Annotated in this window: 52 protein-coding genes, 2 tRNA genes, 2 pseudogenes and 1 riboswitch; of the genes and pseudogenes, 25 read left to right on the top strand and 31 right to left on the bottom strand. The window is 59.6% G+C overall.

The genetic code is table 11. The annotated features are described in order from the left end of the window. A partial coding sequence (locus ACPYOI_RS12305; protein WP_481422902.1) for a DMT family transporter occupies positions 1-665 on the top strand: 665 nt, incomplete at its 5' end. Positions 666-690: 25 nt separating this feature from the next. On the opposite strand, the gene ACPYOI_RS12300 is transcribed toward ACPYOI_RS12305, so the two are convergent. The 3 genes from ACPYOI_RS12300 to ACPYOI_RS12290 all read right to left on the bottom strand — a co-directional run bounded on the left by ACPYOI_RS12300 (position 691) and on the right by ACPYOI_RS12290 (position 4,676). Beyond that, positions 691-1,212 (bottom strand): VOC family protein, encoded by a 522-nt coding sequence (locus ACPYOI_RS12300; RefSeq protein ID WP_481415970.1) that lies wholly within the window; start codon positions 1,210-1,212, stop codon positions 691-693. Further along, complete coding sequence (gene pgi, locus ACPYOI_RS12295; RefSeq protein ID WP_481415969.1) at positions 1,212-2,837, bottom strand: glucose-6-phosphate isomerase; 1,626 nt, start codon at positions 2,835-2,837, stop codon at positions 1,212-1,214. The genes ACPYOI_RS12300 and pgi overlap by 1 nt, the downstream gene beginning before the upstream one ends. Positions 2,838-2,975: 138 nt before the next feature. Next, entirely contained in the window at positions 2,976-4,676 is a 1,701-nt protein-coding gene (locus ACPYOI_RS12290; protein ID WP_481422901.1) for a long-chain-fatty-acid--CoA ligase, read from the bottom strand. Between the two features lie 237 nt (positions 4,677-4,913). Here ACPYOI_RS12290 and ACPYOI_RS12285 point away from each other — a divergent pair, with 237 nt between their 5' ends. Next, positions 4,914-5,306, top strand: a complete 393-nt coding sequence (locus ACPYOI_RS12285; protein WP_481415967.1) for a PRC-barrel domain-containing protein — start codon at positions 4,914-4,916, stop codon at positions 5,304-5,306. A 66-nt stretch (positions 5,307-5,372) separates the two neighbouring features. Here the strand turns inward: ACPYOI_RS12285 and ACPYOI_RS12280 are convergent, their stop codons facing one another. From ACPYOI_RS12280 to ACPYOI_RS12255, 6 genes are all read right to left on the bottom strand, one after another. Next, entirely contained in the window at positions 5,373-5,768 is a 396-nt protein-coding gene (locus ACPYOI_RS12280) for a VOC family protein (RefSeq protein WP_481415966.1), read from the bottom strand. A gap of 46 nt (positions 5,769-5,814) precedes the next feature. Beyond that, positions 5,815-6,564 (bottom strand): ABC transporter permease, encoded by a 750-nt coding sequence (locus tag ACPYOI_RS12275; protein ID WP_481415965.1) that lies wholly within the window; start codon positions 6,562-6,564, stop codon positions 5,815-5,817. Continuing rightward, positions 6,561-7,505 carry an ABC transporter ATP-binding protein gene (locus tag ACPYOI_RS12270; RefSeq protein WP_481415964.1) on the bottom strand — a complete coding sequence of 315 codons (945 nt, stop codon included), beginning with the start codon at positions 7,503-7,505 and terminating at the stop codon, positions 6,561-6,563. The genes ACPYOI_RS12275 and ACPYOI_RS12270 overlap by 4 nt, the downstream gene beginning before the upstream one ends. Next, the gene (locus ACPYOI_RS12265; protein ID WP_481415963.1) at positions 7,502-8,668 is read right to left on the bottom strand and encodes an ABC transporter permease; all 1,167 of its coding nucleotides are present in this window, start codon (positions 8,666-8,668) and stop codon (positions 7,502-7,504) included. The genes ACPYOI_RS12270 and ACPYOI_RS12265 overlap by 4 nt, the downstream gene beginning before the upstream one ends. 58 nt (positions 8,669-8,726) lie before the next feature. Further along, complete coding sequence (gene osmF, locus ACPYOI_RS12260; protein ID WP_481415962.1) at positions 8,727-9,635, bottom strand: glycine betaine ABC transporter substrate-binding protein OsmF; 909 nt, start codon at positions 9,633-9,635, stop codon at positions 8,727-8,729. Between the two features lie 95 nt (positions 9,636-9,730). Continuing rightward, positions 9,731-10,051, bottom strand: coding sequence for a hypothetical protein (locus ACPYOI_RS12255; protein WP_481415961.1), 321 nt, complete (start codon positions 10,049-10,051; stop codon positions 9,731-9,733). On the opposite strand from ACPYOI_RS12255, the gene ACPYOI_RS12250 reads away from it, so the two are divergent. Together ACPYOI_RS12250 and ACPYOI_RS12245 are read left to right on the top strand one after the other, a co-directional pair. Further along, positions 10,051-11,262: a LysR family transcriptional regulator gene (locus tag ACPYOI_RS12250; RefSeq protein ID WP_481415960.1), complete on the top strand. Its 1,212-nt coding sequence runs from the start codon at positions 10,051-10,053 to the stop codon at positions 11,260-11,262. The two genes, ACPYOI_RS12255 and ACPYOI_RS12250, sit on opposite strands and share 1 nt — an antisense overlap. Positions 11,263-11,295: 33 nt before the next feature. Continuing rightward, positions 11,296-12,018 (top strand): copper homeostasis protein CutC, encoded by a 723-nt coding sequence (locus ACPYOI_RS12245; protein ID WP_481415959.1) that lies wholly within the window; start codon positions 11,296-11,298, stop codon positions 12,016-12,018. A 5-nt stretch (positions 12,019-12,023) separates the two neighbouring features. Here ACPYOI_RS12245 and ACPYOI_RS12240 read toward each other — a convergent pair whose 3' ends face one another. The 7 genes from ACPYOI_RS12240 to ACPYOI_RS12210 form a co-directional block, all read right to left on the bottom strand. Beyond that, a complete protein-coding gene (locus tag ACPYOI_RS12240) occupies positions 12,024-13,043 on the bottom strand; it encodes a zinc-binding alcohol dehydrogenase family protein (protein WP_481415958.1) in 1,020 nt (339 codons plus the stop codon). Positions 13,044-13,106: 63 nt separating this feature from the next. Beyond that, a complete protein-coding gene (locus tag ACPYOI_RS12235) occupies positions 13,107-14,081 on the bottom strand; it encodes an ABC transporter permease (protein WP_481415957.1) in 975 nt (324 codons plus the stop codon). A 25-nt stretch (positions 14,082-14,106) separates the two neighbouring features. Beyond that, positions 14,107-15,657: a sugar ABC transporter ATP-binding protein gene (locus ACPYOI_RS12230; RefSeq protein WP_481415956.1), complete on the bottom strand. Its 1,551-nt coding sequence runs from the start codon at positions 15,655-15,657 to the stop codon at positions 14,107-14,109. Positions 15,658-15,785: 128 nt separating this feature from the next. Then, positions 15,786-16,772 (bottom strand): substrate-binding domain-containing protein, encoded by a 987-nt coding sequence (locus ACPYOI_RS12225; RefSeq protein ID WP_481415955.1) that lies wholly within the window; start codon positions 16,770-16,772, stop codon positions 15,786-15,788. Between the two features lie 325 nt (positions 16,773-17,097). After that, positions 17,098-17,544, bottom strand: a complete 447-nt coding sequence (locus tag ACPYOI_RS12220) for an RbsD/FucU family protein (RefSeq protein ID WP_481415954.1) — start codon at positions 17,542-17,544, stop codon at positions 17,098-17,100. Between the two features lie 9 nt (positions 17,545-17,553). After that, positions 17,554-18,573 (bottom strand): aldo/keto reductase, encoded by a 1,020-nt coding sequence (locus ACPYOI_RS12215; protein WP_481415953.1) that lies wholly within the window; start codon positions 18,571-18,573, stop codon positions 17,554-17,556. Positions 18,574-18,602: 29 nt separating this feature from the next. Continuing rightward, positions 18,603-20,105, bottom strand: coding sequence for a UxaA family hydrolase (locus tag ACPYOI_RS12210; protein ID WP_481415952.1), 1,503 nt, complete (start codon positions 20,103-20,105; stop codon positions 18,603-18,605). A 239-nt stretch (positions 20,106-20,344) separates the two neighbouring features. On the opposite strand from ACPYOI_RS12210, the gene ACPYOI_RS12205 reads away from it, so the two are divergent. Continuing rightward, a complete protein-coding gene (locus ACPYOI_RS12205; RefSeq protein ID WP_481415951.1) occupies positions 20,345-21,250 on the top strand; it encodes a GntR family transcriptional regulator in 906 nt (301 codons plus the stop codon). Between the two features lie 28 nt (positions 21,251-21,278). On the opposite strand, the gene ACPYOI_RS12200 is transcribed toward ACPYOI_RS12205, so the two are convergent. Next, positions 21,279-22,034, bottom strand: coding sequence for an SDR family NAD(P)-dependent oxidoreductase (locus tag ACPYOI_RS12200; protein ID WP_168828202.1), 756 nt, complete (start codon positions 22,032-22,034; stop codon positions 21,279-21,281). Between the two features lie 304 nt (positions 22,035-22,338). Here ACPYOI_RS12200 and ACPYOI_RS12195 point away from each other — a divergent pair, with 304 nt between their 5' ends. From ACPYOI_RS12195 to ACPYOI_RS12170, 6 genes are all read left to right on the top strand, one after another. After that, a complete protein-coding gene (locus ACPYOI_RS12195; protein WP_481415950.1) occupies positions 22,339-22,923 on the top strand; it encodes a L,D-transpeptidase in 585 nt (194 codons plus the stop codon). Between the two features lie 191 nt (positions 22,924-23,114). Continuing rightward, positions 23,115-23,246 (top strand): ABC transporter, encoded by a 132-nt coding sequence (locus ACPYOI_RS12190; protein WP_168828204.1) that lies wholly within the window; start codon positions 23,115-23,117, stop codon positions 23,244-23,246. Between the two features lie 164 nt (positions 23,247-23,410). Next, positions 23,411-23,995: a hypothetical protein gene (locus ACPYOI_RS12185; protein ID WP_168828742.1), complete on the top strand. Its 585-nt coding sequence runs from the start codon at positions 23,411-23,413 to the stop codon at positions 23,993-23,995. 138 nt (positions 23,996-24,133) lie between these two features. After that, entirely contained in the window at positions 24,134-24,727 is a 594-nt protein-coding gene (locus ACPYOI_RS12180) for a protein-S-isoprenylcysteine O-methyltransferase (RefSeq protein WP_481415949.1), read from the top strand. 10 nt (positions 24,728-24,737) lie between these two features. Continuing rightward, on the top strand, positions 24,738-25,523 hold the full coding sequence (locus ACPYOI_RS12175; protein WP_481415948.1) for a hypothetical protein: 786 nt from the start codon (positions 24,738-24,740) through the stop codon (positions 25,521-25,523). Continuing rightward, positions 25,520-26,398 carry an SDR family NAD(P)-dependent oxidoreductase gene (locus ACPYOI_RS12170; RefSeq protein WP_481415947.1) on the top strand — a complete coding sequence of 293 codons (879 nt, stop codon included), beginning with the start codon at positions 25,520-25,522 and terminating at the stop codon, positions 26,396-26,398. Before ACPYOI_RS12175 ends, ACPYOI_RS12170 begins: the two co-directional genes overlap by 4 nt. A gap of 134 nt (positions 26,399-26,532) precedes the next feature. Here the strand turns inward: ACPYOI_RS12170 and ACPYOI_RS12165 are convergent, their stop codons facing one another. The 3 genes from ACPYOI_RS12165 to ACPYOI_RS12155 form a co-directional block, all read right to left on the bottom strand. Next, positions 26,533-26,847, bottom strand: a complete 315-nt coding sequence (locus tag ACPYOI_RS12165) for a hypothetical protein (RefSeq protein WP_481415946.1) — start codon at positions 26,845-26,847, stop codon at positions 26,533-26,535. Between the two features lie 155 nt (positions 26,848-27,002). After that, entirely contained in the window at positions 27,003-27,419 is a 417-nt protein-coding gene (locus ACPYOI_RS12160; protein ID WP_481422900.1) for a hypothetical protein, read from the bottom strand. Positions 27,420-27,558: 139 nt separating this feature from the next. After that, positions 27,559-27,993, bottom strand: a complete 435-nt coding sequence (locus tag ACPYOI_RS12155; protein WP_481420231.1) for an acyltransferase — start codon at positions 27,991-27,993, stop codon at positions 27,559-27,561. A gap of 655 nt (positions 27,994-28,648) precedes the next feature. On the opposite strand from ACPYOI_RS12155, the gene ACPYOI_RS12150 reads away from it, so the two are divergent. After that, positions 28,649-29,389 (top strand): sulfotransferase family 2 domain-containing protein, encoded by a 741-nt coding sequence (locus ACPYOI_RS12150; protein ID WP_481416528.1) that lies wholly within the window; start codon positions 28,649-28,651, stop codon positions 29,387-29,389. Between the two features lie 252 nt (positions 29,390-29,641). On the opposite strand, the gene ACPYOI_RS12145 is transcribed toward ACPYOI_RS12150, so the two are convergent. Both ACPYOI_RS12145 and ACPYOI_RS12140 read right to left on the bottom strand, forming a co-directional pair. Then, positions 29,642-29,717: transfer RNA gene (locus ACPYOI_RS12145), tRNA-Thr, on the bottom strand. A gap of 122 nt (positions 29,718-29,839) precedes the next feature. Next, positions 29,840-30,793, bottom strand: a pseudogene (locus ACPYOI_RS12140) (NAD(P)H-dependent flavin oxidoreductase). Between the two features lie 263 nt (positions 30,794-31,056). On the opposite strand from ACPYOI_RS12140, the gene ACPYOI_RS12135 reads away from it, so the two are divergent. Further along, positions 31,057-32,244, top strand: a complete 1,188-nt coding sequence (locus tag ACPYOI_RS12135) for a regulator (protein WP_481416530.1) — start codon at positions 31,057-31,059, stop codon at positions 32,242-32,244. Between the two features lie 4 nt (positions 32,245-32,248). Here the strand turns inward: ACPYOI_RS12135 and ppk2 are convergent, their stop codons facing one another. Then, positions 32,249-33,130: a polyphosphate kinase 2 gene (ppk2, locus tag ACPYOI_RS12130; RefSeq protein WP_481416531.1), complete on the bottom strand. Its 882-nt coding sequence runs from the start codon at positions 33,128-33,130 to the stop codon at positions 32,249-32,251. A 212-nt stretch (positions 33,131-33,342) separates the two neighbouring features. Here ppk2 and phoR point away from each other — a divergent pair, with 212 nt between their 5' ends. The 7 genes from phoR (at position 33,343) to phoB (ending at position 41,076) form a co-directional block, all read left to right on the top strand. After that, entirely contained in the window at positions 33,343-34,584 is a 1,242-nt protein-coding gene (gene phoR, locus ACPYOI_RS12125; protein WP_481416532.1) for a phosphate regulon sensor histidine kinase PhoR, read from the top strand. A gap of 192 nt (positions 34,585-34,776) precedes the next feature. Then, positions 34,777-35,811, top strand: coding sequence for a substrate-binding domain-containing protein (locus ACPYOI_RS12120; RefSeq protein WP_481416533.1), 1,035 nt, complete (start codon positions 34,777-34,779; stop codon positions 35,809-35,811). 162 nt (positions 35,812-35,973) lie between these two features. Further along, positions 35,974-37,455 carry a phosphate ABC transporter permease subunit PstC gene (gene pstC / locus ACPYOI_RS12115; protein ID WP_481416534.1) on the top strand — a complete coding sequence of 494 codons (1,482 nt, stop codon included), beginning with the start codon at positions 35,974-35,976 and terminating at the stop codon, positions 37,453-37,455. Beyond that, positions 37,452-38,771, top strand: a complete 1,320-nt coding sequence (gene pstA, locus ACPYOI_RS12110; RefSeq protein WP_481416535.1) for a phosphate ABC transporter permease PstA — start codon at positions 37,452-37,454, stop codon at positions 38,769-38,771. Before pstC ends, pstA begins: the two co-directional genes overlap by 4 nt. Positions 38,772-38,786: 15 nt before the next feature. Next, positions 38,787-39,602 (top strand): phosphate ABC transporter ATP-binding protein PstB, encoded by an 816-nt coding sequence (gene pstB, locus ACPYOI_RS12105; protein ID WP_481416536.1) that lies wholly within the window; start codon positions 38,787-38,789, stop codon positions 39,600-39,602. Between the two features lie 42 nt (positions 39,603-39,644). Then, on the top strand, positions 39,645-40,358 hold the full coding sequence (gene phoU / locus ACPYOI_RS12100) for a phosphate signaling complex protein PhoU (protein ID WP_168828219.1): 714 nt from the start codon (positions 39,645-39,647) through the stop codon (positions 40,356-40,358). Between the two features lie 34 nt (positions 40,359-40,392). Then, positions 40,393-41,076 carry a phosphate regulon transcriptional regulator PhoB gene (phoB, locus tag ACPYOI_RS12095; RefSeq protein WP_022714998.1) on the top strand — a complete coding sequence of 228 codons (684 nt, stop codon included), beginning with the start codon at positions 40,393-40,395 and terminating at the stop codon, positions 41,074-41,076. 66 nt (positions 41,077-41,142) lie between these two features. Here the strand turns inward: phoB and ACPYOI_RS12090 are convergent, their stop codons facing one another. Further along, positions 41,143-41,676: a GcrA family cell cycle regulator gene (locus ACPYOI_RS12090; RefSeq protein WP_481416537.1), complete on the bottom strand. Its 534-nt coding sequence runs from the start codon at positions 41,674-41,676 to the stop codon at positions 41,143-41,145. Positions 41,677-42,092: 416 nt separating this feature from the next. On the opposite strand from ACPYOI_RS12090, the gene ACPYOI_RS12085 reads away from it, so the two are divergent. From ACPYOI_RS12085 to ACPYOI_RS12075, 3 genes are all read left to right on the top strand, one after another. Beyond that, positions 42,093-43,292: an acetylornithine transaminase gene (locus ACPYOI_RS12085; protein WP_481416538.1), complete on the top strand. Its 1,200-nt coding sequence runs from the start codon at positions 42,093-42,095 to the stop codon at positions 43,290-43,292. Between the two features lie 41 nt (positions 43,293-43,333). Next, positions 43,334-44,251, top strand: coding sequence for an ornithine carbamoyltransferase (argF, locus tag ACPYOI_RS12080; protein ID WP_481416539.1), 918 nt, complete (start codon positions 43,334-43,336; stop codon positions 44,249-44,251). A gap of 94 nt (positions 44,252-44,345) precedes the next feature. Further along, a complete protein-coding gene (locus tag ACPYOI_RS12075; protein ID WP_481416540.1) occupies positions 44,346-45,341 on the top strand; it encodes an Hsp33 family molecular chaperone in 996 nt (331 codons plus the stop codon). On the opposite strand, the gene apaG is transcribed toward ACPYOI_RS12075, so the two are convergent. Then, positions 45,342-45,734 (bottom strand): Co2+/Mg2+ efflux protein ApaG, encoded by a 393-nt coding sequence (gene apaG, locus ACPYOI_RS12070; protein ID WP_481416541.1) that lies wholly within the window; start codon positions 45,732-45,734, stop codon positions 45,342-45,344. 217 nt (positions 45,735-45,951) lie between these two features. Next, positions 45,952-47,136, bottom strand: a complete 1,185-nt coding sequence (locus ACPYOI_RS12065) for an O-succinylhomoserine sulfhydrylase (protein ID WP_481416542.1) — start codon at positions 47,134-47,136, stop codon at positions 45,952-45,954. Positions 47,137-47,182: 46 nt separating this feature from the next. Next, positions 47,183-47,261: riboswitch (SAM riboswitch) on the bottom strand. 73 nt (positions 47,262-47,334) lie between these two features. Between ACPYOI_RS12065 and ACPYOI_RS12060 the strand changes: the two genes are divergently transcribed. Further along, positions 47,335-48,429 carry a 2'-deoxycytidine 5'-triphosphate deaminase gene (locus ACPYOI_RS12060; RefSeq protein ID WP_168828226.1) on the top strand — a complete coding sequence of 365 codons (1,095 nt, stop codon included), beginning with the start codon at positions 47,335-47,337 and terminating at the stop codon, positions 48,427-48,429. Between the two features lie 29 nt (positions 48,430-48,458). Here ACPYOI_RS12060 and ACPYOI_RS12055 read toward each other — a convergent pair whose 3' ends face one another. Genes ACPYOI_RS12055 through ACPYOI_RS12045 form a run of 3 tightly spaced genes read right to left on the bottom strand, consistent with a single transcriptional unit; the run spans position 48,459 to position 51,218 of the window. After that, the gene (locus ACPYOI_RS12055) at positions 48,459-49,367 is read right to left on the bottom strand and encodes a hypothetical protein (protein ID WP_481422899.1); all 909 of its coding nucleotides are present in this window, start codon (positions 49,365-49,367) and stop codon (positions 48,459-48,461) included. Continuing rightward, complete coding sequence (locus tag ACPYOI_RS12050) at positions 49,364-50,260, bottom strand: GtrA family protein (protein ID WP_481422898.1); 897 nt, start codon at positions 50,258-50,260, stop codon at positions 49,364-49,366. Before ACPYOI_RS12050 ends, ACPYOI_RS12055 begins: the two co-directional genes overlap by 4 nt. Positions 50,261-50,312: 52 nt before the next feature. After that, the gene (locus ACPYOI_RS12045) at positions 50,313-51,218 is read right to left on the bottom strand and encodes a glycosyltransferase (RefSeq protein WP_481416544.1); all 906 of its coding nucleotides are present in this window, start codon (positions 51,216-51,218) and stop codon (positions 50,313-50,315) included. A gap of 735 nt (positions 51,219-51,953) precedes the next feature. Between ACPYOI_RS12045 and ACPYOI_RS12040 the strand changes: the two genes are divergently transcribed. Continuing rightward, a tRNA-Gly gene (locus ACPYOI_RS12040) sits at positions 51,954-52,027 on the top strand. Positions 52,028-52,074: 47 nt separating this feature from the next. Here ACPYOI_RS12040 and ACPYOI_RS12035 read toward each other — a convergent pair. Both ACPYOI_RS12035 and ACPYOI_RS12030 read right to left on the bottom strand, forming a co-directional pair. Then, a pseudogene (locus ACPYOI_RS12035) lies at positions 52,075-53,259 on the bottom strand (IS481 family transposase); the annotation flags it as partial. A gap of 152 nt (positions 53,260-53,411) precedes the next feature. Next, positions 53,412-55,412 (bottom strand): methyl-accepting chemotaxis protein, encoded by a 2,001-nt coding sequence (locus ACPYOI_RS12030; protein WP_481416545.1) that lies wholly within the window; start codon positions 55,410-55,412, stop codon positions 53,412-53,414. Positions 55,413-55,640 lie beyond the last annotated feature (228 nt).

Below are 55,640 nucleotides of genomic sequence, written 5' to 3'. Positions count from 1 at the left end.
TGCTGACGACCGCGGATGTCGCATTCTTCTATGCCGCGGTTGCCTATCTCCCGCTTGCCGATGTCATGACATTCTACATGGCCGGTCCCATCTATGTGGCGGCTCTCTCGCATTTCTTTCTGGGCGAGACGATTGGCTGGCGCCGCTGGCTCGCTGTCATCCTTGGTTTCGTCGGGGTTGTCATTGCGCTGCGACCCTCGTCGGCGATGTTGTCCTGGCCCTCGGTCTTCGGTCTTGTCGGAAGCCTGTCCTTCGCGCTGACGCTCGTCCTTAGCCGACGCTTGCGTCAGACGAGTGATGTCACGCTCGTGACCTGGCAGACTGTCGCGGCCTTGGTTGCCGGCCTGGCCTTGAGCATCGGGAACTGGCGCGCGGTTTCTGCCCTCGATTTTGCGGCTATGCTGGCGCTCGGCATCGTTGCCGGCAGCGCGCATATGATGATCACCCGATCGCTCAAGCTCGCCCCGGCCTCGCTGCTGGCACCGCTGCAATACAGCCTGCTGCTATGGGCGATCCTCCTGGGCTATCTCTTCTTCGGCGATTTGCCGGACAGCCAAATCCTGGTGGGATCCGCCGTGATCGTCCTCGCCGGCCTCTTCATTTTCCATCGGAAGAACCTGGTCGCGAATGTTCCCAAAGACGACGTCCCGCCCGACGGGCACTGATGGAAGGAGGGTAAGAACAAAAAACTTATGGCGCAGCACCCTGCGCTTCGAATCCAATCAGCACATCATCAGCCAAGTCCATAGGCTTCTCCTGCTTACCTTCCAATGTGAGATGATCAGGTGGTTCGGCTTTCGACGGCTTCAAGCGAAAGACTATCGTCGCCATTCGGCATTTTTGAAGGGCGATCCGATAGCCATCGGGATCTTCGAATGTTCGCCCGGTAACGTCCCAGTAAGGATTGTAGGACATGACGGCGGAAAAGCCGGCATCAGTCATCCTTCCGATGGCCATCTCCCATGTGGATCGAATGGGTACATAAAATACGAGAAGATTGTCTGCTGTGGGTGCGCGACCGACAGTATGGCCGCGGTGATGCGTGAATTCAAAGTGGTAAGGCCACAGTGGATGGCCAAGGACCAAACCGTCAAAGCCGCTATGGTCCTCGAATGAAACGAGTTCGACAAAACCAAGCCCCGCCTCATAGAAGGGGCGGAGCCGGCTTATGTCATCCGTCGGACGCGCGATCCGAAGAACGGGAACATCCATTACTTCGCGAGCTTGGCCAGCGCGGCAACGAGGCCCTGCGTCGAGGAATCGTGGCCCGCGGCGCTTTCCTTGCCTTCGATGACCGGCAGAAGGCCGGTCGCGAGTTCCTTGCCGAGCTCGACGCCCCACTGGTCGAAGGAGTTGATCCGGAAGAGCACGCCCTCGACGAAAACGCGGTGCTCATAGAGCGCAATTAGGCGGCCGAGCGCATAGGGCGTCAGCTTGTCATAGACGAAAGTGATCGACGGGCGGTTGCCGGTGAAGACGCGGTGCGGCGCGATGAAGTCGGCCTTCTTGTCGTCCATGCCCTTGTCAGTCAGCTGCTTCTTGGCCTCCTCGAAGGTGCGGCCCTTCATCAGCGCTTCCGACTGGGCAAGCACGTTTGCCATCAGAAGCTGGTGCTGGTGGCGAAGTTCCGGCTCGAAGGCGTTGGCGGCAATCATGAATTCTGCCGGGATGATGCTCGTGCCCTGATGGATGAGCTGGTAGAAAGCATGCTGGCCGTTGGTGCCCGGCTCGCCCCAGACGACCGGGCCGGAATTGCCCTCGACCGGTGTGCCGTCGATCGTGACACCCTTGCCGTTCGATTCCATGTCGAGCTGCTGCAGGTAGGCCGGGAAGCGCGACAGGCGCTGGTCGTAGGGCAGGATCGCGCGGGTCGGATAACCGAGCACGTTGCGGTGGTAGAAGCCGATCAGGCCAAGCAGCATCGGCAGGTTTTCGGCAACCGGTGCCTTACGGAAATGATTGTCGACGGCATGGGCGCCGTCGAGGAACTTGCCGAAGTTTTCCGGTCCGATCGCGATCATCAGCGGCAGGCCGATCGCCGACCAGATCGAGTAGCGGCCGCCGACCCAATCCCAGAAGCCGAAAACGCGTTCGCTCCCGATGCCGAAGGCGGCGACCTTGTCGAGCGCCGTCGATACGGCCGCGAAATGATGCTGCACGGCCGCTTCGCCGAGCGCCTTGGCGATGAAATTGCGCGCCGTCTGTGCGTTCGTCATCGTCTCGACGGTCGTGAAAGTCTTCGAAGCGATGATGAAAAGCGTCGTTTCCGGCTGCACGAGCTTCAGGGTATCGGCGATGTGTGCGCCATCGATGTTGGAAACGAAATGTGCGCGCGGACCGTCATGGAAGGGTGCCAGGGCAAGCGTCGCCATCACGGGGCCGAGGTCCGAACCACCGATGCCGATATTGACGACGTCGGTGATCTTCTTGCCGGTCGCGCCCTTTAGCGCCCCAGAGCGGATGCCGTCGGCGAACTTGCCCATGGCGGCCAGTACGGCGTTCACCTCAGGCATGACATCCTTGCCGTCCACCAATACGGGCGTATTGGAGCGGTTGCGCAGCGCGGTGTGCAGGACAGCGCGGTTTTCGGTGAAGTTGATCGCCTTGCCGGAGAACATCTCTTCGCGCTTCTTCTCGACACCGCCTTCTTCTGCGAGCTTGACGAGAAGCGCCAGGATTTCATCGTTCACGGCGGTCTTCGAATAGTCCATCAGAAGGTCGTCGAGGGAGGTGGTAAAGCGCGAGAAACGCTTGGGATCGGCGGCAAAGGCGGCGCGAAGATCGGTTGCCTTGGTGGCGGCCGCGGTGCTCTTCAATTGTTCGACGATGGCTTTCATGGGAAGCTCCTTTGCAGGGCGTGAGGGTCGCGAAAACTATTCGCTTTGTAGGGCGCAAATCAAGTTCGGCGACCGCCGCAATGCAAAAAAGCCACCCGCACCAGGCGGATGGCTTCAAATTTCACGCAACTGTCAAAATCAGCCGCGCAGGTCTTTCCGGAGAATCTTGCCGACCGGCGATTTCGGCAGTTCGGCGCGGAACTCGATGAAGCGAGGACGCTTGTAGTTCGTGAGGTTGGCAGCGCAATGGGCCCTCACGTCTGCCTCGGTCAGCGCCGGGTCCTTCTTGACCACGAAGAGTTTCACCGCCTCACCGGAATGGCCATCCGGCACGCCGACGGCGGCGGCCTCGACGATGCCCGGATGCATGGCAGCGACTTCCTCGACCTCGTTCGGATAGACGTTGAAGCCGGAAACCAGGATCATATCCTTCTTGCGGTCGACGATCTTGGTGTAGCCGCGCTCATCCATGAAGCCCATGTCGCCGCTGCGGAAAAAGCCATCCGGTGTCATCACCTTCGCGGTCTCCTCCGGCTTCTGCCAGTAGCCCGCCATCACCTGCGGGCCTCGGATGCAGATTTCGCCGATCTCGCCGAGCGGCAGGGAATTGCCGTCCTCGTCGCGAATGTCGATCTCCGTGGATGGGATCGGCAGGCCGATGGAGCCTGTGAATTCCGCAGAATCGAAGCGGTTGGCGGTCGCAACGGGCGAGGTCTCGGAGAGGCCATAGCCTTCGGTGATGTGCGAGCCCGTCATCTTCAGCCAGCGTTCGGCGACCGGACGCTGCACCGCCATTCCGCCGCCGAGCGACATGATCAGCGAGGAAAAGTCGAGCTTGGCAAAATCGGCATTTTTCATCAGCGCGTTGAATAGCGTGTTGAGGCCGGGGAAGATATGCACGTTGGACTTGCCGAATTCCTTGACGAAGCCGCGGATATCGCGCGGGTTGGCGACCAGGATATTGTGTGCGCCGAGCGACATGCCCATCAGCGAATTCACCGTCAGCGCGAAGATGTGATAGAGCGGCAGGGCGCACATGAAGTTCAGAACGTCGGGCTGCTTCTTGAGCTCGAAGGCGGATCTCAGCCAGAGCTGCAGCTGCAGCTTGTTGGCAAGAAGGTTCCGATGCGTCAGCACAGCGCCCTTGGCGACCCCTGTCGTGCCGCCGGTATATTGAAGGAAGGCGATATCGCCGGCCTTGATGGCTGCCGGCTGCAGCGTCCTGCCTGCGCCTTCGCTGAGGATCTGCTTGAATGTCTTGTGCTGCGGGATCGACCACGAGGGGACGAGCTTCTTCACCTTGCGAACGACGAAGTTGACGAGCACCCCCTTTGCGCCCAGCATCTCGCCGAGAGCGGTCACGACGACGTGGCGCACATCGGTCTTTGCAAGCACCTGCTCGACAGTACGGGCGAAGTTTTCCAACACGAACAGCGCCTTGGCACCTGAATCGCGCAGCTGATGCTCCAGTTCGCGCGGCGTATAGAGCGGGTTGACGTTCACGACGACAAGGCCAGCGCGCAATATGCCATAAACCGCGATCGGGTTCTGCAGCACGTTCGGCATCATCACGGCGACTCGATCACCCTTTTGAAGCCCGATGCTTTGCAGCCAGGCGGCAACCTTGCGCGTCTGCCGCTCCAACTCGCGGTAGGTGAGCGTTTTGCCCATACTGGAGAAAGCGATGCGGTTGGCGTAGTCCTTGCACGATTTTTCCAGCAGTTCCGCCAGCGACTCATGTTCCAGCGGCGGCAGCTCGGCGGGAACGATCGCCGGATATGTGGCAAGCCAAGGCTTTTTTGGCTGAGCGCCGCTCGGATGGACGGAACTGTTGCTCATCGTGTCTCTCTCCCCTGGCCGTCCACGGATCCCGGTCTGCTGCTGCCGACCGGATGATCCTCCATCTTCCGATCGTCAGCTTATGCCATTGCCTGAGTGGATCAAGCTCAGATTGGAATTACACTGACTTTGACGTAAACGTCAATAAAGGCGCTGTATGCTGGCGATGAAAACCGGAACTTTGGGTCTGAAGGGGCGTTATCACAGCGAGGAATGCAACGAAGAGGAGCTGCATAGATGCTTAACGAGGACAGCAATGTCAGCCGCCGCGACCCCAACGTCACAGACACCCCGTCGCTGATCGCAAGCGACCGTGTTGAAGGTACTCGCGTTTATGGCGCTGATGGCAAGCACATTGGCTCGATCGAGCGCCTGATCATCGGGAAGCAGGATGGCCGCGTGGCATACGCCGTGCTCAGTTTTGGCGGCTTCCTGGGTATCGGCAATGACTATTATCCGCTGCCTTGGGAAAAACTGACCTACGACACCCAACTTGACGGCTACCGTATCGATCTCACGAAGGAAGAAATCGAAGGTGCGCCAAGCTATGCGGACGATGACGACAGCTGGTACAATGACAATGGCCGCCGCGTCTATGATTATTACGGTGTGCCACCCTACTGGATGTAACGTCGTTCGCGAGGACGAGCCGGAAAGGGCCCCGCCGCTGGTGGGGCCTTTTTGGTGCGCTGACCGCTACTGAAAACGGCCGTGGCGCTGCAGGATTTCGATCTTGTAACCGTCGGGATCCGTAATGAAGAAGAACAGGCCGAAGAGCTTGCCGTCGCGATTGAGTTCAACAAGATTGCCGGGGTTGAGGCCCGCCTTGGTCAGCCGCTCGTGTTCGATAGCAACTTCATCCACCGAGACCGCGAGATGGCCATAGCCGTCGCCGAGATTGTAGGGCACGGTTCGGCCCTTGTTGACCGTCAGCTCGAGCTCGAAGCCGGTCTCGGCATTGCTCATGTAAATCAGCGTGAAGGTTTCGAAATCGACCCGGTCGGCAACCGTCAGCCCGAAGACCCTGTTATAGAAACTAACCGATCGCGCCTCGTCGACAACGCGAATCATGGAGTGGATCATCTTTGCCAAGGGTGCCTCCCATTGCCGTGTCACGGCAGCCTTGGTAGCCGCCGGATCAGGCGGGGTGCAAGCCAATTCTGCGCGTGATCGCGCTTTCGACCAGACCCATTGCGTCATAGATCAGCACGGCCATCAGGCCAACGATGAGGCCGCCCTGCAAGATGAAGGCGGTATTGTCGGAGATCAGCCCGGCGATAATGACTTCGCCGAGCCCCTTTGCCGCAACCGTGGAGCCGATCGTCGCGGTGCCGATATTGATGACGGTTGCGACCTTAAGGCCCTCCAGGATGAGCGGCAGCGCCAGCGGTAGCTCGACCCGGAAGAGCCGTTGCGTGGCGTTCATCCCCATGCCGTCGGCGGCATCGAGTACGGACGCTGAAACCTGCCGAAGTCCGGATACGGTATTCTCGAAGATCGGCAACAGGCCGTAGAGAAAGAGAGCGATCAGCGTTGGCGCGGCGCCGAAGCCCGTTGCGGGAACGGCAAGCGCCAGCACGGCGACAGGCGGGAAGGTTTGCCCGGCATTGGCAATCGCACGCGACAACGGCAGGAAATCCTCGCCGCTTTTCCGCGTGACGAAAACGCCGGCGAGGACCGCCAGAACGGCACTGCCGACGATCGAGGTCACCACAAGCTCCAGGTGGCCGAAGGCAAGCGAGGGCAAACTGTTTTGGGTATAGATTGGCGGCGCGTTGTTGCTTGTCAGCGGGACCAGGATGAAAGACAGCCACTCCGTCCTGAAAAGCAGGATGAGAAGCAGCACCAGCGCCGCCACGCGGAAGAGATTGGCAACAACAAGCTTCATGCCTTGCGGCCCAGTTCGAGGAGCCGCGTCATGGAGATCGAGCCGACCGGAGCTTTGTTGGCGTCCTGCACCGCTGCCTCGTCGACCCCCTGCCAGATCATTTCCGCGAGCGCGTCTCTGAGGCTGAGCGATTGCGGCAGTGTATAGGGCAGACCGGTCTTGGCGGGCGCCATGCTTTCCTTGAGCGGCAGCAGCGACATCAGCTTCAAGGCCTTGTCGGAGGTGCCCGTCAGTTGCTGCACGAAGGGATCGGCCGGTTCGGTGAGGATCTTTTCCGGCGTCGAACATTGCAACAGCCTGCCGTTGCTCATGACCGCGATCTGGTCACCGAGATGGAAGGCCTCGTCCATGTCGTGGGTTACGAGAATGATGGTGGTGCCGAATTGCTTCTGGATCGCCAGAAGATCATCCTGCGCCTTGCCGCGGATGACTGGATCGAGCGCGCCGAAGGGCTCATCCATCAGCAAGAGTTCGGGCTCCGCGGCAAGCGCGCGGGCAACGCCGACGCGCTGCTGCTGGCCGCCGGAAAGCTGATGCGGATACTTGCCCGCAAAGGTCGCCGGGTCCAGGTTGAACAGCCCGAGCAAGTGGTCGACGCGCTTGGCGACGCGGCCAGCCTCCCAGCCCAGAAGTTCAGGGACCGTGGCGATGTTCTGCGCTACTGTCCGATGCGGAAAGAGACCATGGCCCTGGATCGCATAACCGATCTTGCGGCGGAGCTCCGTCGCTGGCACGTCCATGACGTTCTGTTCGGCAACGAAGATTTGCCCCTCGGTAATCGGCACCAGACGGTTGATCATCCGCATCAGCGTCGATTTGCCCGAACCGGAGGTGCCGACAATCACCGTAATCGAACCCTTCTCAACGCCCATCGAGACATTGTCGACGACGGCTGCGGCACCGTAGCGCTTGGTGACGTTTCTGATCTCGATCATGGTCATGCGGTCGGTTCCCGGATGCTGTCGATGACCGCATCGAGGATGACGGCCGATGAAAAGGCGAAGAAGACGGTTGGCACAGCGCCTAACATCACGAGGTCCATGGCTGTCTGGCCAAGGCCCTGGAAGATGAAGATGCCGAAACCGCCGCCGCCGATCAGCGCCGCGATGGTCACCAGGCCGATCGCCTGCACCAGCACGATGCGGATGCCGGTGAGAATGACCGGAAAGGCAAGCGGCATATCGATGCCCGTCAGGATCTGGCGGCGTGTCAGCCCCATGCCGGCCGCCGCATCCCGGACGGAAGGATCAACGCCCTCGAGACCGACGACGGTATTGGCGACGATCGGCAGCAGCGAATAGAGCACGAGGGCGATCAGCGCAGGCGCCGTCCCGATGCCGCGGATGCCGAGATCGGCTGCAAGCGGCACATGCGTCGCGAGATAGCCGAGCGGCAGCATCAGGATGCCGAAGAGCGCAAGGCTTGGAATGGTCTGGATCAGGCTGAGCCCTTGCAGCACGACGGCGCGAAGCTTGGGCACCCAGAAGCAGAGGATGCCAAGCGGCAGGCCGATCACGATGGCAATAGCGAGCGATCCCAAGGCAAGCAGCAGATGAGCGACGGCCTCGGACCAAAATTGCGCCGAGCGCGTTGCGAACTCTTTCATGATCGACAGGCTGTCCAGCAGACCGGAGTAAAGAAAGGCGGCAAGCAATGCCGTGTACGCGATCAGCGCCGCCACACGCATCCATGGTGTCAGCCGGATCTTGATGAGTGCGTCGGAAATGATGAGGCCGACAACCGCAAACAGGACCCAGAACCCGCCGCCCGGCGTCATGCGCGCCGCGTTGCTGTTGGGCGGCGTGAAGGCCGTGGCGATCAAGCCGATCGATGCAATCAAGGCGGCCAGAGCGAGTGTTGCGATCGCAAGCCGCAGCGTCGCGTTTCGGACGAAGAGGGTGGCAGATGCGGTGGCAACAAGCAGAATGGTGAGGATGACGACGGAGGGGTGGTCGAGAAGCTGCATGAGCAGCAACGGCTTGCCGGAGGCGATGCGGTTGGCCTTCACATAGATGAAGGGCAAAAGCGCTGTGCCAACGACGCCGGCAGTTACTAGAACCACGCCAAGCCGATCCAGTTTGCGGACCGCTAAGGTTTCTTCCATCGATCCATCCCTGCCCGGAAAGCGCTCCGCCCTGCGACGAGGGCGGAGCGTCGGCAAATTACTTGAGGAAGCCTTTTTCCTTCAGATAGCCTTCTGCGACGGATTTCGCCGGTTCGCCATCGACCTGGATCTTGGCGTTCAGCTTGCGGAGTTCGTCCGCCGTCAGGCTCTTGAAGATCGGAGCAAGGATTTCCTCGATCTTCGGGTTTGCCTTCAACACGGTCTCACGGACGATGGGCGTCGGCGCATAGACCTGCTGCACGCTCTGGTCGTCTTCGAGGACGGTGAGCTCGGCAGCCTCGATCGCACCGTCGGTGCCGTAAACCATGGCGGTGTTGACGCTGTTGGTCTGGTCGGCTGCGGCCTTGATCGTTGCGGCAGTGTCGCCGCCGGAAAGAACGACCATCTGGTCAGGCTTCAGTTGGAAGCCGTAGGTCTTTTGGAAAGCGGGGAGCGCACCGGCGGAGTTCACGAATTCGGAGGACGCTGCGAGCTTGACATCTCCGCCGCCGGCGACCCACTTGCCGAATTCCGACATGGTCTTGAGTTTGTTCGGGCCGGCGACGTCGTTGCGGATGCCGAGCGCCCAAGTGTTGTTGGCAGGCGAGGGTGTCAGCCAGACGATCTTGTTGGCGTCGTAATCGAGCTTCTTTGCAAGTTCGTAGCCTTGCTCGAGGTTTTTCCAGGCGGCATCATCCGGCTTGTTGAAGAAGAAGCCGGCATTGCCGGTATATTCCGGATAGATGTCGATTTCGCCGGCCGTGATCGCCTTGCGCACGACCGGTGTTGCGCCGAGCGCGATCCGGTCCTTCGTCTTGATGCCGTTGGCTTCCAGTGCAAGTACGATAACATTGCCGAGCAGCGTGCCTTCCGTGTCGATCTTCGACGAAACGACGACATCGGCAGCATGGGCCGCACCCGCCGCAAAAGCGGAAAGTGATACGGCGAGCGCGAGTTTCTTGAGCATGGCGTGTCCCTTTGTTAACACCAATTAACCCGTCGCGAGGGTCCGGGCGGGAACCTTCGCGCATAAAAGCCGCCGGCGAAAGCGCAAAGCCGCGATCACGCCGGACGTTCGAGCATCATGGAAATAGTGTGCACGCTCGAAAAATCGATGCAACCCTCTCCAGTATCTGCAGTCGCGGCGCGATTATGGCCGTGAAAGCATAGCCGCGCGTGGAATTGCATTTCCTTTTGCCGGGTCGCCGCGATTTGTTTTTGTTCCCTAGCGTGTTTCCACGACCTGCCGGTGCTCTTTTCCGTCGTTCCGCCCGGCAGTTGTACTTGACGGCGACGATAGGCCCGCTGGTCCCTGAGCAGGGATATCTTTTTTTGCGAACACAGCATATCGTCTGCTTTTTCAGTCACTTCCGGAGAACGCATTGCATCTCGGCGCCATCTTTGTTGCCAGCCACGTTCTCGCCTCGGGTTCGGTGCGAATGACCGCGCGGCGTTTTTCGCTCGCGGCTTCCACGGTCTCGGCAGCAGTCAGCAATCTTGAAAGCGAACTTGCAATCAAACTCACCGAACGCAGCTCGGGGGAACTGGTCAAGCTGATTGCGAGCGGCAAGGTGCGCGACGGACTGCAACCGATCATGCTCGCCGTCGAGCAACTCCGCGAATTGACGGGCGGGCCAGCCGAAACCTTCGAGAACTGGGCTTCACGAATCCCCATCAAGATCGTGACAATCGAGCGCTTTCTGGAAGTGGCGGATCAGGGCAGCATCAATCGGGCTGCACGGCGTCTTAGGCTTGGCCAGCCACAGCTTTCACTGCAGATCGCCAATCTTGAGAGGTTCGTCGGATATCCGCTGCTTCAACGTCAGGCGCACGGCTCTACGCTAACCGAAGAGGGGAGGCGGGCTTACGCCATCTTCTCGGCGATCAGCCAGGCCTGGAACGATCTCAAGTCGGCGGCTGACGAGCGCTATCGGCGTGCTGCGCATTCGCTGCGCATCGGATCGATCATTCCGACGGGCGCAGAAAGCTGGGTGGCGCGCTGCCTGGGCGCTCTGGTGGCCGATTGGAATACCGGGCGCAACAAGAACGCCATTTCCCTCATCTCCATGACCGCGGACGACCTGCGCGAGGCCCTGAAGTCGGGCCGCATCGACGTGGCGATTTTGGATTCCGTCTTCGAATTGGAGAGCTTCGGCCATCGGGAACTCCTGCGCACGGATCTGGTCGCAATCGCGCCGCAGGAAAGCACTGCGCTGACAGTTGCAGATCTCGTGGCCGAGCACCCGATATGTACGCCGAGCGAGCGAACCGGCCTGGGCGAGGCCGCAGCGGCGCTACGCCGCGAGCGAGCCGCAAGCCGGCGCTTTCGCAACCAGGATATTACGGCTGCCGATTCACTGCCGGTCATCGTGGATCTCGTCGCTAACCACGGCTACGTCTCTTTTCTCGGACGGGTCAGCGCGATGCCGATCGCCGATCGGGTGCGCATCGTCGAGCTCGCGGACCATATCCCGATCACCTATCATATCGCCTTCAACCACCGGAAGGCGTCGGCCGATGCCTGTGCGATGATCGCCGAGGCGGTGCGCAAAATCGTTTCCACACCTGTCGCGAAAGCCGTTTCCGTCGCTTAAAGAAGATGGCGGCGGGATGAAGGAGATTCGAAGATGCCGGTTTTGCTGGAAGTCTGCGTGGATAGCCCAAAAGGCCTCGCCGCCGCGATTAAGGGCGGCGCGGACCGAATCGAACTTTGCTCGGCACTCGAACTCGGTGGCTTGACGCCGGTTGCTGGCCTCATGAAGGCCGCTGCCGCTGCGCCGATCCCGGTTTACGCGATGATCCGTCCGCATGCCGGTCCCTTCATCTTCGACGCGGCGGATGAAGCTGCGATGATGGCAGATATCGATGCCGTCCATGCCTTCGGTCTCGAAGGTGTGGTCATCGGCGCCAACCGGCCGGATGGTACGCTCGACATGCCGCTGATCCAGCGCCTCAAGGCGCATGCCGCGGGCCTCGGCTCCACGCTGCACCGGGCCTTCGATCTGGTTCCGGATCCGGATGCGGCACTTCAGCAGGCGATCGAACTCGGCTGCGAGCGCATTCTCACCTCCGGCTGCACACCGAAGGCGATGGATGGCCTGGAGACATTGAAGCGGCTTTCGGCCAAGGCGGAGGGGCGGATTTCGATCATGCCGGGAAGCGGCGTGCGTCCATCCAATGCCGCCGAAATTCTGCGCGCTACCGGCGCCCGCGAAATTCACGGCTCCTGCAGTTCGCCGGTCGCGAGCCAAGACCCGCGCGCCGTCGCGTTCGGCTTCGAAGCGCCGGGTTCGAACCAGACGGATGCCGCCATCGTGCGGCAGATGCGCGCCGTCATCGACGCTATCTGAGGTCTCTACGCCGCAACCTTGATGACGGCCTTGATCAGGCCGGTTTTTTCATGGGCCCAGCGGGCGAGATTGCGCGGCGCATCGGCCAGCGTCGTGCGGTGGGTGATCAGCTTGTTGACCGGCACCAGGCCCTTTGCGATCGAATCCGCCACATGCTCGAAATCGGCGCGCGTCGCATTGCGGCTGCCGATCACCATCATTTCGCGCTTGTGGAACTCGGGATCGGAGAAGCGGATATCGTCCTTCACGACGCTGACCAGAACCAGCGCGCCGCCGTGAGCCACGAAATTGAAGGCCTGCTCCATCGAAGGGCCGAACCCTGTCGCATCGAAGACCACGTCGAAGCCGTCGCCATTGGTCTTCGCTTTCACTGCGTCTATCGTGTTATCGTTCGCGACAATGCCGGATGTGAAACCCAAAACCTCGGCCGCCATCTGCAGCCGTTCGGGGCTGGTGTCGAGCAACGTCACGTCATAGCCGGCAATCCGCGAAAAGATCGCAGCGCCGAGTCCGATCGGTCCGGCGCCGATGACGAGCGCGCGTGAACCCGCCGGTGCCATGGAACGGCGCACGGCGTGCGCGCCGATGGCAAGAAACTCAACCGTCGCGGCCGCTTCGAGGCTCAGCCCCTTCGCCGGATAGAGATTGCCAGCCGGAACGGTGATCTCTTCGCAGAAAGCTCCATCGGTGTGGACGCCGAGCACCTTGATATTCGTGCAGCAGTTCGGCTTGTCCTTAAGGCAGGCAACGCAGCTTCCGCAGGAAAGATAGGGATTGACGATCACAGGCGTTCCAGCGGCGATCGCAGCCCCGTCGCCACCTTCCAGCACGATTGCCGAGATCTCATGGCCCATGACGCGCGGATACTCGAGGAAGGGGTGCTTGCCTTCGAAGATATGATAATCGGTGCCGCAAATGCCGACATGGCTGACGGCAAGTCGAACCCAGCCGGGAGTGGGAATGCCGGGAGAGGGGCGCTCGACGATGTCGAGCACACCCGGTCTGTGGCAAAGCACTGCTTTCATGACGGATCTCGCATTCTGAACATGAGGAAGCCGGCTAGGCACCGGCTTCGCGATGTTTGTGCCTTACGGGCTCCGGCGGCGGCGTAACTGATCGAAATAGACGATCACGATAATCAGCAGGCCGGTGATGATACGCTGCCAGAACGAGTTGACGTTGAGCAGGTTCGCGCCGTTGTTGATCGTGGCCAGAATGAAGGCGCCGATCAGCGGTCCGTGCACGGTGCCGATCGCGCCGAACAGGCTGGTGCCGCCGATGACGGAAGAGGCAATCGCTTGCAGTTCCCATCCGTCTGCCTGGGTGGCGTTGCCGATCGCGATGCGCGAGGCAAGCAGGACGCCGACGAAGGCGGCAAAGGTCGCCGAGAGAATATAGGCCAGGTAGATGATGCCGTTCACCCGCACGCCCGAAAGGCGCGCCGCCTCGCGGTTGGAGCCAACCGCAAAGAGATAGCGGCCCCAGCGGCTCAGATGAAGGAAGATGTAAGATGGAACGGCGACAAGCACGACCATCCAGAACAGGCTCGGAACGCCGAGGAAGTCGGCGCGCGCGAAGTTCGTGAAGGGCTCGTTGACGATGTTGATCGTCGACCCATTGGTGATCAGCAGGCCGATGCCACGCAGCGAAGTCAGCGTCGCGAGCGTGATGATGAAGGGCGGCAGACCCATTTTGACGATGCCGAAGCCATGGAACGTCCCGATGCCGACGCCGATTAGCAGCGTTATCAGGATCGATGCCCAGACCGGCACACCTGCCTGCAGCAGCCAGGCGATGACGACGGTGCAGAACCCGACGATGGCGCCGACCGACAGGTCAATGCCGGCGGTGATGATCACGAAGGTTTGGCCAAGCGCCAGAATTGCCGTCATTGCGCCCTGCCGCAGCAGGTTCGAGATGTTGAGCGGCGTCCAGAAGCTGGCAGTGACGAAACCGAGCACGATCCAGAGGAAGAGCAGGAGCCCGATCAGAGTGAGCCCGAACAGGAAGCTCACCTTTCCGCGCGACGGCGGCGCGACGACTTCTGCAGGTGTTACGGTCATGGTTCTCTCCCTCCCATTCTTTTATTCAGACGCCGATCGCTTCGCTGAGCACTTCTTCGTGCGTCGCCGCCTGGTAGTCGTGGCTTGCGACCAGCCGTCCGCGACGGAAAACGTGCAGCCGGTCAGCGAGCTCGTAGACTTCCGGCAGATAGGACGAGATCAGGATGATGCCCGCACCCTCCTTCAGCAGCTTGGCGAACAGCCGGTAGATCTCCGCCTTGGTGCCGACGTCGACCCCGACCGTCGGCTCGTCGAAGATGAACAGGCGTGCGCCGTAGCTGAGCCACTTGCCGATGACCACCTTTTGCTGGTTTCCGCCTGACATGCTGGACACGAGGACGCGGCGGCTCGGCGTCTTGATCGACAGATCGCGGATCTGCCTGTCGGCGTTCTGCGATTCTTCGCTGTGGCTTATCACCGGACCTTTGCTCAGCTTTTTGAAGACCGGCAGGTTGATATTGAGCCCGATCGGCAGGTTGAGGCAGAGCCCCTGGTCGCGGCGGCTCTCTGGCGCGAGCGCGATCCCGAGCTCCATGGCCGTGCGTTCGTCCTTGATGTCGACCTTCTTGCCCATCCAGTGGATCTCACCGGTCGTCGTTTTCTCCCGGCCATAGAGACCGAGTGCGAACTCGCTGCGCCCGGCGCCGATCAATCCGTAAAGGCCGACGATTTGGCCAGCCTTGACCGAGAGCGATACATCCTCGAAACCGGGACCGGAAAGCCCGCGAACATCGAGGATCGTGTCGCCGATCGGGATAACTTCCTTGTGATAGATCTGCTCGATCGAGCGGTTGATCATCAGCGCGATCAGTTCCGCCTCGCTCGTTTCGCTGATATTGCGCGTGCCGACATGGGTGCCGTCGCGGAGCACCGAGACGCGGTCCGCAAGCTCGAACACTTCCTCCATGCGATGGCTGATGTAGACGATCGTGACGCCTTCGCCCTGCAGGCGGCGGATGAGCTTGAAAAGCTGCGCCGATTCCTGGCGCGTGAGGTAAGCCGTCGGCTCGTCGAAGATCAGGAACTGGGTGCCGCGCATAGCCGCGCGCGCCGTGGCGACAAGCTGCTGCTGCCCGATCGTGAGATCGCTGAGCAGCACGGCGGCCGGCAGGCCGAAACCGAGGTCGTCGAGGACAGCCTGAGCCATTCTCTCCATCTGCTTCTTGCGCATGAGGCCGTATTGGTTGACTTCGTCGCCGAGAAAGAGATTGGCCGCGACAGTCAGGTGTGGGCAGAGCACGACCTCCTGGTGGACGGCATTGATGCCCCGCGCAATCGCTTCGTTTGGCGTCGCCAGGGCGACCGGGTGGCCGCACCAGAGGATCTCGCCTGAGGTCCTGGTGATCACGCCAGTCAACAGCTTGATCAGCGTCGACTTGCCGGCACCATTTTCGCCGACGATCGCGTGAATTTCACCGGCCAGAAAGGTCATTGTCGCGGGCTTCAGCGCCTGGACGTAGCCGTAATTCTTCTGCAGTCCCTTGAGTTCGAGGATCGGGGAGCCTGCCGGAATGCGGTTTGCTTCCGTCTTCTTGACGCTGTCATCATGACGATGACTGACCTCTTCCAGGCTCATGGATTTCTCCTCCCATGGCACACGTTCCCGCCATCTCCACCCGGCCGGATGTGCATTCCTCACGGACCATAACACAGCTTGAGTGAGGGCCGCGCCGGATTTCGCCGGCGCGGCCCGCACCATTTGGATTACTTGACCTTCGGATTGATCAGCGCATCGATCTTCGGATCGTTCATGTTCGCCTTGGTGACGAGATTCGCGCCGGTATCGACCTTTTCTTCGACCTTCTCGCCCTTCGAAACGGCAAGCGCGGTCTTTATGCCGTCATAGCCCATGCGATAGGGGTCCTGCACGACGAGACCCGCCAGCGAGCCGTCCTTGAGGAAGCCTACCGTCTTGTCGTCGCTGTCAAAGGCGATGACCTTGATCTTGTCGCCGAGCTTGTTTTCTGCAATCGCCTGGCCGACGCCCTGTGCCAGGATCAGGTTCGAGGCAAAGACCCCGATGAGGTTCGGGTTGGCCGTAATCAGGTCGGTCATCATGTTGAGACCGGTCGTTGCCTGGCCGTCGCCATACTTGTCGGCAATGACCTTCAGGCCAGGATATTTGGTCTTCACTTGATCCAGGAAGCCTTCGCGGCGCTGCTCGAGCGAGCCGACGCCCGGAAGATTGGTGAGGATCACCACTTCGCCTTCTTCCTTGCCCGTCATTTCCTTGATCGCAGCAGCCAGACCATCGGCAGCGATGCGGCCGCCCTGAACGTTGTCGGTCGTCAGGAACGACTTGAAGGCCGTGGAATCGGCGGCGGAGTCGATACCGATGATCGGAACCGATTTGGCGGCTTCGTCGATCGGCTTGCCGAGAGCTTTGAATTCCGTCGGCGAAATCACGACCGCTGCAGGTTTGCCGGCGACGGCGTTCTCAAGAATGCTGATCTGGCCGTTGATGTCGGCTTCCGACTGCGCGCCGAGTTCCGGGACGTCGACGCCAAGATCCTTACCGGCCTTGCGGGCGCCGGCCAGAACGATCTGCCAGTAGAAGGACGTCGTGTCCTTGACGATGATCGGGATCGTCACGTCGGCGGCGAAGGATGGAATCGGCATTGCAGTTGCGATGACGGCAGCGCCCGCGAGAGCCGTGAAGGCTCGACGCGACAGAATGGATTTCATGCGCATGTGGGTTCTCCTCTCAGGTGCGTTCTCCTCCAGGAAACCTCTCGCGAACGCCAACGAGAGATTTTTATCGATAAAAAACATTTGGAAGCTAGCCGAGGCTGACCGGAATTGCAAGTCTGCGTCCGGCGCCTCTGGCTTTACTTCAGGCTGGGCTCATCCGGTCACTGACATGGGGTTGAGTCCATGTAACAGCCTGTGCCGGTTTCTCTCCTCGGATATCCTCCCTCACCGACGAAGACAGCTCACAGTAAGTTTATGAAATAGAAGTTCCGCGATATTGTCAACGCGGAATGTTTATTCCATTTCGTATCGGCACGTTGGCAAATCAGCCTCTGAAGACCTCGTGCGGAAGCACGACTCCCTTCTTCAGAATGAGGTTTCCATACAACCGAAACTCGGTTGTCGCGACGATGTAGGCGGCCTTCCTGGAGCGCTCGTAAAATGCGAAGCGCTCAAGCGATGCGATCTTGAAATCGCCGGCACGGCGATGAACGATTTCCTGGAACTCGGCGCAAACATCAGGCACCGCGCCGGCATCGCCGACAACCTCCATGCGCCACGCGCTTTCCGGCACGAAGGTGTCGAGCGGGAAGTGGGTGAGAATGGCCTCTGCCATCTCCGTTGCCGAAACTCCGTCAGCGCGGATCATTTCCGGCCCCATGGTACTTGAGGGAAAATTGGCGTCGGCAATGACGATCTCGTCGCCATGACCCATCCTGGCGATTGCCAGCAGAAGATCCGGGCTGAGGACGGGGTGGATACCCTTGAGCATAAGCGGTTCCTATACGCGGACTGCGTCGGTGCCCAAGGGCTTCGCGACGAGAGTCTGGCTTTCGAATTCGGGGAAGATGCTGTCTGGCAGTCGCGGCTCAAAGAGCTGCATGTTGCGGTCGAGGCTCGAGGCCTTGGCCGTTCCGATCAGTGCCGATGAGACAACTGGGTCGCGGAGTGGAAACTGCAAGGCTGGAGCGGCAAGCTGAACGCCGTGACGCTTGGCGATTTCTTCCATCGCTCTGACCTTGGCAAGCACGTCCGGTGTTGCGGGCATATAGTCGAAATGCGAGCCTTCCACGGCACCGGTTGCGAGGATGCCTGAGTTGAAGACGCCGCCCACGACAAGGGACGTGCCCTTCTTGCGGCAGAGCGGCAATAGCTCGGCTACCGCGGAACGGTCCAGCAAGGTATAGCGCCCAGCCATCAGGATGACGTCGATATCAGCGTTGTGCATGACGTCGAGGCAAACCGGCACTTCGTTTACGCCGAGCCCGAAGGCCTTGATCCTACCCGATGATTTCAGCTCTTCGAGCGCCCGGATGCCGGAGCCGAGCAGTTGCTTCAGGTAGACGGCATTCTTCTCGGCGCCGTGCGTATAAATACCGATGTCGTGGACATAGAGGATGTCTATGCGGTTGAGGCCCAGACGCGCATAACTGAAATCGACGGATCGCATGATGCCATCGTAGGAATAGTCATAATCGGCATCGAAGGAGAGCGGATCGACATAGCCATAGTCCGGCACCGCACCGGTCGGCACTGGCCGCAGGAGTCTGCCGACCTTGGTCGAAAGCACGTATTCATTCTCGGGTTTCGCTCTCAGGAAGTCGCCGACGGTGCGCTCGCCGAGACCAAGGCCATACCAGGGTGCCACGTCGAAATAGCGGATGCCGCTCGCCCACGCGGCCTCGAGCGTTTCCATCGCCTGATCGCGCGGGCAGGCGCGGTATAGGCCACCCAGAGCCGCAGCACCGAAGCTGATTTCGGTGACCTCGAGGTCGGTCGTGCCGATTCTCCTCGTCTTCATCATACCTCCCGTGAAAAGTGCTTTCTGTTTTAAAGTGTCGCTCCAAGATGCCACGGCACGAATTCGTTGTCGCCGTAGCCAAATTCCTCGCTCTTCGTCTTCTTCCCCGAGGCGGTATCGATGATGAGGTCAAAAATTTCCCGGCCCTTGCCGCTGATCGTTGCATCGCCGGTAGCGATCGTGCCGCAATCGATATCCATGTCCTCTTCCATCGAGGCATAGAGCGCAGAGTTGCTGGAGAGCTTGATCGAAGGCGCGGGGCGACAGCCGAAACAGCTGCCGCGCCCGGTCGTGAACGCAATCATGTTTGCGCCGCCGGCGACCTGTCCCGTTGCGGAAACCGGGTCGTATCCGGGGGTATCCATGAAAACGAGGCCAGGGGCGGTGACGCGCTCGGCATAGCCGTAGACCGCCGTCAGCGGCGACCGGCCACCCTTGGCGACGGCGCCGAGCGACTTCTCGAGAATGGTCGTCAGTCCACCGCGCTTGTTGCCGGGCGAAGGGTTGTTGTCGAGCGAGGCGCCATGCAGTCCGACATACTTCTCCCACCAGGCAATCTTTTCGTCGAGCTTTCTCGCCACGTCTTCGTTGATCGCGCGGCTGCGCAGCAGATGCTCGGCGCCGTAGATCTCCGAGGTTTCAGAGAGGATCGCCGTGCCGCCGGCAGCGGCCAGAAGATCAGCGGCAACGCCGAGCGCCGGATTGGCCGTGATGCCCGAAAAGCCATCGGAACCACCGCATTGGAGACCGATGATAATCTCGCTGACGGGGATCGGAACGCGCCGCTCGCGGCCGACGTCGGCGGCAATTTCCTTGAGCATGCCCATGGCGCGCTCGACCGCGCGTCGCGAGCCGCCGGCGTCCTGGATGTTGAAGTGCCGCTTGGAATTGCCGGCGCCGCTCTGGCCGTAGAGCGTCAATTGGTTCACTTCGCAGCCGAGGCCGATCATCAGCACGCCGCCAAAATTGACATGGCGCGTATAGCCGGCAAGCGTGCGGTGAAGAACCGCCATGCCGTCGCCCGTGGAACTCATGCCGCAACCCTGGTCGTGGACGATCGGCACGAAGCCGTCGATGCCTTCATAGTGCGGCAGGATCGTGCGATTGGCCGCCTCTGCGATCGCACGGCAGACGGTGGTGGAACAGTTCACGCTGGCGATGATGCCGACATAGTTGCGGGTCGCGGCCCGCCCGTCGGCGCGCCTGTAGCCCATGAACGTTCGCGCCTTATCTTCCGCCGTGGCCGGCTCCGGCGCCGAATTCGCCGTCGCCGCCAGGCGGTCGTTCTCGAAATGCAGATTATGGCTATGGACATGGTCGCCCGCTTTCACGTCGGCCGTCGTGCGGCCGATCGCTTGGCCATATTTCACCACCGGCACGCCGGTGGGAATGTCGGCAATGGCGACCTTGTGACCGGGATCGATTTTCTGGCGCGTTTGAATGCCCGCGACTGTCGTGCCGGGGTCGATCGCGGCCGTTGCGACAGCCACGTTGTCTCCGGCCGAAAGGACGAGCCAAGGCAGTTTGTCCACTTGTCTTCTCCCTGAAGAAGCGCTCGCTGCATTGGCGAAATGCGCATTGATTTTGTTTTTTATCTACAATAAACATTTTGGAGTCAACGGGGAATATCGTTCCTGTGGGCAAGGGAGACAAACAGCCACAGCCGGCCGCGAAATACGATAAAGGGTCGCGATAGATAACCTTCCGGTGCGCGCCAGACTTGCGATTTCGCGAAGCCTTGAGAGCCGCGAAGGGAGAAAGAGCAGGATGCATGGCAAGGCAGAATACCGTCTTCAAGGAGGCTTACAACAGGTACGCCTCTGCGCTGCGCCCGGATACGGCCCTTCCATCAGAACCGGAAATCGCCGCACAACTCGGCATCAGCCGCAGTACGGCCCGCGCGATCCTGACCCGCCTGAATGCCGAGGGCATCATCCGCTGGAACAAGCGCCAGAAGATCGTCCTTCGTGTCCCGACCGAGAAAGACTTTTTTCCGTCCGAAGAGACGGATTCATTGCATGACATAATCGAGCGCAGCTTCATGCAGCGGATCTTGGCGGACGATGCGGCACCGGGCATGCAGATCAACGAGCTGGAGCTCGCCCGCGAGATCGGTACCGGAACGACCAGCGTCCGCGAATTCCTCATTCGCTTCTCGCGCTTCGGCCTCATCGAAAAGCGTCCGAATAGCCACTGGATACTGAAGGGCTTCACCCGTGAATTCGCGCTCGAGCTCGCCGACGTCCGCGAAATGTTCGAGTTGCACTCAGCCGCGGAGTTCGGCAGGCTACCGCCCGAAAGCGAAGCCTGGTCTGCGCTGGCTGAGATCAAGGCAGAGCATCGAGCGATCCTGAACGATTTGGACGCGCGCTACAAAGAATTCTCAGTCCTTGATGAGCGGTTCCACCTCCTGATCCACCGCGCCTCCAAGAACCGCTTCATCGCCGATTTCTACGACGCGATCGCCATTATCTTCCACTATCACTACCAGTGGAACAAGGCATTCGCCCGTCAGCGCAATGAACGCGCCATTCACGAGCACCTCGACTATATTGCGGCGCTGGAATCGCGTGACCAGGCGGCAATCGACTTCTCGTGCCGCCTGCATCTGCGTTCTGCCCGGCAGACATTGCTGCAGTCACTGCCGCAAAATCCCGCCGAAGCGCTTGCCGGCTGACCAGCCGCTCTCAACCGTTCGCCTACGCCTAGTGGGCGGTATAAGCTCCGTCCACCAGGTGGTAGCTGCCGGTGATAAAGCTGGCCTGCTCGGACAGGAGAAAGCTTACGAGAGCGGCGACTTCCTCCGGCTTGCCAAGCCTTCCCATCGGCTGAAGCGATGCCATCCGCCGGCTATTTGTTACCATCGGATGCTCGGCCAAGAGCGGTGTTTCGATCCAGCCGGGCGCCACAGCGTTGATTCGGACCCCCATTCTCGCATACTCGATCGCGGCAACCTTGGTCAGCCCGACAACGCCGTGCTTGGCGGCCGTATAACCGGCGGCAAACGGTACTCCAACAGAACCGAGAGTGGAGGACATGTTGACGATGGCGCCTCCGCCGCGTTCCAGCATGGCCGCTATCTCGTATTTCATGCAGTAGAACACGCCGTTCAGGTTCACGTTGATCAGCCTGCACCATTCGTCGAGCGGGTAGTCTGCCGTCACCTTGCGCGGGCCATCAACCCCCGCGTTGTTGACGGCCAGATCCAAACCGCCGCATGTCTCGACAGTGCGCCGGACCAACTTTTCCACAGCCCCGGCGTCGGTCACATCGACTGCGAAATCCCTGGCCCGGCCGCCCTCTGAATGGATCTCGGCCGCAACGGTGCGCGCTGCCTCCGAATCAACATCAGCGACGATAACCTCCGCCCCCTGCCCAGCCAATTGCCGTGAAATAGCGGCCCCTATGCCCGAGCCGCCGCCGGTGACCAGCGCGACTTTCCCCTCGAAGTCAAGCTTCATTCGTGTCCATCCTCATTACCCCACCGCACCAAGTCGAGCAGAGGCAGAGCGATGATGCAAGCCATTTGATCAGCGGGAAGGAACGTCGCTTGTTCCGCTGGCGAGCGCTGCATCTCCGTCCTCTTCGCTGCCGTTTGCTGGCGAGCGATTCGAATAGGTTATCAAGACCAAATAGGTCCATCGTGCTTAAAAGCCACAGTCACCGCATGACTTGATGTTACCGGGTGAAGTCTAAGGCTTGGCCAGCCGCCGCTTGGATGGTAAGACTATGATGAAGGGGCAATCAATTGCTTAGCAGGTAAAGATGGACAACGACCGTATTACGCGCCGGGGCCTCATGCTGGCCAGTCTGGGCTTCCTTGTTTCCGGATGTGCTTCAGGGGGTGGGTGGCAATTCGAACCGTCATTTGCCTACCCGCGCCTCAGTTCTCGCTACCGGCGACAGGAGGTGGACTATTATGGAAATGAATCGCCGGGAACGATTGTCGTCAACACGATGGAGCGCCGTCTCTACTTGGTCGAGGGGGGCGGCCGGGCGAGGCGTTATGCCATTGCCGTCGGCGAGGAGGGGCTCACGCTCAAGGGGCGGGCAACGGTCGGCCGTAAAGCGGAATGGCCTTCATGGACGCCGACCGCCAGCATGATAGAGCGCAAGCCGCGGCTGGCGCAGTATGCAGGCGGTGTTCCCGGCGGGGAAAACAATCCTCTCGGCGCGGCTGCGCTTTATCTCTACCGCGGCGCACAAGACACTTATTTCCGGATTCACGGAACAAACGAACCTTGGTTGATCGGGCAGGCGGTGTCCAACGGATGCATCCGTTTGACGAATGAGGATATTGTCGATCTCTACGCCCGAGCGCCGACAGGAACCCCGGTATTGGTGATCTGAAAGATGAGACAACCTCATCTTTACCTATCGCAGGGGCATGTCTATCCCCGGCTGCAGAAGGGTAAATCAGCTCGTGAGCATAAACCGATGCAAAGTGTTGCCTTTCTGCACTTGCCGAAACGCATTTTGCCGCTATTAGTATAAATGTTGCCTTCGATAAACCTATTCCGTGCTAAGGAGAGGACTTCTTGATGAGCAGACTTCTAATCGTGACAATAGCTGCCTTGTTTTCGGTCGCCAGCCTGAGCGGTTGCGGCTGGGTTGGTAAAGGCAAGGGGAAGGCCCCGCCACCGGTCGCAGAGCCGGCACCTGTATATAAGTAACAGCTGACCTTTGGTCCTTGGGGAAGGGCCATTGGCCCTCCCCACCATCGCCATTGCAACACAGCACTAGACCGCCTGCAGCTTTAATGCAGGCCGCCAGTGATCTGGTGAAGGGTTGACCTTGCAAGTCTTCTTATTCAGAGTTCAGAGGGAATAGAGCACGGATGTTGCTTCGAGGAGGCCGTCTATCGCTTGTGATCGTGTTCGCACTCGCGGTCGCATCCTGTCAATCGGAAGACAAGAGTCCCCAGCCGCGCTATGTGACGGATACCAGGGGCGTGACAGCTACCCAGACGTCCAAAAATGCGGCCGGTCGGTATGCCATTGAATTCCGCTCTCGCTACGCGCTCAGCTACGGACACACCTATGTAGTTTTCGGCCAGGTGAACAAAGCTGGAGCGATCGTCAATCCACAAGTCGCTGGCCTTGCGCCGGCGTCGCCCGACGCGGCACCTTATGTTCTGGGCCATTTCATCCCTGTGCCTGCGACGACCGGGCCGACCGACGGCGACCTGGAAGAGGAGTACAGGTCCGCCAGCTGGCGAGTTATCCTGACAGAAGCCGAATACAACAAAACGGTGGCCTACATCCACCAGTTGCAGGCCAAATCTAAGTTCTGGCAAGCGACAGTCTCCAATTGCAACGCATGGGTTGGCGAAATCGCCCGCTCCATGGGGTATGAGACTCCCAGTATCTGGCTCAGGCCGCAGCAATTCGTGACCGAGCTCAGAGAGATGAATACAGGTTGAATGCGATCCGCAACGCGGGTCACATGTCTGGATTCGCGTCCGGGGCTTGCGTCTCGGCGTTTTCAGTCGACATGAGCGCTGACGATGATATGTGTTTCGCCATGTTCGCAGATCTCTCAAATGCTCAGGTGAATTGAATTGAACCTATCGTTAGGCGCTGTCGGTGAAATCGCGTGGGTGCTTGGCATTGTTGCCTGGTACATCGTTCGCCGTCCTTTCGAGCGTCGGGCCAAGCGCGTGCGTGTCGTGAGCAGCCGCCGGACGCTTGTCGAAAACGTCGGCCTTGCATCGGCTCTTCTCGGCCTTGCCGTCATACCGGGCTTCTATGTTGCCACCGGTATCCCGGAAGCTGGCGACTACGCGCCTCGTGCCTGGGCTGTGGTTCTTGGAGCAATTCTGTTCGCCAGCGCGATTTGGGTCTTTCGCCGGACCCACAAGGAACTCGGCCGCAATTGGTCGATCTCACTGGAGATTCGCGAGAAGCACGAGCTGATTTCCACCGGGCCTTATGCTCTCATTCGCCACCCGATGTACACGTCTTTCCTGCTTATGGCCTTGGGCCAGGCCTTTCTGATAGCGAACTGGGTGGTCGGACTTGCGGGCCTGGTCGGCTTCGCAATCCTGTTTTTTCTCCGGGTCGACAAGGAAGAGCGTATGATGCTGGAAATTTTCGGGACCCGGTACCGCGACTATATGGAGAGGACCAAGCGCCTTATTCCGTATCTTTACTAAGGGGGGAATGATGCGAGGCCGAACCATCAAGCTTTCGGCGGCGCGACGCCTTGTCGGAGATCTGATGAGGTTCTCGATCGGCGTGCCACGGGTCACCGTGCAGCGGCATATGAACGTCCGTCCGCTCCAGGCAGCTCGAATGATGCAACAAAGCAAGCCGTCCTGGACTGTCCTGTTCTTGAAGGGCTATGCCCTTCTCTCCCAAGAGATACCTGACCTTAGGCGCGCTTACATCAAATTTCCGAGACCGCAGCTCTATGAATATCCTGAAAGCGTGGCCTCCATTGCCCACGAGCGCGAGCATGACGGTGAACGAATCGTCTTGCTGAGTTCCATCAAGGGCGCGGAGCGGCGCTCCATCACGGAGCTTGAGGCGCTCATCCACGCGGCGCGTTCACGCCCGGTCCAGGAAATCAAGGAGTTTCGACGGGCGTTGAAGTTTGCCCGCATGCCGGCGCCTTTGAGGTGGCTGCTGATGTGGCTTGGGCTCAATATTGGGCGGCAGCGGGGGCGCCGTTTCGGCACTTTCCAGCTGTCGGTCTATTCGGGCTTGGGGGCGGAATCCCTCAATCCCCTTTCGCCGCTGACCACGATTTTCAACTACGGGCCCATCCTGCCTGATGGATCGGTCACCGTGCGCATCCACTACGACCACAGAGTCATGGATGGCGCCAATGTGGCACGAGCGCTGGAGCGATTCGAAAGGATTTTGAACGGTGAAGTCGCCAGTGAGCTGGACGGCCTTGCTCAGCAAAGCGGAACCATGGCCGGACCCGCGATAGGGACAGCCACATGATCCTTTATGATGGGTTCCGGCCGGCTGTCGTGGTGGTCGGTGCATCGCGTGGTATCGGCAGGGCAATCGCCAAAGTCGCCGCCCGCGAAGGTTCTGTGGTCGTGCTCGTCGCGCGCTCGCCCGAGGGCCTGGATGCCGCCGCGGCGGATGTGCGACAGGTGGGCGGCGAGGCATTCACTCTCGCGCTGGATCTTCTTTCAACCGATGCGTCGGCGCGCCTACAGGACTTCCTGACCTCAAACGGGTTGATCTGCGACGTACTCGTCAACAGCGCCGGATACGGTCTGCGCGGTGCGGCGACGCTCATCCCGGCCGGTGACCAGCTTGGCATCGTTGATCTCAACATACGTGCACTCACCGACCTGACCCTGCGCTTTCTGCCGGGAATGGCGGCGCGCGGACGAGGCGGAGTGGTCAATCTCGGTTCCATAGCGGGTTTTGCTCCTGGGCCGAATATGGCCTTGTACTATGCCAGCAAGGCCTTCGTGCGCTCCTTCTCTGAAGCGCTGCATCAGGAACTGCGCAGCACGGGGGTGACCGTTACGTGTGTCGCGCCTGGACCGGTGTCGACGGAGTTCCTTGAAAAATCCGGCGCCGGTCGTGCGACGCTCTTCAAGGTCTTGCCCAAGCTGGATGCCGATCGTGTCGCCGAGAGCGCCTGGCGCGGGTTCAAATCCGGACGTCGCCTCGTCGTGCCGGGCATCTCGGCCAAGCTTGTAGCCTTTCTGGCAGCCTTGTTGCCTTCCGCAGTGACGCTTCCTCTTGTCGGCCGGTTGCAGCGCCGCAGCGGCGATCCGTGCCCTTGCGGTTCAGGCAAGACGTTCAAGGAATGCTGCCGCATCCGCCCGCGAGGCGCGATCGCGGGTGACCGTTAGGCGCGACCTAGTCTTCGAGCGGCTTACGCGACGGCACTCCGCGACCTTGTCCAGGCCACAGAGTGCGTGAGCCCGATCGGACGCATCGGACTGTCCGGCTGCCCTAGCTCGGCGATAGTATGCTGAGGCTGGGGCTAAAGCTTCTTGAGAATCGCGTCATCCGAAGTGATATTCGCTAGCCAGGCCTTCTCGTAAGCGGTCGTTGGATTGTCAGGTATCTGTGCTTTCAATTTAGCCAAAAGCTTGCGTTCGCCCGTTACCAACGTAGCAAAGTTCGCGTCGTCACTCTCGTTGACGAACTCTTTGTTGGCCAGCTTGTGGTTTTGAAAGCCGTCGATCCAGCTCTTCTTAATACCCGGGTCAAGGTCCATGACATTGACGATGGCAACGAACAAATCCATCATGAATGCTTCATTATCAAGCAAATTTCTCGAATTCGCCTTCACCATGTTTGCCTCCATTGGTGGACAATACGACATGAGAATAGAATTAGAATTGCAGTCGCTTGATGCTTTTTCAGAGTATATTATTTATTTCTGAAATAATAGGGTTGCCTCAATCCGTACTTGTAACAGCCGCTCGGGATCGCGACATGCGAAGCACGTTATGGGTTTTGCTTGGCCGCATGCTTGAGATGCATGACTAAACAAGATAATAAAGCGCCAGATTTGTAAAATTCAGACATACAGAAGACGGTCAATTCACGGCCGAAACGGGCGCAGATTTTTTCCAGCCGATCAATCTTGGCCTTTTCCATTGCGTACTTCGGGCTTCCGCTTTCCAGTTCGCGAATATTGGAATCACACAGAACTTCTCCCGGAAGCAACAGGTTGTTCACGATCCCCGCGCGAGCTTCCTCTTGCGAAATATCGATGATTTCGCAATGCCGCTCGATCTCGCGAACACACGTCCGATCAGCAGCCGAAGTGCACAACATTACCGCCTCTTCAGTGAGGCGAAAGACCCAGCAGTCAAGGTGATACAGATATGGATCGGCAACGCGAAACGGGATCACTTCCATCTCGAACCGCTCGGCGGCCCACGTGCGGCGGTCATTTGAGAATGTCGCAAGTACTTCCCGTAATTCTCGCTGCTTGCTTGCCTCGCGTCTACGATCGCGTTCCCGCTGACTACGCTTCGGATAGGGCCAACCACAATTTCTAAAGAAACCGGGCAGTGGCCTTTAAGGCATAGTATTGCTCAGAAGGCCGTTGACTGAAGGGTATGCATGGATGTCCGCCCGCGATTGCAAGCGGAGGAATATCCCTGACAACAACGCTTCCGGTTTGGATGATGGCGCCTTCACCGATTGTGACTCCGGGTAGTATGGTGACGCCTTCTCCGAGCCAGACATTATCTTCGATTGTGACGTCTTCGACGATGTACGTCTCATCATAAGGTAGCTTGTTGCCGCGCCAATTATGAGTCTCCGTGCGTATTACGCAATTTCGGCCTGAATGGAAGTTGTCGCCAATCGTCACCTTACCTTTCCCATAGATGACGAGCCCGTTGAAATGCGTGTTCCTGCCAAGCCAGGTGTTCGTCGTCAGCATCGTATTACCGCGAGCATGAAGCGGTTCGGTGAACTTCGCCACCTTCTTTCGAAGTCGGATATTCAATCGCTTTGTTCGGAGATGCTGGAGGTATCGTTTAAGTGAAGCCATACCGCCCGGTAGCGTAAAGTACGCCTTTTTTCAATGAGCCCCAAGCGCGTTTCCTGTGAGGTGCACATGTTGCCGAATGGCCGGGAACTAATTAGGCGAAGGACTGCAAGGCGGCGATCAATATGAACTATGTAACAGCCTAAGGCTTGTACGCCTTCCTTGAGAGGGGGACGGTACGGGCATGGCCGCTTCGGGGCGCAATGCGGACGCAGTGCCATGACTACTATCGGCCCATTGCCGCTGGAAGGCGGTTAGCGCCATTGAAGCTCGCGAAGAGCAGACGTACGCGCTATGGCACGTCAGAAGCGGGTCGCTCAACATTCCGTCTGGCGACGGCAATACCCCTGATGCAATGGTGCCGATCCATTCGCGGGCTGGTTCCAGACCATGCAACATAGCGGCGCTACATCGCCATGATTTGGCGGCAATTTGCCGAACCTTATCTATTTACTCTCGCAGAGTCTGGTCGCGAAGCGCCGGGTGCCATGGGCGAGCGTTACGACGGCGGACATTGGTGCCAGCTTGCTGCGGTCGTCGTATGATCACTCGCGGGTTCAACGTTCCCGGTTAAGGAGCTGGCTAGGCAATGATTATATCCCGTCGCCATAAATTCATTTTCATCCACGTACCCAAAACCGCAGGCAGTACGATCTCCGCCTATCTTGCTCGCGAATTCGGGCCATGGGATATGCAACTCGGGTCCTGGAAGGATTCGCTCGATAATGGAGCGAGTGCAAATCGGCTAGCATTGATTGCTATCTTCTGCCATCTCTCTCCATTGAGGATCGCGAAAACGCTCGTCCGCAAGGGCAACATCGATTCATTGGCTGGGGCTGCTCTCAGCCGTCGCTTTGCAGGCAAGCTCGCGGATCACTCAGGCGCACGCGAAATCGAGGCCTTCGATCCTTCTGCCTGGAAACAGTATTTTAAGTTCTGCTTCGTGCGGAATCCGTTCGAGCGTGCCGTTTCTCTTTACAATTGGCACTACAGGAAGTCGGAAACGCGACCGAGCTTCTCGCAAATGCTCCGCTTGATTGAAGAAGGCGCCGCCAAGAGGGAGCGTATTAACTGGGAATCCTGGCCGCTCTACACCCACAACGACGAGATCGTTGTGGATTTCATCGGGCGGCAGGAGCGCCTCTCGGATGATCTACGCTTGATATGCGACAGACTCGGCCTGCCGTTTGATGATCGCTTTCTGACAAGAGCGAAGGCGAACCCAACGAGACCTGATATTTGCAGCTACTATAAACCGGGCGACCGCGAACGCGTCGAACGGCTTTTCGGCCCCGAGATCGAGCATTTTAAATACCGTTTTCCCGATTAGAGCACCGTGTCCTTGGGAGGGGTGGGGTTCTTAGCGCCCTTTTCATTCGGCTTTCGGATAGCGACCGGCTGCGAGGCGCGGAAGGAATTTTCTCGGCGCAACTACAGAGCGCCCTGCTAGTTTGCTGGTCTTGCTTAGCGTGCGTCGCCGTGTCGTAGCTTTCCACCGACGTTGCTAAGGTGGAGTAGAGAGTGGAAAGGGCTCCGTGCTTCTTCGCTAGCTAACTGATTTTTATCGATTTTCCGAGGTAAATGGTGCCGCTTACGTGACTCGAACACGTGACCCCATCATTACGAATGATGTGCTCTACCGACTGAGCTAAAGCGGCAACTTGACGGCCGAACTGTGCGGCCCGCGATTTGCATGGCGCTGATACAGGCATTGTTCGAAGATTTCAAGCGCCCTGTCATGCCTTTGGTAAAAAAGACGTCTGCCGTAGAAGCCTGCGCCTCAGAGAGCCAAGCGCGACCGGGCGGCCCGGTATTCGCGTTCCAGCCTGTCGACGAGTTTTGACACCGGCTCGACAGCTTTGACGGCGCTAATGCCCTGGCCGCTGCCCCAAATGTCCTTCCAGGCCTTTGCGCCACCAACTGCCTGCTCGAAATCCATTTTTGACGGGTCCGCGACGGGCAGGTTGTCGGGGTCGAGGCCGACGGCATGGATCGATGGCTTCAGGTAGTTGCCGTGCACGCCGGTGAAATAGTTGGAATAGACGATATCGTTTGCAGCACCCGCGACGATCGCCCGCTTGTAGGCGTCGGCGGCGCGCGCCTCCTCGGTCGCGATGAATGGCGTTCCGATATAGGCCATGTCGGCTCCCATCGCCTGTGCCGCAAGGATGGCGCCGCCATTGGCGATGGCGCCCGCCAGCAGCAGCGGTCCATCGAACCACTCACGGATCTCCTGCACCAGGGCGAATGGCGACAGCGTGCCCGCATGGCCGCCGGCGCCCGCCGCAACGGCGATCAGTCCATCTGCACCTTTGCGGATCGCGGAGTTGGCATGGCGGTTGTTGATAACGTCGTGAAGGACGATGCCGCCGTAGGAGTGCACGGCGGCATTCACCTCGGGCACTGCCCCGAGCGAGGAGATCACGATCGGCACCTTATATTTCACGCAGAGCCCCAGGTCGTGCTCCAGCCGCTTGTTCGACATATGGACGATCTGGTTGACGGCGAATGGCGCGGCAGGTCTCTCCGGATTGGCGGCGTTGTATGCGGCAATGTCCTCGGTGATCATCGCCAGCCATTCGTCGAGCTGGCTTTCCGGCCGGGCATTCAGCGCCGGAAAGGCGCCGACCACGCCTGCCTTGCATTACGCCAGCGTCAGTGCCGGATGAGAAATGATGAAGAGCGGCGAGGCGAGGACCGGCAGCCTCAAGTTTTCCGTGAGGATTTTGGGCAGAACGGCCACTGCGTCACCATATGTTTGATCTTTACGAAAGCGTCAATTTGATAACAGACTTGATGCGCGAGGAAAAGCGCGGCTGAGCACTCTTCATCAAGGGCGGACATTTGGGTATTCTTGTTCCCGCCACCTTTATCCGCTGACTATGAAGCATGCCGCCAGCGGCAGGCTTGCGGTTTTCGGCCGTAGCCGCTACCGAAGTTCGTTAGGTATTTATAAAGACTTCGGGTAATGCCTGATCTCAGCATGAAGGATCGGATGTGAGCGGATTAGAAACGGCTATCAGAACGGCGCTTAGCAATTCCGATCGCGACAATCCGGAGGTCCGGGCAAGGATTTATCAGTCGGCCCGTCAGGCACTGGAGGCTGGCCTTCGAAAGCAGGATATCACCGAGCGCGAAGCCGTTGCCCGTCATCGCCATCGGCTTGAGGCGACGATCCACATGATCGAGGCGGAAGAGCGCGAGCGCCTGCATCCGCGCACGGCTCCGCCGGAAGTCCCTGTTCCTCCGGTCGCTGAAATTCCGCTACCCGCCACGCACGGCGAACGCTTTGCTGATGATGCGCCCCAGGTCGGCGGCGAAACGCGAGCCTATTCGCAAGCAAGGGCCGCCGACGACGAGTCGAGCCTTGATGATGTCCACGCCGGGACCTCCGACCATCTTGGCGCCGCGCCGCAGGTGGACGAAGGTTTTGCAGCCGAGAGCCCGGCCGCGGCCAGAATGAACTTTCGGCCGGAGGGCGCTGCAAAGCGCCGCAAGCCGCGCAAGTTTTTCTCGCGGCTGCTCGTCTGGTGCGTCTTGATTGCCTTCATCGGCATGGGTGCCTGGTGGACCTACACGTCCGGCCTCTTCCTGACGGCCGCCGAACGGGATACCGGCGTTGCCAATCCGCCCGCCAGCACCGAGCCCGAGGACTTCGACGGCACAGACGAAGATGCTGCGAATTCGGGGCCGCCTGCCGATCAAACTGTGGCAATCGATCCGCAGAACAGCTTCTCCGCGGAGTGGATCGAGGTATTCAAACCATCCGAAGCAGCCAAGATCGAAAGCGGAGCTCGGGCGCGCACGGAAAACGTCGCCGAGAACGACGGTCCTGCCGTTCGACTGATTTCCGAAAGCAACGGCGCCGATGGCAATATTGCGATCGCCGTTCCGCCTGACGTGCTCCAGCAGCTCGCCGGCAAATCATCGACGATTGCGATCACGCTGCAGTCGACGAGCGATGAGCCGACACAGATCACGGTCGAATGCGATTTTCAGACGCTTGGCAATTGCGCCCGCCATCGCTTCAGTATCACGCGCGAAAAGTCCGATGCTCTGCTTCAGGTTACCTTCGACCGATCGATGGCGCCGAATGCCGCTGGAAAGCTCCTGATCAATAGCGATGTCGACGGCAAGGCACGCGGCATCAATCTCTACGCCGTGCGTGTCCTGCCGGGGCAATGAGCGCTTATTTCAAGAAATGCGGCCCCCAGCCGATGATCTTCTTGTCCAGTTCGCCGACCGCTTTATCGTCTTTGCCATCGTAGTCCATCGTCCGCAGCATGTGACGGATGAGGTTCAGTCGCGCCCGCCGTTTGTCGTTGGCGCGGATGACTGTCCAGGGCGCGAAATCGGTATGCGTTTCCTTGAGCATGCGGTCGCGCTTTTCGCTGTAATCCCCCCATTTCGTCAGCGCCGCGATATCCATCGAGGAGAGCTTCCAGACTTTCAGCGGATCATGCCTGCGGTCATGGAAGCGCTGCAACTGCATCTCGCGGCTGATATCCAGATAGAATTTGAAGAAGTAGATGCCTTCCTGCGCAATCCCCTTCTCAAGCTGTGGTGCCTGCTTGAGGAAATCCTCATATTGCTTCGGCGTGCAAAAGCCCATGACCGGCTCGACGCCGGCACGATTGTACCAGGAACGGTCGAAGAGCACGATCTCGCCGGCCGTTGGGAACTGAGCGATATAGCGCTGGAAATACCATTGCCCAGCTTCCCGGTCATTCGGCTTGGCAAGCGCGACCGCACGGGCAAGGCGCGGATTCATGTGGGCGGAACACGCCGCAATAGCGCCACCTTTGCCGGCTGCATCGCGCCCCTCGAAGAACGCCATCACGCGTTTGCCGGTCGCCTGCAGCCAGAACTGCACTTTGACGAGTTCGATCTGCAGCTTTGTCAGCTCGTCGAGATAAGTTTCCTCATCCAGCTTCTTCTTATAAGGGAACCCTCCGGATTCCAGCGTGTCTTCGTCGATCCAGTCCGGCAGGACCGGGTCGTCGATATCGAAGACGCGTTTCTTGCCTTTGATGTCCAGTTCAACCGCGCGGCTTTCGACATCCTCGGCCATAATGTCCTCCCTCGGTCCTTGGCTCTTCGCAGGCGATCACACTTTCCGATGAAAATCAAACTTCCTGCGAGAGGCAAAATTCCTGTGACTTTCGGCTGCACCCTGTCGACAGGTGGTTCGGGCCGAATACTTCTGTCATGAATGGCGGCTATCAGGCAGAGTTTGAACCTATAAAACGACTCGACCTGGGCGAGGGACACTTGGAAGACGAAATGCCATGGAGAAAGGGGCTCACAGCCCGCGTCCGGCAGCAGCGAGGGGTGCTGCTTGCGGCGATCCTCATTGGCTTGATTGCGCTTGCGGCCGGCATGAACAAGTGGGTCGTATTGGGGCTGCTCCTCTTTATGATCTTCGTCGTGCTCGTGAACAGCGTGCCGGCGGTGCAGGCGAAGCTTGCGGAAATACCGGAAATCGAGCCTGACGCTCCGGCGAGCCTGCTGCCAGCAGTCTCCTCAACGCTGGCCGGTCTCGACATTCCGGTTATGCTGCTTTCGGGCGATGCCTCCGTCCTCTTCCAGAACCGCGCTGCCGAAAAGGCCTTCGGCGAGGTCGTGATCGGCGCCCATATTTCTGCGCGCCTGCGCTCGCCCGGCATTTTGGATATGGTCGCCGAGACGATCTCCACCAATGCCCCCAACCAGATCGAGCATTCCGAGCGTCTACCGTCGGAGCGTGTCTATATCGTTCGAAGCGCGCCGATCGATTTTGGCGCCGCCGGGAACGGCGAGCGTTTTTTCATGCTTTCCTTTCGCGACATTTCCGAAGTGCGGCGCATCGATCGAATGCGGTCGGATTTCGTGGCCAACGCCAGCCACGAACTTCGAACCCCGCTTGCGTCGCTGCGCGGCTTCATTGAGACCATCCAGGGTCCGGCTAAGAACGATCCGAAAGCGCAGGAGCGCTTCCTTGGCATCATGTTCGATCAGACGACGCGCATGAGCCGCCTTGTCGACGATCTCCTCTCGCTTTCCCGTCTCGAGCTGAAGTCGCATATCGCGCCGGACGAAAAGATCGATCTTGTGCCGCTGCTCGGTCATGTCAGGGATGCGCTCCTGCCCCTCGCCAGGGACGTCGGAGTCGAGATCAATCTGCACCTGCCGGAAGGCAAAGCAGAGGTTCTCGGGGACCGCGATGAGTTGGTTCAGGTTTTCGAGAATCTGATGGAGAATGCGTGCAAGTACGGTCAGGAAGGCAAGGTGGTCGATGTGCGGATCACCAATGCTCCCGGCGAGCCGGTCGAAGTCAGCGTTGCTGATAAGGGACCGGGCATTCCTGCCGAGCATGTGCCGCGCCTCACGGAGCGCTTCTATCGCGTCAGTATCGAGGACAGCCGTTCCAAAAAGGGCACCGGACTTGGCCTTGCGATCGTCAAACATATCCTCACGCGGCACCGGGCACGGCTGATCGTCAAGTCCCAGGTCGGCAGGGGAACGGACTTCACCGTAAGGTTCTGACACAAAGCCGGGTCGTGTGAACGTTTCGACGAAATTTATTATTTAGTTTCAGTAATTTATGTTGTCATAAATGTTTCATCGAAATGACATAAAAGGGCGGTGCATCAGGCAGTAAAGAGAGCCTGCCGATGAAAGGCAATGCGGGTCCTGGGGGGCCTGCTCACACAAGTTCTACATGCCGGGAGATTTTTGATGAACACTCTTAAGCTAACCGTCGCAGCGCTCGCTGCCACCGTCGCCTTCGCAGGCGCAGCCGCCGCTCGTGACCAGGTTCAGATCGCTGGTTCGTCCACCGTTCTGCCTTACGCGAAGATCGTTGCCGAGTCCTTCGGCGAGGCCTTCACAAACTTCAAGACGCCGGTCGTTGAATCCGGCGGCACGGGTGCAGGCCTCAAGGAATTCTGCAAGGGCGTTGGTGAAGACACGATCGACATCGCAAACGCTTCGCGTCCGATCAACAAGAATGAGATGGAAGCCTGCAAGGCTGCTGGCGTAACCGATATCCAGGAAGTCAAGATCGGCTACGACGGTATCGTCTTCGCAACCGACTCATCCAACCCGGACGTCGCTTATGTTCCGGAAGACATCTACAAGGCTCTCGCAGCGCAGGTCGTCGTTGACGGCAAGCTCGTTGCCAACCCTTACAAGAAGTGGTCCGAAGTCAACCCGAAGCTTCCGGCTGTTGATATCGCTGCCTATATCCCGGGCGAAAAGCACGGCACCCGCGAAGTCTTCGAACTGAACGTTCTCGCTGCCGGCTGCAAGGCTGCAGGCGCTCAGGACGTCATCGCCAAGGAAATCACCGACAAGGCTGCTCAGGCAAAGGCTTGCGTCGCAGTTCGCAAGGACGGCGCTGCTGTTGACATCGACGGCGACTATCCGGAAACGCTGGCACGCATCGCTGCCAACAAGACGGGCGTTGGCGTATTCGGCCTCTCCTTCTACGAAAACAATGCCGACAAGCTCAAGGTCGCGACCATGAGCGGCATCGTTCCGTCGACGGAAACCATTTCCAACGGCACCTATCCGGTTTCCCGCCCGCTGTTCTTCTACGTCAAGAAGGCACATCTCGGCGCCGTTCCGGGCCTGAAGGAATACGTCAACTTCTTCGTTTCTGAGCAGATGATCGGCCCCGACAGCCCGCTCGTCGAATACGGTCTTGTCGCAGCGCCGGATGCCGAGCGCGACGAAATCCGCAAGAACGTCGAAGCTGAAAAGACCATGTAATAACGGTGCCGGCGCGATGCCTGGGGGCTCGCGCCGGCATTTTTCTTTGAATGCTAGTGATCTTTGTCCAGTTGGTGGCAAAGTTTTAAAGTTTCTCCATGATGGGAGCCGCGCGGGACTTTCCTGTCCGCGCTTAGGGGCTGTGGGCCTGGGGACTAACGAATGAGCACATCCATTATACTCTTGTGTCTCGTGGTGCTTGGCGCGCTGGCCTACATGGCCGCACGCAGCCGCGCCATGGGGCTTGCCGGCGGCAAGCTGTCCGCATTGCATTCGCGGCCGGGCTATTACGGTGCTTATGCAGCCATCTACGCGACGCTCCCCGCTCTTCTTCTTCTCTGCATGTGGCTTGCCGTTAGCCCCGGCATCATCGAGTCGCGTGTCCGCGATGCGTTCCCTGATGATGTGAAGGCCAAGACGGCTGCCGAGCAGGACCTGAGCTTCAGCATGGTCGCGACCATCGCCCGAGGCATGAACTTGCTGACGCCGGATGAAATCAGCGCACTCGGTTCCGAGCCCGCAGCTGTTCAGGCAAAGCTCAGCGAGAAGGGTGTTCCGCTTGCCGGCGAGCCGCAGCCCTTCATGATCGATGCGGCGAAATTGTTGAACGCTCAGTCTGCGGACAGCCGCATGATCATGACTGGGGCCATCTTTTTGCTTGGCATTGGTGGCGCTTTCTATGCGCTTCGTGGGATCGCATTGCGCTTCCGGGCTCGTAACCGTGTTGAGCGTGTCATGCTCTGGGGACTGCTCGTTGCGTCGTCCATCGCAATCCTGACCACGATCGGCATTGTTCTTTCGATGCTGTCGGAGGCGATCCGCTTCTTCGCTGTGGTGCCGGCGGCCGATTTCTTCTTCGGTACGGTCTGGGATCCGCGTTTTGCCGGTGCGGGCAGCTCTTCTTTCGGCCAGTTCGGTCTCATCCCGCTGCTGCTCGGCACGCTTTACATCGGCTTCGTCGCCATGCTTGTGGCGGTTCCGGTCGGTCTTTTCGCGGCCATCTATATGGCTGAGTACGCGTCGTCGAAGGTGCGTTCGCTCGCCAAGCCTCTTCTTGAGGTCCTCGCCGGCATTCCCACGATTGTCTATGGCTTCTTTGCGCTTGTGACTGTCGGCCCCTTCCTGCGCGACTTGTCCTCGCAGGTGAACGGGCTTTTGACCGGCGACTATGCCAATTTCATTCAGGCGCAAAGCGTTCTGACCGCCGGCATCGTCATGGGTATCATGCTGATCCCCTACGTTTCCTCGCTTTCGGATGACATCATCACCGCCGTACCGCGTGCGCTGCGTGATGGCTCGCTCGGACTTGGCGCCACACACTCCGAAACGATCAAGAAGGTCGTGCTTCCGGCAGCCCTTCCGGGGATTGTTGGCGCACTGCTGATGACGGCCTCGCGGGCCATCGGCGAGACCATGATCGTCGTGCTGGCGGCAGGTGTCGCCGCGCGCATGCAGATCAATCCCTTCGAGCCGATGACCACGGTCACCGTCAAGATCGTTAATCAGTTGACGGGCGATCTTGAATTCACCTCGCCGCAAACGCTGGTCGCCTTCGCGCTTGGCATCACGCTCTTCTTCATCACGCTTTGCCTGAACATCTACGCCCTCTACATCGTGCGCAAATACCGGGAGCAGTACGAATGACGAATGTTCTTTCCCCTGCTGCGGGCACAATTTCGAAAGCACCCGAGCGCCGCGATATAGGCATCAAGCGCCGCTATGCCGCGGAGCGCCGTTTTAGGGCCTATGGTATTGCCGCGATCTCCTTCGGTCTGATTTTCCTGGCGATCCTGCTGTCGACGGTTGTTCGCAACGGCTACACGGCCTTCCAGCAGACGGCGATCACGCTGCCGGTCGAATTTACCGAGAAGACCATCGATCCGAGCAACAAGCGCGCTACCGATCCGTCAGTGCTGATCGCGGCAAACTACGGGGCGCTGCTGCGCGATGCGATTGTCAAGCAGCTGAAGCTCAACCCTTCCAGCCGTCCGGACGTCCGTGACGCGACGGCCATGCTTTCCAAGGGCGCGCCGATCCAACTGCGCGACACGGTCGTCGCCGATCCGTCGCTCATTGGCAAGACCGTCAACGTCACGGTTCTGGCTGATGCCAATGTCGATAGCGCCAACAAGGGGCAGATCGATCTCTCTGTTGATGAGAAAAACCGCAAGGTGAACGACAAGCAAGTCGGCTGGATGAACGAACTGAAGGCAAGCGGTGCGCTTTTCAAGAAGTTCAATACCGGCCTTTTCACCAACGGCAATTCCAGCCGCCCGGAAGCTGCCGGCCTCGGCGTGGCTCTGGTCGGCTCGCTCTACCTGATGTTGATCGTTCTGGTTCTTTCGCTGCCGATCGGCGTTGCCGCCTCGATCTACCTTGAGGAATTCGCCACCAAGAACAAGGTGACGGATCTGATCGAGGTGAACATCAATAACCTCGCGGCCGTGCCGTCGATCGTTTATGGGCTGCTCGGCCTCTCCGTCTTCATCAATTTCGCCGGCCTGCCGCGTTCGGCTTCGCTGGTTGGCGGCCTGGTGCTGTCGCTGATGACCTTGCCGACGATCATCATCGCCACCCGTGCCGCGCTGCGCGCCGTGCCGCCGTCGATCCGCGCGGCTGCTCTTGGCCTCGGCGCCTCGAAGATGCAGATGGTGTTCCACCACGTCCTGCCGCTGGCGATGCCCGGCATCCTGACCGGCACGATCATCGGCCTGGCGCACGCGCTTGGCGAAACGGCGCCGCTTCTCCTGATCGGCATGGTCGCCTTCGTTGCAAGTGCGCCGGCCACCCCGCTCGATCCGTCCACGGCGCTGCCGGTGCAGGTCTATATGTGGGCCAACGAAGCAGAACGCGCCTTCGTCGAACGCACCTCTGGTGCCATCATCGTCTTGCTCCTGTTCCTGATTGTCATGAACTTTGGAGCCATTCTCTTGCGCCGTCGCTTTGAGCGTCGCTGGTAAACGGAGTACATATTCATGAACATGTTAACCGAAGCAGCAGTTGAGAAGGCTCTGGACAAACGAATGAATACGATCCCGTACAAGATGATCGGCCAGGACGTCTCGGTTTACTATGGCGACAAGCGTGCGCTTTTCGACGTGAAGCTGAACATCCGCGAAAACACCGTTACCGCACTCATCGGCCCGTCCGGCTGCGGGAAGTCCACCTTCTTGCGCAGTCTCAACCGTATGAATGATACGATCGACAACTGCCGCGTTACCGGCAAAATCACTCTCGACGGCGACGATATCTACGATCCGGATATCGACGTCGTCGAACTTCGTGCTCGCGTCGGCATGGTCTTCCAGAAGCCGAACCCTTTCCCGAAGTCGATCTATGAGAACGTCGCCTACGGTCCGCGCATCCATGGTCTTGCGAAGTCGAAGGCCGATCTGGACCAGATCGTTGAACACAGCCTGCAGCGCGCCGGCCTTTGGAACGAAGTCAAGGATCGCCTGCACGAAACCGGCACCGGGCTGTCCGGCGGCCAGCAGCAGCGCCTCTGCATTGCCCGCGCCGTTGCCGTCAGCCCCGAAGTCATTCTGATGGACGAGCCGTGCTCGGCGCTCGATCCGATCGCCACCGCGAAGGTCGAAGAGCTGATCCATGAGCTGCGCGAGAATTTCACGATCGTCATCGTGACGCACTCCATGCAGCAGGCTGCCCGTGTTTCGCAGCGAACCGCTATGTTTCACCTCGGCAATCTCGTCGAGGAGAATGATACCGACAAGATGTTCACCAATCCGGACGATCAGCGCACCCAGGACTACATCATGGGCCGCTTCGGCTGATCTTTGGCGTCAGAAATGTAGAGACAATCAAGGACGTTCCCCATGGCATCGACACATATTTTTTCTGCGTACGACGACGATCTCAAATTCCTGTCCCGCCGCATCTCGGAGATGGGCGGACTTGCCGAACAGATGGTATCGGACGCTGTCCGAGCGCTGGTGAATAGCGATACCGCCTTGGCGCAGAAGGTCATCTCGGACGACGTGATCCTCGACCATGCCGAGCGCGAGATCGGCGAAAAGGCGGTGGTCACGATTGCACGCCGGCAGCCGATGGCTTCCGACCTTCGCGAAATCATGGGCTCGATTCGCATCGCGGCTGATCTCGAGCGCGTCGGCGATCTCGGCAAGAACACTGCCAAGCGTGTCATCGCCGTTCAGAGCGCCGGCGTTCCGCGAAAGCTCGCGCGCGGCCTGGAGCACCTTTCCGAACTGGCGCTCGTCCAGCTCAAGGAAGTGCTCGACGTCTACACGAGCCGAGCGGCCGACAAGGCCAAGTCGATCCGCGAGCGCGATGAAGAAATCGATGCGATGTACACTTCGCTGTTTCGCGAGCTTTTGACATACATGATGGAGGATCCGCGCAACATCACCAGTTGCACGCATCTTCTCTTCTGCGCGAAGAATATCGAACGCATCGGTGACCACGCCACCAATATTGCCGAAACCATTTATTACATGGCGACCGGTGCCCAGCCGGAAGGCGAGCGTCCGAAGGACGATACCGCCAACACCGTCGGCGCGGTAACGGAATAACCTCCGAATCCGGCCCCCAGGAGACAGTAATCGAATGATCCCGAGAGTTGCAGTCGTTGAAGACGAAGAGGCACTCAGCGTGCTCCTTCGCTATAATCTTGAAGCCGAAGGTTTTGAAGTTGATACCATCCTGCGTGGTGACGAGGCCGAGATACGCCTTCAGGAACGGACGCCGGACATTCTGATCCTGGATTGGATGCTGCCGGGCGTGTCCGGCATAGAGCTCTGCCGCCGCCTTCGGATGCGGCCGGAGACCGAGCGTCTGCCGATCATCATGCTGACAGCCCGCGGCGAGGAGAGCGAGCGCGTGCGCGGTCTTTCGACCGGAGCTGACGACTATGTCGTCAAGCCGTTCTCGACACCTGAACTCGTTGCCCGCGTCAAGGCGATGCTGCGCCGCGCCAAGCCCGAGGTCCTCTCCACGGTCCTGAAATGCGGTGACATAGAGCTCGACCGCGAGACCCATCGTGTTCATCGCAAGAGCCGCGAAGTCCGGCTCGGCCCGACCGAATTCCGCCTGTTGGAGTTCCTGATGTCGTCGCCCGGCCGCGTTTTCTCGCGCTCCCAGCTTCTGGACGGCGTCTGGGGCCACGACATCTACGTCGACGAGCGCACGGTCGATGTCCATGTCGGTCGCCTGCGCAAGGCGCTGAACTTCTCCAACATGCAGGATGTCATCCGCACGGTCCGCGGCGCTGGATATTCGATGGAAGCCTGATTGCCGCTCCCATGAGGAAATAAAAAACGGGCCGCGAGGCCCGTTATTTTTTGTCTCTTATCCGGCTTAGTTTGCGCGGGCGGCTGCCCGGCGGCGCTCGTTGACCGGCTGATAAGCCAGGCGTTGATGGTAGCTGCAATAGGGAGAAGAGTCGTTGCTTTCGCAGCCGCAGAAATGGAAATCATCCTTCAGCGGATCGCCGACCGGCCACTTGCAGGTGCGTTCAGTAAGCTCGGTCAGGCCAAGACGGCGGGAAATCGGTACGACCACGTTCGCGGCCGGACGATATTCCATTTCCGCCATCAGGTCGACTTCGATCTCTTCCTTGAGCATCGTCGCGCCCAACTGGCGCGTGACCGTGCGGGTTGCAATCCGCGAGGCATAGTTCGGCGCGCGGGGAGCCGAGGTATTGCGCTTCGGCGCGCGCACCGTCGTCGCAGTGCCGCCGGCTTTGGCGCGGCCGGGAAGGCTAAGCCTGTGGACCTTGCCGATGACTGCGTTTCTGCTCACGCCGCCGAGCTGTGCGGCGATCTGGCTCGCGCTCAGCCCTTCGGACCAAAGCTTCTTGAGTTTTTCGACACGCTCGTCTGTCCAGTTCATGCCCTGTCTCCGATTAGCGTTGTGAAGGCAGAATCCCTCACCATTGCCTCGGATGTGTCCGAAGCAGGAAACGCTTGACTAATTTTGGTGACTAGTTCCGCCGCATGCAGTCTAGTAATTGAGTTTTAACCTAGTGTGAGGCTGACTCCGTGACAAGAGTCGCGGGAATCCGGATGAATCGAATTTCAAGTTTTCCCCAACTTGCTGGCCGTGCGAGTCATTTCTGCAACATTAGCTGTTAATAAAATAAGTTCCTTTGGCTTTATGTTGCAGCACGCGGTAAACTCGCAGTTTGTTGACATTGCAGTGCGAAAAGTAAATAGTGTCACTCGCCGCCGAAAGGCGGCATTTTTAATTTTTTGGACCCGGTTTTTAGCCGGAGTCCGGTTGCCCCAACCTCGACAGGAGACCGCGCCATGGCTGAAGCCGCGCCGCTATATGACACCTATTCTCGTGCCCCTCTGCGGTTCGAGCGAGGTGAGGGCGTCTGGCTGATAACCGAAAGCGGCGAACGTTATCTGGACTTTGGGGCAGGCGTTGCCGTGACGTCGGTCGGCCACAGCAATCCGCACGTCGTCCAGGCTTTGAAGGCGCAGGCCGACAAGGTCTGGCACCTATCGAACATCTATGAAATTCCCGGGCAGGAAGCGCTTGCAAAGCGGCTGACGGACGTCACTTTCGCCGATAAGGTGTTCTTCACCAATTCAGGGGCAGAGGCGCTCGAATGCGCGATCAAAACGGCGCGCCGATATCAGTATTCCAAGGGCCATCCCGAGCGCTTCCATATCATTACCTTTGAAGGTGCCTTCCATGGCCGCACGCTGGCGACGATCGCTGCTGGCGGCCAGGAGAAGTATCTGGAGGGTTTTGGCCCGAAGTCGCCGGGCTTCGACCAGGTTCCCTTTGGCGATATCGAGGCAGTCCGAGCCGCCATCACGGACGCGACCGCCGGCATCCTCATCGAGCCGGTACAGGGCGAAGGCGGCATCCGCCCGGCGACCAACGAGTTCATGAGGGCGCTGCGCCAGATTTGCGACGAGAAGGGCCTGCTGCTGATCCTGGACGAGGTTCAGACCGGTGTCGGCCGTACGGGCAAGCTGTTTGCCTACGAATGGTCCGGCGTCACACCGGACATCATGGCGGTCGCAAAGGGTATCGGCGGCGGCTTCCCGCTTGGCGCCTGCCTTGCGACGGCGGAGGCAGCCTCCGGCATGAAGGTCGGCACCCACGGCTCCACCTACGGCGGCAATCCGCTTGCGATGGCGGTCGGCAGCGCAGTGCTCGACGTCATTCTTGCCGAGGGCTTCCTTGAGCACGTGCGTGAGGTGGCGCTCGTCTTCCGCCAGGGCCTTGCCTCGCTCAAGGATCGCTATCCGGACGTGATTGAGGATGTGCGCGGCGAGGGCCTGTTGCTTGGGGTCAAGGCAGCGGTTCCATCATCCGAACTGCTGCAGGCTATTCGCGCCGCTCGTCTGCTTGGGGTTCCGGCGGGCGACAACGTTATCCGCCTGCTTCCGCCACTCGTCGTCACGGCGGAGGAGGCTCGCGAAGGGCTTTCTCGCCTCGAGCGTGCTGCAGAAAGCATTCGCGCGCAGAAGACCAAGAAGACGGCTTGAATGGACGGACGCTCCTTGCGGAGCAGACAGGTAAGAACGAAATGGCTTCCCCCAAACACTTTCTCGATCTCTCGGCGGTAACCGCATCCGATCTCAGGGTCATCATGAACGACGCGATCGCGCGTAAGCAGGCTTTCAAGGCCGGAAAGGGCGACAGGCCGCTTGCCGGCAAGATGCTGGCGATGATCTTCGAAAAGCCTTCCACCCGCACCCGCGTATCCTTTGATGTCGGCATGCGCCAGCTCGGCGGCGAGACGCTTTTCCTCTCCGGCACCGAAATGCAGCTCGGCCGCGCCGAGACGATCGGCGATACGGCCAAAGTGCTTTCGCGTTATGTCGACGCGATCATGATCCGCACGACGGAGCACAGCCGCATGCTGGAGCTTGCCGAACATGCGACGGTCCCCGTCATCAATGCGCTGACGGACGATACCCATCCCTGCCAGGTCATGGCCGATGTCATGACATTCGAGGAGCATCGCGGCCCCATCAAGGGCAAGACGGTTGCCTGGACCGGCGACGGCAACAATGTCCTGCATTCCTTGGTCGAAGGTGCCGCCCGCTTCGGCTACCGGATGAACATGGCCGTGCCTCTTGGTTCCGAGCCAAAGGATCACTATCTAAACTGGGCCCGCAACGAGGGTGCCCAGATCGTGCTCGGTCATGACGCCGACCGCGCGGTCGAGGGAGCCGATTGCGTGGTGACCGATACCTGGGTTTCCATGAATCAGGAACATCGGGCCCGTGGTCACAACGTCTTCCAGCCTTATCAGGTCAATCAGGCTTTGATGGCGAAGGCCGGCAAGGATGCATTGTTCATGCATTGCCTGCCCGCCCATCGCGGTGAGGAAGTGACGAACGAGGTGATCGACGGTCCGCAATCCGTCGTCTTCGATGAAGCGGAAAACCGCCTTCATGCGCAGAAGTCGATTCTTGCATGGTGCCTGGGCGCGATCTGAACCATACTACGCGCTGTGCTTGGCCTCATGGCCTCGTGGCTGCGCGAGCGGAAAGGCTTTCTAGTCTGCCGCTCTGACGACTAGGAGTAAGACCATGTCCGATACTGCAAGCGCTCTCGGCGATTTCGACTTCGCCGGCGATGATCACGTTGTTCCGTTTCAGGTAGAGGGCCTCGACGTGCGCGGCCGCGCCGTGCAACTCGGCCCCATGCTGGATGCGATCCTTGAGCGCCACGAATATCCCGCTCCCGTCGCCCGGCTTCTGGCCGAAGTCATCGCGCTGACGGTGCTCCTCGGCACGTCCCTTAAGTTTGAGGGCAAATTCACGGTGCAGACGAAGGGCGATGGCCCGGTCGATCTCCTCGTCGCCGACTTCTCGACGCCGGAGGATGTTCGCGCCTATGCTCGCTTCGATCAGGCTTTGCTCGAAAAGGCAGTCGCCGCAGGCGAGACCGAGCCGGAACAGTTGCTCGGTAAAGGCGTGCTCGCCTTCACGATCGATCAGGGCAAATTCACCCAGCCGTATCAGGGCATCGTGCCGCTCAACGGTACCTCGCTGGAGGATATCGCCGGCACCTATTTCCGTCAGTCGGAACAGATCCCGACGCGTGTCCGTCTGGCTGCTGCCGAACTGTTCGATCGCGACGAGGCGGGCATGCCGCGCCATCGCTGGCGGGCAGGGGGGCTCGTGGCGCAGTTCCTGCCGGAAGCACCTGAGCGGATGCGTCACGCCGACCTCCACGGCGGCGACGGAGACGACGGCGCTCACACTCACAGGGAAGACGACGCCTGGACTGAAGCCCGTTCGCTGGTCGATACTATCGACGCCGATGAACTGACCGACCCGCATGTCGGTACGGAACGGCTGCTCTATCGTCTCTTCCACGAGCGTGGCGTGCGCGTTTTCGGCGCCCGGGAAGTCTTCGACCGGTGCAGCTGTTCGCGCGACAAGATCAAGAATGTGCTGAAGGGTTTCTCGGCGGACGAGATCGATGCCAGCCAGGAAAACGGCGAGATTGCCGTCACCTGCGAATTCTGCTCCAAGACCTATCGTTTTGAGGTTGAAGAAGTCGCAACGGCTGCCGAGTGATCAGTTCAGTACCCTGAGCAGACCGGGAGAATCCAGCGAGAAGGCGGGTATTTCTACGTCGAAAAACTCGCCTGCGTCGGTTTCCATCTGGTAGTGCCCGAACATAAGGCCCGATGGCGTATCCAGTGGACAGCCGGACGAGTATTCGTAGGTGTCGCCAGGTTCCAGCCGGGGTTGCTCACCGACGACGCCTGGACCGGTCACCTCATCCACCACGCCGTTTTGGTCGGTGATGTTCCAGTAACGGTTGATGAGTCTGACGGTCAGGTCCGAATTGTTGCTGATTACGATCCGGTAACCCCACACATAGCGATCGTCGTCCGGGTCGGATTGCTCCTCCAGATAAAAGGGTTCGACGACGACTTCTATATCTCGTGTGTTGGCGCGATACATGCCTTACACCATAGCCAGGATATGTTACCGGTATCTTATACACGGGCTCGACCCGTCACGAAATGATTGGGATCATGCTCAAAGCACGATGATTGCATCTCTTTCGGGCACTAATCCTGTTGTTCAGAGTGCGCTCCCGCACCGGAGCGTGGCTTCGTGGATGTCCTAGGTAAGGCATCCGGCCGGACCGGCAAGGCCCGGCCGTCCCCAAGGCAGGTCAGGATTTAACCTTGGAAAGAGCCTGAGCGAAATCTTCGATCAGGTCGTCCGTATCTTCGATGCCTGCCGACAGGCGCACGGTGCCGGCCGAAATGCCGAGCTCGGCGCGGGCCTCCTCCGAAAGGTTCTTGTGTGTGGTCGTCGCCGGGTGCGTGATCAGGCTGCGCGTATCGCCGAGATTGTTGGAGATCGTCACGACGTCGAGCGCATTCTGCAGGGCGAAAGCCGCCTCCTTGCCGCCCTTCAGCTCGAAGCACACCAGCGTCGAGCCGCCAGACATCTGCTTGGCGATGATATCGGCTTGCGGATGGTCCTTGCGGCCCGGATAGATGACGCGCGCCACCTGCTTCTGCTCCGCCAGGAAATCGGCGATCTTCGACGCATTCTTCGTCTGCTGTGCAACGCGCAGCGGCAGGGTCTCGATGCCCTTCAGCAGCGTCCAGGCGTTGAACGGCGACATTGCCGGGCCGGTGTGGCGGAAGTAGTCGTGCAGGTTCTCGTTGATCCACTCCTTATCGGAAAGGACGACGCCGCCGAGGCAACGGCCCTGACCGTCGATATGTTTGGTGGCCGAATAGACGACGATATGCGCGCCGAGCTCCAGCGGCTTCTGGAAGAGCGGCGTCGCGAAGACGTTGTCCACGACCACTTTCGCGCCGATCTGGTTTGCGAGCTTTGCAACGCCGGCGATATCGACGATTTCGAGCGTCGGGTTGGTCGGGCTTTCCAGGAAGAAGACCTTGGTCTTCTTGGTGATCGCCTTTTCCCAGTTCTCGAGATGGCGGCCATCCACCAGCGTGCATTCGATGCCGTATTTCGGCGCCAGCGTCTCAACGACCCAGCGGCAGGAGCCGAAGAGCGCACGGGCAGCTACGATATGATCGCCGGCCTTCAGCTGGCAGAGGATTGCGGCGGTGACGGCAGCCATGCCGGAGGCCGTGGCGCGGGCATCTTCCGCGCCTTCCAGCGCGCACATGCGCTTCTCGAACATGTCGTTAGTCGGGCTCCCGTAGCGGGCATAGATAAAGCCCTCGGTCTCGCCCTTGAAGCGCGCTTCTGCCGCCTCCGACGTGTCGTAGACGAAGCCCTGCGTCAGATAGATTGCCTCCGACATCTCGCCATATTGCGAGCGCAGCGTTCCGCCGTGAACGAGTTGGGTTGCCGGGCGCCAGGTCTTGCTCATGCCATCACCACTTTCAAACAACAAAAAAACCGGCCGCAAAAGCAGACCGGTTTCATACCCGGTCCTTTTAGCCACTTGTTTAACGTGGCTGCAAGCCGACCGGCCAAATCACCACGGGATAAAGCTGCAATACTGCCGTTAGCTTCTTGCGTCAATTCCCTGTATTTGGTTTTGTCGGCCACGAACTATGGATGGAGCATGATGGCTCGCGAAACTGGAATCTTGGCCGACCGCGCAATTGCCGCCCTGTTTGAGACCGGGCGCCTCACGAGTGAGCGCGAGCTCGATCTTGACCAGATTCAACCCGCCAGCTTGGATCTCCGGTTGGGCAGCAAAGCCTTCCGCGTCCGCGCAAGCTTCATGCCCGGTCCGTCCCACCTCGTTTCCGACAAGCTGGACCGGCTGAGCCTGCATGTCATCGACCTTTCCGAAGGTGCCGTTCTTGAAACCGGGTGCGTCTATATCGTGCCCCTCATGGAACGCCTTGACCTTCCGGCTGAAATGTCGGCCTCGGCGAACCCGAAGAGCTCGACCGGCCGCCTGGATATCTTCACCCGCGTCATTACCGACTACGCGCAGGAATTCGACAAGATCCCTGCCGGTTATTCGGGGCCGCTCTACCTGGAAATCAGCCCGCGTACGTTCCCTGTCGTCGTGCGCCGCGGCTCGCGCCTCTCGCAAATACGCTTCCGGGTTGGCCAGTCCGTTTTGGGAGAGCCGGAACTGCAGGCCCTGCACGATGCAGAAACGCTTGTTGCGAGCGCCAAACCCAACGTTTCCGGCGGCGGTATCGCGCTGTCGATTGACCTGGCAGGCGACAAGGACGGTCTGATCGGTTATCGCGGCAAGCATCACACGGCAGTCGTCGATGTCGACAAGAAAGGCGAGCACGATATCTTCGATTTCTGGGAGCCGCTCTATAGCCGGGGCCGCAATGAACTGATCCTCGATCCGGACGAATTTTACATCCTCGTCTCGCGCGAGGCAGTGCATGTTCCGCCCCACTATGCAGCCGAGATGACGCCCTTCGATCCGCTCGTTGGGGAATTCCGCGTGCATTATGCCGGCTTCTTCGATCCGGGCTTCGGCCATGCGCCGGCCGGCGGAAGGGGCAGCCGCGCGGTTCTCGAGGTGCGCAGCCACGAAGTGCCCTTCATCCTGGAAGACGGCCAGATCGTCGGCCGGCTGGTTTACGAGCACATGCTGGAAAAACCCGAAAGCCTCTATGGTTCCGGGCTGGGATCGAATTATCAGGCGCAGGGCCTGAAGCTCTCGAAGCACTTCCGCATCTGAGCGCTTGATAGCGCTGTTGGAAGGTTCACCTACCCGTTGCGGGTCTTGTCGCTCCGACTAAGCCCGTTTTCGTGACGATGAACAGGGATGCCGGGCTTCCCACGGGGCGAACGGCTCATGACCACGCCGAAGGCGAACAGCGCGAACCCCGAGCAATAAGTCCAGACGAAAATTCGGTCCATGAACCAGGCATGCTGGATCGTGTGCTGCCAGAAAACTATCAGCCACGCCAACAGCACGAGATTGGATCCGGCCAGGAGTGTCGCTTTCGTTCGAAAGGCTTCGCTCGACGAGAGCGACTGGATTTTCTGCCATCCCCAAATGCCGCCCGCGACGGCCAGTAACAGGCCGAAGCCGGCCATGAAATAGTGAAGACCGCCGACCGGCGTGCTCAACCCGCCTATAACCTTTCTCAACCACTTCACTGGGTCCGGGTCTCCCGCTGTCCGGTGTTCAAGTGAGCTTGCAAAATCCGTGATCACGTCTGGGCCGAAAACCAGGGTCGCAAGCGCGAGCTTGATCACCAGACACAGCCCGGCCGCGATAACAAAAGCCGTCGCAGCCGTTGCCACCGAAACAGCAGTCTCCATGCGATTTGCCGAACTCCTCAAGACGAAGGGGGTAATCCCCACGATCATCGCAAGCCCTAGCGGCAGGCCACCTGTCAGGAACTCCGTCAGTATCGTAAAACAGCCGAAGAGCGCCGATGCCGTCACCAAGTGCACGCGGGAGAGTTGGCGACGCGACGCGACGCATAAGTACAATGCAAAGAGAACTGCGACAGCATCTGCAGGCGCGTGGCCCAAGGACTGCGAAAACGATTCAAACCCGAACCAGCGCGCGAATCCAAATCCGATCGAAACAAAGAGCAAACCGAGGAAAACATCATCTCCCCGGATCAGCCGGAACATTGCGAAAGCAGCCACGGCAATGATCAACAGCGACAGAATGCTCGATAACCCCATCGGATCGTCGCGATCTCCGCCAGAGGCAGGATGTAGCGCATGAGCACCGTTTGCGCGTGCAAATAGCGATGATAGGGTTGAACCCCGATCTCTGTCTGATTGGTTTGAGCGAATGTCTGCAACGCATCGCAGGGCTGCTGCCCCTCAGCGAACGGCGCACTCGGAGACACCGCCAGCTGCCAGCGGTTTTCGAGCCGCTGGTCGATTGCCATCAGCAGGATCAAGCAGTCGTTGTACTGATGCTCGCCGATGACCATGTTGCCGCGATCTCTCCAACTCCCCGGCACAAGGTCTCCGGACTCGTAGGCCGCCAGAATATGCCGCCGCGCCGTCTCGACGTCGCGACCGATACTGAGGTAGGACACGAGGAAATAGGCCGAGAAAATGAGCAGCGGCAGCGTCAGAACGATGGCGCCCAAGCGGACGGCGTCCGGCCGCAAGATTGTCCAGCATGTTTGGAGCAACTCGGAACCCGGCCAGGCTCGAGTCTCACCCGGCGCGAACACGATTCTTCTTGCGCCGATGTAATTGACGAAAAGGGCCATGCCCGATGCGACGGCGAGCGCGACAAGGGGATGGCTCAGCGGCCAAGGTGCCGAAAAAACCAATACACTATAGATCGCCATATTGACGAGGTAGCCGACGCCTTGGACGCCGACATAAGCCGGGATGGCAATCGCAAGCGAATGCCGCGAACCTGCAAAGACAAGCTGCCTGTTGAGAAAAAACGTAACCGCCAGCGCGATCGGAAAGGACACCAGGCGCGCACCAACCGGGCCCATCCCGGTGGTTGCGAGCAAGAAGTGCAGAACGCCGGCGTCAACAAGAAATCCGATGGCACCCACGACAGCGTATCCCGACAGCATCCGACACCTCCTGATTTCTTGCAGCTGGAGACGTTTGGCCCAGTCGCCTCGCTCAGTGCGACTGAAGATAGCAGAGCCGTTTCATCTCAAGTCGCGTACGCGACACCATCTCCAGGATCAGCCCGATGAGAAAGCTGAGGGTCCCGGAAAGAACCAGGCCAACGCAGAGCACCGCCGTTGGTAACCTCGGTACCGTACCGGTCTCGAGGAAGACCTCCCATATTGGGATGCTCAACCAGAGAGCGGCCAAGACGAGCAGAAAGCCCGACAGGCCGAAGAATTGAAACGGGCGTTCATCCTTGATCAGGCGCGCGATGAGAAGCAGAATCTTGAAGCCGTCGCGATAAGTCCGCAACTTGCTTTGCGAACCTTCCATGCGCGCATTGTAATTCGTCGCGATCTCGGCGCAGGGCACTCTCAGTTCAAGCGCGTGCACTGCAATCTCAGTCTCGATCTCGAAGCCCCTCGACGTGGCCGGAAAGGATTTCACGAAGCGACGAGACAGCACCTTATAGCCTGAAAGCATGTCACGGAACTGACGTCCGAAAATATTGCGGACGATGGCCGTCAGCAGATAATTCCCGAACCGGTGCCCTGGGCGATAGGCCTGTTCGTCGGTCGAGAGCCGCGCCCCGTTTACGAAGTCGAGATTCTCCGAGATCAGCTTGTCAATCAGAATTGGCGCCGTTGAGGCATCATAGGTGCCATCACCGTCCACGAGAATGAATACGTCCGCGTCGACGTCTGCAAACATGCGCCTTACGACGTTACCCTTGCCCTGCTGCGGTTCCGCACGGACGATTGCACCGGCCTCTCGTGCTCGTAAGCATGTCTCGTCCGTCGAGTTGTTGTCGTAAACATAGATCCGGGCGGTCGGGCAGGCTCTTTTGAAATCATTCACTACCTTACTGACGGCCTTTGCCTCATTGTAGCAGGGAATAAGGATAGCGAAGTCCACGCTAGAGCGCGTCCGCCGCAGTGCGTCATGGCTTCGTCGTGCACCCCACTGGTTGGAAATATCTGGCTCGGTCGCGTCTGTTCGCATCATGGCGTGATTGCGCCCCCCCAGCGCAGAAAGAATTCGTGTCTACGTCAATATAGTGCACGAATTACGCCGATCAGCGTAGCTGATCCTAATGTAGAAGTGCGGAAAACGTAACATGCTGACTTGGGACTGTCGACTCTAAAAACTAATGAAGTTTCTAGATATGCATGAAGTAAATCGGAAATATACCGAGGTTGTGAATGATTTATTCTACAGATACGCGATATAATGTGATGTTATACTTATAATCTATCTTCCGTCCGAATTGAAAGGTATTTCCAAGCTGGAGCGGCCGTTAATATTCCTAAGGAGTGATTTTATTCTGCCGTTAGTGACGGCATGGAGAAGATGGTTCCTACAGTCGCCCGAAGTATCCTGTGGCGCCATCGTCGAATGGCGGACGATTTCTAAAATTCCCGCTACTGTTTACTGCGAAATACTCGCTGCGGCTTAGGCCAGGGAGGAAAACATGATTGATTGGGGAGGACGGCACGAGCAGGCGATTAGAAATGTACATGCTCCGTCACCGAAAGGCTTTGTGGCTCCGGTTTCGGATCGAACTATCAAGCACAGCGCGTGAGCTCTAGAAGAGCTTCCACATCTGAGCGCTTGACACCGTCCTCCATCTGTTGGAAGGCTTCCGTCGTTGCGGGTGTAGCTCAATGGTAGAGCAGCAGCTTCCCAAGCTGAATACGAGGGTTCGATTCCCTTCACCCGCTCCAGCTTCCGCCCTGTCCAGTCCGGAGACATAGGTAACAGATCGTCCCTGAGACATGGGTGACAACCTCGTGCCGAACGGGTTGTCGATGGTTTGCAAGGTCCTCTGTTCCAAGTCGATATATCCGAGATCATAGTGCATGAAGCTGACAAGCCAAATGCCGTCGTCGACTTCCTTGATACCGAGCCGCTGACCGGCCATGACGGTGGAGACGTTGACCTTCTTGCGATGCAGGCAGATGCGGCCGCATGCAGTGACGATCACGTCCCTGTCGTGCAGGGGATAGGTGAGCTCCGGCAGGCCGCGATAGGGTCTTGCGGAGGCGACATAGACCTCGGCGGGCGCCTTCATGGCGAGGGCCTCATGCGGCCGTTCGGTATTGAATTCGCGCAAGAATGCATCGAAGCGAGCCTGCTGCTGCAGGCTGTTGACGGACGGCGGGCGGATCGCCTCCTTCTTCAAGGTCAGATGCATGCGCTCATGCCGGCCGTTCTCCTGCGGATGCCCCGGCCGGATGCGTTCGAGGGCAATGCCGAGCCTGAGCCACCAGACCGACAGTTTCGAGAGATTGTAGAGCCCATTCGGCGAAGCGAAAGGCAGACCGTTGTCGCTTCGGATCGCCTGCGGCAAGCCGCTTTCGGCAAACAAGTGCTGGAAGGCGGCAAACACGCCGGCCTCCGTCGTTGAGTCCAGGGCTTCGCAGCAAAGCAGGAAGCGTGAGGCCTGATCGGAGACCGTCAGGGGGTAACAGTATCGGCCATTGCCGAGCTTGAACTCGCCCTTGAAGTCGGCGCACCACAGGTCGTTCGGCAAGCGCGCGTCGGACAGCGGCGTTCCCTGCGCCCGGTGGCGCTGCCGCCGCCGAGCCTGGGCAACCAGCCCATGGCGGTCGAGCACGGCATGCACGGTGCTCCTGGCCGGCACGCGCACATCCCCCCGCAGCTTTCTGACCAACAGTTCCCGAATCTTCCTGGCGCCCCAGTGCGGTTTGTCCTGCTTCAGCCGCACGATCATGATCTCCACCGGTTCAGGCAACTGGTTGGCATAGCGCACCGGCCGCCGCGACCGGTCGGTCAGGGCCTCCAGGCCCTCATCCTTGTAGCGGTTGAAGATCTTGTAGCCGGTCTTGCGCGAGATCCCGAACTCGCGGCACACATCGCTCATCCCTTCTCCGTCGAGAAGGCGGGCAACAAAACGCAGACGTTCCTCCATCACCGAAGTCTCTCTCCACGGCATCAACACCTCCCGCCAAAAACGGAAAGTGTTACCCATGTCTCCGGGACAAAACGTCACCTATGTCTCAGGTCGGGCAGCCCGACCTACAATGCCGTTGAAAAACAAATGGGCAGCCGAAGCCGCCCATCCTGATCATCTGATTCTTGGTGTTTTCAAAACTCCGTCCAGTCTGCCTCCTTGCTGGCTGAGGACGTGCCGCCGCCCCCGAATGCGCCGGCAAGCTTTTGGCCAAGCGCGCGCGCAGGGGACACCGTCGGCCGCGCATTGCCTTCGCTCGCGATGCGGATCGCGCGCTTGGACGCCGGTGCGGGGCGGGCCGCAGGCCGCGGCGCACCATGCGAGGTGGAAGGTGCTGCTACCGCGATACTGCCTGTTCCCGTCAGCTTGAACTGGCCGAGCAGATCATTGAGCGCCGCGGCCTCGGTCGCCAGGTTGTGGCTCGCCGCGGTCGTTTCCTCGACCATGGCGGCATTCTGCTGCGTGCCTTGGTCCATCGCGTTCACCGAGGTGTTGATCTCCTGCAGGCCGATGGACTGCTCGCGGGAGGCCTCGGCAATCGCATGGACATGGCTATTGATCTCCTGCACTTCGTGAAGGATGGTTTCCAGCGCCTTGCCAGTCTCGCCGACGAGCGCGACGCCGGTCTCCACATGCGCGCCGGACGTGGTGATCAGCGCCTTGATCTCTTTCGCTGCATTGGCGGAGCGCTGGGCAAGTTCGCGCACCTCCTGGGCGACGACCGCAAAGCCCTTACCGGCTTCGCCTGCGCGGGCGGCCTCGACGCCGGCATTGAGCGCCAAGAGGTTCGTCTGGAAGGCGATGTCGTCGATGACACCGATGATGTTGGAGATCTCGCCGGAGGATTTTTCGATCTCCTGCATGGCATCGACCGCCTTGCGCACCACGTCGCTTGATTTCTCGGCCCCGGCGCGGGTGCGGGTGACGAGCTGGCTCACTTCCCCCGCGCGCTTTGCCGCGTCCTTGACGGTGGTCGTAATCTCCTCGAGTGCTGCGGCGGTCTCCTCGACAGAAGCGGCCTGCTGTTCGGTGCGCTTGGAAAGCGCATCCGCCGAGGAGCGGATCTCGTTGGCCCCGGCATTGATCGCCGTGGCATTCGAGCCGACCGAGACCATCGTCTCGTTGAGCCTGCTCGCCGAGTTGTTGAAGTCGAGGCGCAGGGAGTCGAGATGCGCGGCAAACGGCGTCTCGATGCGGGAAACGAGGTCGCCTTCCGCAAGACGGCGCAGGCCTTCTCCGAGCGAGCGCATGGCGCGCTCCAGTTCGCTCGCTTCCGCATTGCGCTGTGCATCCCGTTCTTGGCGCTCGCGGTCGCTGAGATTGCGGTCGGCCACAGCGCGCTCTTCCAGATTGACGCGTTCGATCTCGTTGTTGCGGAAGACCTGCACGGCCTGTGCCATGAGGCCGATTTCGTCGCGGCGGTCGAGGCCGATGATCTCGCCGCTAGTGTCGCCTTCGGCGAGCGACTTCATCCCCTCGCCGAGCCTCGTGATCGGCGCCGCGATGCCCGTCTGGGCGACGTAGATACCAAATCCGATAAGCGCCAGCGTGGCGATGCCGATGATGGTGAAGCAGAGATTGATACGCTGGTTCATCGTATCGGAGAGCGCGTCGCCGCCGTCGTTGAGCTGCTTCATCAGCGCGTCGTTGTTGGCGATCAACTTCGGCGTGATGGCTGCAACGCCGGCGCTGACCTGGGCGATCGTATCCGCCGCGCCCTTCTCGTCGCCGGAATTGCGCAGGTCGAGCGCCTTCTTTGTTACTCCTTCCAGCGCTGTGACATCCGCCACGAGCTCATCCACGGCGGCCTTCCGGCTCGGCACGAGCTCGGCCACCTGCAGGAGGCGGTCCCGAGCCTGGCCGAACTTCGATGCGGCCTTGGCCGCGGCCTCCGATTCCTTCGAGCCGGCCTGCAGGTTCAGCGAGAAGCTCGCCTGGAGGACGGAGGAGAGCACCGAGGAGTTTGCCCGCGAACCCTGCATGGCGGCGAGCGCCTCATGGTCTATGAACGTGCTGTATTGCTGATCGGCGCCCTTGAATTCGCGCACAACATAGACAAGGCCGGCAATCGAGATGAGACCGAGGAGAACGACGACCGAAAGGATCTTCGTTCGGATTTTCATATTCTTCAACATGGAGTCTTGCCCGCGCCGGGATGCCCCGGCCCTTGTGGAGATGAAATGGGAAATAGCTTGGATGCGACGTGCGCGTCATGCGGCCGGCCAAAAGCCATCGTCGTCTGTCGCATAAGAATCGATATTGCTTAATGGTGGCCTAACACGCAAAGGTTAGATCCGTGCAATTTCTAGGCATGCATTTCTAGGCGCGTTCGGTTTGGCTATGCCCGCCTTTTACTGGGCGTA

The organism is Rhizobium sp. SVR5-2C, from assembly GCF_056755115.1.
The sequence above is the reverse complement of the archived record's forward strand: the minus strand, read 5'-3'. Positions and strand labels throughout refer to the sequence as shown.

Bases quoted from the DNA above. Each gene is read 5' to 3' on its own strand.
- ACPYOI_RS12050 (WP_481422898.1), bottom strand. From the start codon at position 50,260: ATGCTGTCGGGATACGCTGTCGTGGGTGCCATCGGATTTCTTGTTGAC.
- ACPYOI_RS12185 (WP_168828742.1), top strand. From the start codon at position 23,411: ATGTTGCTTCGAGGAGGCCGTCTATCGCTTGTGATCGTGTTCGCACTC.
- ACPYOI_RS12225 (WP_481415955.1), bottom strand. From the start codon at position 16,772: ATGCGCATGAAATCCATTCTGTCGCGTCGAGCCTTCACGGCTCTCGCG.
- ACPYOI_RS12290 (WP_481422901.1), bottom strand. From the start codon at position 4,676: ATGAGCAACAGTTCCGTCCATCCGAGCGGCGCTCAGCCAAAAAAGCCT.
- ACPYOI_RS12065 (WP_481416542.1), bottom strand. From the start codon at position 47,136: ATGAGCAAGACCTGGCGCCCGGCAACCCAACTCGTTCACGGCGGAACG.
- ACPYOI_RS12270 (WP_481415964.1), bottom strand. From the start codon at position 7,505: ATGACCATGATCGAGATCAGAAACGTCACCAAGCGCTACGGTGCCGCA.
- ACPYOI_RS12255 (WP_481415961.1), bottom strand. From the start codon at position 10,051: ATGCGTTCTCCGGAAGTGACTGAAAAAGCAGACGATATGCTGTGTTCG.
- ACPYOI_RS12190 (WP_168828204.1), top strand. From the start codon at position 23,115: ATGAGCAGACTTCTAATCGTGACAATAGCTGCCTTGTTTTCGGTCGCC.
- pstC (WP_481416534.1), top strand. From the start codon at position 35,974: ATGAGCACATCCATTATACTCTTGTGTCTCGTGGTGCTTGGCGCGCTG.
- argF (WP_481416539.1), top strand. From the start codon at position 43,334: ATGGCTTCCCCCAAACACTTTCTCGATCTCTCGGCGGTAACCGCATCC.
- phoU (WP_168828219.1), top strand. From the start codon at position 39,645: ATGGCATCGACACATATTTTTTCTGCGTACGACGACGATCTCAAATTC.
- ACPYOI_RS12265 (WP_481415963.1), bottom strand. From the start codon at position 8,668: ATGGAAGAAACCTTAGCGGTCCGCAAACTGGATCGGCTTGGCGTGGTT.
- pstB (WP_481416536.1), top strand. From the start codon at position 38,787: ATGAACATGTTAACCGAAGCAGCAGTTGAGAAGGCTCTGGACAAACGA.
- pgi (WP_481415969.1), bottom strand. From the start codon at position 2,837: ATGAAAGCCATCGTCGAACAATTGAAGAGCACCGCGGCCGCCACCAAG.
- ACPYOI_RS12075 (WP_481416540.1), top strand. From the start codon at position 44,346: ATGTCCGATACTGCAAGCGCTCTCGGCGATTTCGACTTCGCCGGCGAT.
- ACPYOI_RS12195 (WP_481415950.1), top strand. From the start codon at position 22,339: ATGGACAACGACCGTATTACGCGCCGGGGCCTCATGCTGGCCAGTCTG.
- ACPYOI_RS12215 (WP_481415953.1), bottom strand. From the start codon at position 18,573: ATGAAGACGAGGAGAATCGGCACGACCGACCTCGAGGTCACCGAAATC.
- ACPYOI_RS12200 (WP_168828202.1), bottom strand. From the start codon at position 22,034: ATGAAGCTTGACTTCGAGGGGAAAGTCGCGCTGGTCACCGGCGGCGGC.
- apaG (WP_481416541.1), bottom strand. From the start codon at position 45,734: ATGTATCGCGCCAACACACGAGATATAGAAGTCGTCGTCGAACCCTTT.
- ACPYOI_RS12205 (WP_481415951.1), top strand. From the start codon at position 20,345: ATGGCAAGGCAGAATACCGTCTTCAAGGAGGCTTACAACAGGTACGCC.
- ppk2 (WP_481416531.1), bottom strand. From the start codon at position 33,130: ATGGCCGAGGATGTCGAAAGCCGCGCGGTTGAACTGGACATCAAAGGC.
- phoR (WP_481416532.1), top strand. From the start codon at position 33,343: ATGCCATGGAGAAAGGGGCTCACAGCCCGCGTCCGGCAGCAGCGAGGG.
- ACPYOI_RS12240 (WP_481415958.1), bottom strand. From the start codon at position 13,043: ATGAAAGCAGTGCTTTGCCACAGACCGGGTGTGCTCGACATCGTCGAG.
- ACPYOI_RS12165 (WP_481415946.1), bottom strand. From the start codon at position 26,847: ATGGTGAAGGCGAATTCGAGAAATTTGCTTGATAATGAAGCATTCATG.
- ACPYOI_RS12060 (WP_168828226.1), top strand. From the start codon at position 47,335: ATGATGGCTCGCGAAACTGGAATCTTGGCCGACCGCGCAATTGCCGCC.
- phoB (WP_022714998.1), top strand. From the start codon at position 40,393: ATGATCCCGAGAGTTGCAGTCGTTGAAGACGAAGAGGCACTCAGCGTG.
- osmF (WP_481415962.1), bottom strand. From the start codon at position 9,635: ATGCTCAAGAAACTCGCGCTCGCCGTATCACTTTCCGCTTTTGCGGCG.
- ACPYOI_RS12245 (WP_481415959.1), top strand. From the start codon at position 11,296: ATGCCGGTTTTGCTGGAAGTCTGCGTGGATAGCCCAAAAGGCCTCGCC.
- ACPYOI_RS12220 (WP_481415954.1), bottom strand. From the start codon at position 17,544: ATGCTCAAGGGTATCCACCCCGTCCTCAGCCCGGATCTTCTGCTGGCA.
- ACPYOI_RS12090 (WP_481416537.1), bottom strand. From the start codon at position 41,676: ATGAACTGGACAGACGAGCGTGTCGAAAAACTCAAGAAGCTTTGGTCC.
- ACPYOI_RS12175 (WP_481415948.1), top strand. From the start codon at position 24,738: ATGCGAGGCCGAACCATCAAGCTTTCGGCGGCGCGACGCCTTGTCGGA.
- ACPYOI_RS12160 (WP_481422900.1), bottom strand. From the start codon at position 27,419: ATGGAAGTGATCCCGTTTCGCGTTGCCGATCCATATCTGTATCACCTT.
- ACPYOI_RS12120 (WP_481416533.1), top strand. From the start codon at position 34,777: ATGAACACTCTTAAGCTAACCGTCGCAGCGCTCGCTGCCACCGTCGCC.
- ACPYOI_RS12030 (WP_481416545.1), bottom strand. From the start codon at position 55,412: ATGTTGAAGAATATGAAAATCCGAACGAAGATCCTTTCGGTCGTCGTT.
- pstA (WP_481416535.1), top strand. From the start codon at position 37,452: ATGACGAATGTTCTTTCCCCTGCTGCGGGCACAATTTCGAAAGCACCC.
- ACPYOI_RS12150 (WP_481416528.1), top strand. From the start codon at position 28,649: ATGATTATATCCCGTCGCCATAAATTCATTTTCATCCACGTACCCAAA.
- ACPYOI_RS12300 (WP_481415970.1), bottom strand. From the start codon at position 1,212: ATGGATGTTCCCGTTCTTCGGATCGCGCGTCCGACGGATGACATAAGC.
- ACPYOI_RS12085 (WP_481416538.1), top strand. From the start codon at position 42,093: ATGGCTGAAGCCGCGCCGCTATATGACACCTATTCTCGTGCCCCTCTG.
- ACPYOI_RS12235 (WP_481415957.1), bottom strand. From the start codon at position 14,081: ATGACCGTAACACCTGCAGAAGTCGTCGCGCCGCCGTCGCGCGGAAAG.
- ACPYOI_RS12170 (WP_481415947.1), top strand. From the start codon at position 25,520: ATGATCCTTTATGATGGGTTCCGGCCGGCTGTCGTGGTGGTCGGTGCA.
- ACPYOI_RS12275 (WP_481415965.1), bottom strand. From the start codon at position 6,564: ATGAAGCTTGTTGTTGCCAATCTCTTCCGCGTGGCGGCGCTGGTGCTG.
- ACPYOI_RS12285 (WP_481415967.1), top strand. From the start codon at position 4,914: ATGCTTAACGAGGACAGCAATGTCAGCCGCCGCGACCCCAACGTCACA.
- ACPYOI_RS12230 (WP_481415956.1), bottom strand. From the start codon at position 15,657: ATGAGCCTGGAAGAGGTCAGTCATCGTCATGATGACAGCGTCAAGAAG.